Annotated in this window: 47 protein-coding genes (2 of these 47 only partly in view); 27 read left to right on the top strand and 20 right to left on the bottom strand. The window is 64.5% G+C overall.

Features of this window, described 5'->3' with window-relative positions; genetic code table 11:
• The 3 genes in view from MKD49_RS17705 to MKD49_RS17695 are tightly spaced (at most 1 nt apart) and all read left to right on the top strand, a layout consistent with a single transcriptional unit that may run on beyond the window.
• A protein-coding gene (locus MKD49_RS17705) for an efflux RND transporter permease subunit (RefSeq protein WP_252696944.1) crosses the window boundary here: on the top strand, window positions 1-2,129 show its 3' portion. Its footprint begins 1,021 nt before the window's first position; the window shows 2,129 of its 3,150 coding nt (coding positions 1,022-3,150); its start codon lies off the left edge, out of view; it ends in the stop codon at window positions 2,127-2,129.
• Between the two features lies 1 nt (window position 2,130).
• On the top strand, window positions 2,131-3,633 hold the full coding sequence (gene adeC, locus MKD49_RS17700) for an AdeC/AdeK/OprM family multidrug efflux complex outer membrane factor (protein ID WP_305882132.1): 1,503 nt from the start codon (window positions 2,131-2,133) through the stop codon (window positions 3,631-3,633).
• The gene (locus MKD49_RS17695) at window positions 3,630-4,232 is read left to right on the top strand and encodes a TetR/AcrR family transcriptional regulator (RefSeq protein ID WP_252696943.1); all 603 of its coding nucleotides are present in this window, start codon (window positions 3,630-3,632) and stop codon (window positions 4,230-4,232) included. The genes adeC and MKD49_RS17695 overlap by 4 nt, the downstream gene beginning before the upstream one ends.
• 4 nt (window positions 4,233-4,236) lie before the next feature.
• On the opposite strand, the gene MKD49_RS17690 is transcribed toward MKD49_RS17695, so the two are convergent.
• On the bottom strand, window positions 4,237-5,157 hold the full coding sequence (locus MKD49_RS17690; RefSeq protein WP_134221745.1) for a LysR family transcriptional regulator: 921 nt from the start codon (window positions 5,155-5,157) through the stop codon (window positions 4,237-4,239).
• 139 nt (window positions 5,158-5,296) lie between these two features.
• On the opposite strand from MKD49_RS17690, the gene MKD49_RS17685 reads away from it, so the two are divergent.
• Genes MKD49_RS17685 through MKD49_RS17670 form a run of 4 tightly spaced genes read left to right on the top strand, consistent with a single transcriptional unit; the run spans window position 5,297 to window position 9,622 of the window.
• Window positions 5,297-6,532, top strand: coding sequence for an MFS transporter (locus MKD49_RS17685; RefSeq protein WP_199725000.1), 1,236 nt, complete (start codon window positions 5,297-5,299; stop codon window positions 6,530-6,532).
• 19 nt (window positions 6,533-6,551) lie between these two features.
• On the top strand, window positions 6,552-8,072 hold the full coding sequence (locus MKD49_RS17680) for an amidase (protein ID WP_209583131.1): 1,521 nt from the start codon (window positions 6,552-6,554) through the stop codon (window positions 8,070-8,072).
• 33 nt (window positions 8,073-8,105) lie between these two features.
• Entirely contained in the window at window positions 8,106-8,456 is a 351-nt protein-coding gene (locus MKD49_RS17675) for a RidA family protein (protein WP_034333792.1), read from the top strand.
• A 20-nt stretch (window positions 8,457-8,476) separates the two neighbouring features.
• A complete protein-coding gene (locus MKD49_RS17670; RefSeq protein ID WP_252696942.1) occupies window positions 8,477-9,622 on the top strand; it encodes an FAD-binding oxidoreductase in 1,146 nt (381 codons plus the stop codon).
• Between the two features lie 30 nt (window positions 9,623-9,652).
• Here MKD49_RS17670 and MKD49_RS17665 read toward each other — a convergent pair whose 3' ends face one another.
• The 8 genes from MKD49_RS17665 to MKD49_RS17630 form a co-directional block, all read right to left on the bottom strand.
• Window positions 9,653-10,378: a hypothetical protein gene (locus MKD49_RS17665; RefSeq protein ID WP_252696941.1), complete on the bottom strand. Its 726-nt coding sequence runs from the start codon at window positions 10,376-10,378 to the stop codon at window positions 9,653-9,655.
• Window positions 10,379-10,388: 10 nt separating this feature from the next.
• Entirely contained in the window at window positions 10,389-11,651 is a 1,263-nt protein-coding gene (gene flgE / locus MKD49_RS17660) for a flagellar hook protein FlgE (RefSeq protein WP_034333790.1), read from the bottom strand.
• A 34-nt stretch (window positions 11,652-11,685) separates the two neighbouring features.
• Window positions 11,686-13,740 carry a flagellar filament capping protein FliD gene (gene fliD, locus MKD49_RS17655; protein ID WP_252696940.1) on the bottom strand — a complete coding sequence of 685 codons (2,055 nt, stop codon included), beginning with the start codon at window positions 13,738-13,740 and terminating at the stop codon, window positions 11,686-11,688.
• 25 nt (window positions 13,741-13,765) lie between these two features.
• Window positions 13,766-14,884, bottom strand: coding sequence for a VirK/YbjX family protein (locus MKD49_RS17650; protein WP_252696939.1), 1,119 nt, complete (start codon window positions 14,882-14,884; stop codon window positions 13,766-13,768).
• A gap of 141 nt (window positions 14,885-15,025) precedes the next feature.
• Window positions 15,026-17,512: a TonB-dependent receptor gene (locus MKD49_RS17645; RefSeq protein ID WP_252696938.1), complete on the bottom strand. Its 2,487-nt coding sequence runs from the start codon at window positions 17,510-17,512 to the stop codon at window positions 15,026-15,028.
• 13 nt (window positions 17,513-17,525) lie between these two features.
• Window positions 17,526-18,479 (bottom strand): FecR domain-containing protein, encoded by a 954-nt coding sequence (locus tag MKD49_RS17640; RefSeq protein ID WP_252696937.1) that lies wholly within the window; start codon window positions 18,477-18,479, stop codon window positions 17,526-17,528.
• A gap of 8 nt (window positions 18,480-18,487) precedes the next feature.
• On the bottom strand, window positions 18,488-19,006 hold the full coding sequence (locus MKD49_RS17635) for a sigma-70 family RNA polymerase sigma factor (RefSeq protein ID WP_240733867.1): 519 nt from the start codon (window positions 19,004-19,006) through the stop codon (window positions 18,488-18,490).
• Between the two features lie 389 nt (window positions 19,007-19,395).
• Window positions 19,396-20,988, bottom strand: a complete 1,593-nt coding sequence (locus MKD49_RS17630) for a diguanylate cyclase domain-containing protein (protein WP_252696936.1) — start codon at window positions 20,986-20,988, stop codon at window positions 19,396-19,398.
• A gap of 428 nt (window positions 20,989-21,416) precedes the next feature.
• Here MKD49_RS17630 and MKD49_RS17625 point away from each other — a divergent pair, with 428 nt between their 5' ends.
• Entirely contained in the window at window positions 21,417-23,144 is a 1,728-nt protein-coding gene (locus MKD49_RS17625) for a methyl-accepting chemotaxis protein (RefSeq protein ID WP_252696935.1), read from the top strand.
• 239 nt (window positions 23,145-23,383) lie between these two features.
• On the opposite strand, the gene MKD49_RS17620 is transcribed toward MKD49_RS17625, so the two are convergent.
• Entirely contained in the window at window positions 23,384-24,382 is a 999-nt protein-coding gene (locus MKD49_RS17620; RefSeq protein ID WP_209583113.1) for a MerR family transcriptional regulator, read from the bottom strand.
• 252 nt (window positions 24,383-24,634) lie between these two features.
• On the opposite strand from MKD49_RS17620, the gene MKD49_RS17615 reads away from it, so the two are divergent.
• The 3 genes from MKD49_RS17615 (at window position 24,635) to MKD49_RS17605 (ending at window position 28,531) form a co-directional block, all read left to right on the top strand.
• Window positions 24,635-26,368, top strand: a complete 1,734-nt coding sequence (locus tag MKD49_RS17615; RefSeq protein WP_252696934.1) for a methyl-accepting chemotaxis protein — start codon at window positions 24,635-24,637, stop codon at window positions 26,366-26,368.
• 13 nt (window positions 26,369-26,381) lie between these two features.
• Window positions 26,382-28,193, top strand: a complete 1,812-nt coding sequence (locus MKD49_RS17610; protein WP_252696933.1) for a bifunctional diguanylate cyclase/phosphodiesterase — start codon at window positions 26,382-26,384, stop codon at window positions 28,191-28,193.
• 110 nt (window positions 28,194-28,303) lie between these two features.
• Entirely contained in the window at window positions 28,304-28,531 is a 228-nt protein-coding gene (locus tag MKD49_RS17605) for a hypothetical protein (RefSeq protein WP_121038161.1), read from the top strand.
• On the opposite strand, the gene MKD49_RS17600 is transcribed toward MKD49_RS17605, so the two are convergent.
• Window positions 28,528-31,254 carry a hybrid sensor histidine kinase/response regulator gene (locus MKD49_RS17600; RefSeq protein ID WP_252696932.1) on the bottom strand — a complete coding sequence of 909 codons (2,727 nt, stop codon included), beginning with the start codon at window positions 31,252-31,254 and terminating at the stop codon, window positions 28,528-28,530. The genes MKD49_RS17605 and MKD49_RS17600 overlap by 4 nt on opposite strands.
• 10 nt (window positions 31,255-31,264) lie before the next feature.
• Entirely contained in the window at window positions 31,265-32,059 is a 795-nt protein-coding gene (locus tag MKD49_RS17595) for a DNA-binding response regulator (protein ID WP_039788738.1), read from the bottom strand.
• Between the two features lie 195 nt (window positions 32,060-32,254).
• On the opposite strand from MKD49_RS17595, the gene MKD49_RS17590 reads away from it, so the two are divergent.
• Window positions 32,255-32,434: a hypothetical protein gene (locus tag MKD49_RS17590; RefSeq protein ID WP_252696931.1), complete on the top strand. Its 180-nt coding sequence runs from the start codon at window positions 32,255-32,257 to the stop codon at window positions 32,432-32,434.
• A gap of 249 nt (window positions 32,435-32,683) precedes the next feature.
• Complete coding sequence (locus MKD49_RS17585; RefSeq protein WP_252696930.1) at window positions 32,684-33,241, top strand: winged helix-turn-helix domain-containing protein; 558 nt, start codon at window positions 32,684-32,686, stop codon at window positions 33,239-33,241.
• Between the two features lie 18 nt (window positions 33,242-33,259).
• Here MKD49_RS17585 and MKD49_RS17580 read toward each other — a convergent pair whose 3' ends face one another.
• Entirely contained in the window at window positions 33,260-33,844 is a 585-nt protein-coding gene (locus MKD49_RS17580; RefSeq protein WP_252696929.1) for a flavin reductase family protein, read from the bottom strand.
• A gap of 147 nt (window positions 33,845-33,991) precedes the next feature.
• Window positions 33,992-34,912, bottom strand: coding sequence for a dihydrodipicolinate synthase family protein (locus MKD49_RS17575; protein ID WP_039789746.1), 921 nt, complete (start codon window positions 34,910-34,912; stop codon window positions 33,992-33,994).
• 129 nt (window positions 34,913-35,041) lie between these two features.
• Here MKD49_RS17575 and MKD49_RS17570 point away from each other — a divergent pair, with 129 nt between their 5' ends.
• The 6 genes from MKD49_RS17570 to MKD49_RS17545 all read left to right on the top strand — a co-directional run bounded on the left by MKD49_RS17570 (window position 35,042) and on the right by MKD49_RS17545 (window position 42,150).
• Window positions 35,042-35,992, top strand: a complete 951-nt coding sequence (locus MKD49_RS17570; protein WP_204725122.1) for a LysR family transcriptional regulator — start codon at window positions 35,042-35,044, stop codon at window positions 35,990-35,992.
• Window positions 35,993-36,465: 473 nt separating this feature from the next.
• Window positions 36,466-37,803 carry an MFS transporter gene (locus MKD49_RS17565; RefSeq protein ID WP_121038178.1) on the top strand — a complete coding sequence of 446 codons (1,338 nt, stop codon included), beginning with the start codon at window positions 36,466-36,468 and terminating at the stop codon, window positions 37,801-37,803.
• Window positions 37,804-37,873: 70 nt separating this feature from the next.
• Window positions 37,874-38,704, top strand: a complete 831-nt coding sequence (locus MKD49_RS17560; RefSeq protein WP_034340448.1) for a phosphogluconate dehydrogenase C-terminal domain-containing protein — start codon at window positions 37,874-37,876, stop codon at window positions 38,702-38,704.
• 12 nt (window positions 38,705-38,716) lie between these two features.
• Window positions 38,717-39,961: a ribulose-bisphosphate carboxylase large subunit family protein gene (locus tag MKD49_RS17555; protein ID WP_121038184.1), complete on the top strand. Its 1,245-nt coding sequence runs from the start codon at window positions 38,717-38,719 to the stop codon at window positions 39,959-39,961.
• Window positions 39,958-41,346, top strand: a complete 1,389-nt coding sequence (gene oiaK, locus MKD49_RS17550) for a 3-oxo-isoapionate kinase OiaK (protein WP_252696928.1) — start codon at window positions 39,958-39,960, stop codon at window positions 41,344-41,346. Before MKD49_RS17555 ends, oiaK begins: the two co-directional genes overlap by 4 nt.
• Window positions 41,347-41,442: 96 nt before the next feature.
• A complete protein-coding gene (locus MKD49_RS17545) occupies window positions 41,443-42,150 on the top strand; it encodes a transcriptional regulator NanR (RefSeq protein ID WP_121038190.1) in 708 nt (235 codons plus the stop codon).
• 13 nt (window positions 42,151-42,163) lie between these two features.
• Here the strand turns inward: MKD49_RS17545 and MKD49_RS17540 are convergent, their stop codons facing one another.
• Window positions 42,164-42,931, bottom strand: a complete 768-nt coding sequence (locus tag MKD49_RS17540; protein WP_252696927.1) for a hypothetical protein — start codon at window positions 42,929-42,931, stop codon at window positions 42,164-42,166.
• A gap of 212 nt (window positions 42,932-43,143) precedes the next feature.
• Window positions 43,144-43,809, bottom strand: coding sequence for a metalloregulator ArsR/SmtB family transcription factor (locus tag MKD49_RS17535; RefSeq protein ID WP_252696926.1), 666 nt, complete (start codon window positions 43,807-43,809; stop codon window positions 43,144-43,146).
• A 159-nt stretch (window positions 43,810-43,968) separates the two neighbouring features.
• Here MKD49_RS17535 and MKD49_RS17530 point away from each other — a divergent pair, with 159 nt between their 5' ends.
• Window positions 43,969-45,408: an MFS transporter gene (locus MKD49_RS17530; RefSeq protein WP_252696925.1), complete on the top strand. Its 1,440-nt coding sequence runs from the start codon at window positions 43,969-43,971 to the stop codon at window positions 45,406-45,408.
• A gap of 114 nt (window positions 45,409-45,522) precedes the next feature.
• On the opposite strand, the gene MKD49_RS17525 is transcribed toward MKD49_RS17530, so the two are convergent.
• Both MKD49_RS17525 and MKD49_RS17520 read right to left on the bottom strand, forming a co-directional pair.
• A complete protein-coding gene (locus MKD49_RS17525) occupies window positions 45,523-46,113 on the bottom strand; it encodes a YigZ family protein (protein ID WP_034338619.1) in 591 nt (196 codons plus the stop codon).
• Between the two features lie 13 nt (window positions 46,114-46,126).
• Window positions 46,127-47,020 (bottom strand): hypothetical protein, encoded by an 894-nt coding sequence (locus tag MKD49_RS17520; RefSeq protein ID WP_252696924.1) that lies wholly within the window; start codon window positions 47,018-47,020, stop codon window positions 46,127-46,129.
• Between the two features lie 147 nt (window positions 47,021-47,167).
• Between MKD49_RS17520 and MKD49_RS17515 the strand changes: the two genes are divergently transcribed.
• Window positions 47,168-48,142 (top strand): patatin-like phospholipase family protein, encoded by a 975-nt coding sequence (locus MKD49_RS17515; RefSeq protein WP_252696923.1) that lies wholly within the window; start codon window positions 47,168-47,170, stop codon window positions 48,140-48,142.
• Between the two features lie 90 nt (window positions 48,143-48,232).
• On the opposite strand, the gene MKD49_RS17510 is transcribed toward MKD49_RS17515, so the two are convergent.
• Complete coding sequence (locus tag MKD49_RS17510) at window positions 48,233-48,835, bottom strand: C40 family peptidase (RefSeq protein WP_039788715.1); 603 nt, start codon at window positions 48,833-48,835, stop codon at window positions 48,233-48,235.
• A gap of 351 nt (window positions 48,836-49,186) precedes the next feature.
• Between MKD49_RS17510 and MKD49_RS17505 the strand changes: the two genes are divergently transcribed.
• The 4 genes from MKD49_RS17505 (at window position 49,187) to greA (ending at window position 55,179) form a co-directional block, all read left to right on the top strand.
• Complete coding sequence (locus MKD49_RS17505; RefSeq protein WP_034338629.1) at window positions 49,187-49,594, top strand: heme-binding protein; 408 nt, start codon at window positions 49,187-49,189, stop codon at window positions 49,592-49,594.
• 311 nt (window positions 49,595-49,905) lie between these two features.
• Entirely contained in the window at window positions 49,906-51,069 is a 1,164-nt protein-coding gene (gene carA, locus MKD49_RS17500) for a glutamine-hydrolyzing carbamoyl-phosphate synthase small subunit (protein ID WP_008326829.1), read from the top strand.
• A complete protein-coding gene (gene carB, locus MKD49_RS17495; RefSeq protein WP_121038208.1) occupies window positions 51,062-54,295 on the top strand; it encodes a carbamoyl-phosphate synthase large subunit in 3,234 nt (1,077 codons plus the stop codon). Before carA ends, carB begins: the two co-directional genes overlap by 8 nt.
• 407 nt (window positions 54,296-54,702) lie before the next feature.
• Window positions 54,703-55,179, top strand: a complete 477-nt coding sequence (gene greA / locus MKD49_RS17490; protein WP_013233401.1) for a transcription elongation factor GreA — start codon at window positions 54,703-54,705, stop codon at window positions 55,177-55,179.
• Window positions 55,180-55,333: 154 nt separating this feature from the next.
• On the opposite strand, the gene yhbY is transcribed toward greA, so the two are convergent.
• Window positions 55,334-55,792, bottom strand: a complete 459-nt coding sequence (gene yhbY / locus MKD49_RS17485; RefSeq protein WP_034340366.1) for a ribosome assembly RNA-binding protein YhbY — start codon at window positions 55,790-55,792, stop codon at window positions 55,334-55,336.
• Window positions 55,793-55,868: 76 nt separating this feature from the next.
• Here yhbY and MKD49_RS17480 point away from each other — a divergent pair, with 76 nt between their 5' ends.
• Together MKD49_RS17480 and ftsH are read left to right on the top strand one after the other, a co-directional pair.
• Window positions 55,869-56,516 (top strand): RlmE family RNA methyltransferase, encoded by a 648-nt coding sequence (locus tag MKD49_RS17480; RefSeq protein ID WP_034340369.1) that lies wholly within the window; start codon window positions 55,869-55,871, stop codon window positions 56,514-56,516.
• 369 nt (window positions 56,517-56,885) lie between these two features.
• A protein-coding gene (ftsH, locus tag MKD49_RS17475) for an ATP-dependent zinc metalloprotease FtsH (RefSeq protein ID WP_121038211.1) crosses the window boundary here: on the top strand, window positions 56,886-57,382 show its beginning. The gene runs 1,393 nt beyond the window's last position; the window shows 497 of its 1,890 coding nt (coding positions 1-497); the start codon lies at window positions 56,886-56,888; the stop codon falls past the right edge of the window.

The raw sequence follows: 57,382 nt of genomic DNA, 5'->3' as shown, positions 1-57,382 counted from the left end.
TACGCACCCTGATCGAAGCGGTGGTGCTGGTGTTCCTGGTGATGTACCTGTTCCTGCAGAATTTCCGCGCCACGCTGATCCCGACCATCGCCGTGCCGGTGGTGCTGCTGGGAACCTTCGGCGTGCTGGCGGCATTCGGCTTCACCATTAACACGCTCACCATGTTCGCCATGGTGCTGGCCATCGGCTTGCTGGTGGACGATGCCATCGTGGTGGTGGAAAACGTCGAGCGCGTGATGTCCGAGGAAGGCTTGCCGCCCAAGGAAGCCACCCGCAAGTCCATGGGCCAGATCAGTGGCGCGCTGGTCGGCGTGGCGCTGGTGCTGGCAGCGGTGTTCGTGCCGATGGCCTTCTTCAGCGGCTCGACCGGCGTGATCTATCGCCAGTTCTCCATCACCATCGTCTCGGCCATGACGCTGTCGGTGCTGGTGGCACTGGTGCTGACACCGGCCCTGTGCGCCACGCTGCTCAAGCCCGCGGCCAAGGGCCATGCGCTGGCCACGACCGGTTTCTTCGGCTGGTTCAACCGCCAGTTCGATCGCGGCAACCTGCGCTACCAGGGCATCGTGCGCCACATGCTGGGGCGCGGCTGGCGCTACATGGCCGCTTACGCGGTACTGCTGGCGCTGGTGGTGACGGGCTTCATGAAGCTGCCCGTGGGCTTCCTGCCGGATGAAGACCAGGGCACGCTGTTTGCGATCCTGCAGTTGCCCTCCGGTGCCACCAAGGCGCGCACCGATGAAGTGATTGAACAGGTCGAGCATCATTTCCTGGTGGACCAGAAGGATGCGGTATCGGGCGTGTTCGCCGTCTCCGGTTTCAGCTTCGCCGGTAGCGGCCAGAACATGGGTTTTGCCTTCATCAAGCTCAAGCCCTGGGATGAGCGCAAGGGCCCCGGACTGTCGGTGACCGACGTCGCGGCCAAGGCCGGTGCCGCCTTCGCGCAGATCCGCGATGCCCGTGTATTCGCCTTCGCGCCGCCAGCCGTGTCCGAACTGGGCAATGCCACCGGCTTCGACCTGATGCTGAAGGATGAAGCCAACCTCGGCCACGCCGCCCTGATGCAGGCGCGCAACCAGTTGCTGGGCACGCTGATGCAGGACAAGCGCCTGGTGGCGGTGCGCCCCAACGGCCTGGAAGATACACCGGAGTTCCGCCTCAATGTCGATACCGACAAGGCCGGAGCATTGGGCGTGGCCATGTCCGACATCAATGACACCATCGCCACCGCCTGGGGCAGCAGCTACGTCAATGACTTCATCGACAAGGGCCGCGTCAAGAAGGTGATGCTGCAGGCCGATGCGCAATACCGCATGCTGCCCTCCGACCTCGATCGCTGGTACGTGCGCAACAGCGCCGGCACCATGGTGCCCTTCAGCGCCTTCTCGACCGCCAGCTGGACTTCCGGTTCGCCCCGCCTGGAGCGCTACAACGGCGTGCCCTCGATGGAAATCCTCGGCATGGCCCTGCCGGGGGCGGCCTCCAGCGGTGAAGCCATGGCCATCGTGGAAGCGGCCCTGGCCAAGATGCCATCTGGCATCGGCTATGAGTGGACCGGCCTGTCGCTGCAGGAAAAGGCCTCCAGCGGCAAGACCGGCCTGCTGTATTCGATCTCGATTCTGATCGTGTTCCTGGCGCTGGCGGCGCTCTATGAAAGCTGGGCGGTGCCGTTCTCGGTGATCCTGGTGGTGCCGCTGGGCGTGTTCGGCGCGCTGCTGGGTGCGATCCTGACCTGGAAGATGAATGACGTCTACTTCCAGGTGGGCTTGCTCACTACCATCGGCCTGGCCTGCAAGAACGCCATCCTGATCGTGGAATTTGCCAAGGATCTGCACGAGCATGGCAAGAGCCTGGTGGAAGCCACCATGGATGCGGTGCGCATGCGCTTGCGTCCTATCCTGATGACCTCGCTGGCCTTCATCCTCGGCGTGCTGCCGCTGGTGCTGGGCAGCGGTGCGGGTGCCGGCGCGCAGCATGCGCTGGGCACGGCGGTGATCGGCGGCATGCTCTCGGGCACGGTGCTGGCGGTGTTCTTCGTACCGCTGTTCTTCGTGATCATCATGAAGCTGTTCGCCCGCAAGCCTTCCTCCGCGCCGCAAGGCCAACCCGCGATTTCCCCGGAGCACTGACATGAATCCTTCCCTGACCCATCGCGCCGCGCATCGTCCCCGCGCGCTGATGACACCGCTGCTGCTGGCCATGCTGCTGGGCGGCTGCACCCTGATGCCCGAGTACCAGCGGCCCGCCGCCCCCGTGGCGAGCCAGTTTGCGGGCGACCACAGCGCAGCGGCCGCGAGCGGCACGCCGGCCATGGCGGTGTCTGATATCGGCTGGCGTGATGTCTTCACCGATCCGACATTGCAGGAGGTGATAAGCCTCAGTCTGGCCAACAATCGCGATCTGCGCGTGGCCGTACTCAACATCGAGAAGGCGCGCGCCCAATATGGCGTGGAGCGCGCCGCGCTGTTCCCGACCATCAACGCCGCCACCAGTGAATCGGCCAGCCGCACGCCGGCCGACCTGTCGGCTACCGGCCGTGCGCTGACCGCGCGCAGCTATACCGCCACGCTGGGTTTCAGTGCCTACGAACTGGACCTGTTCGGTAGAGTCCGCAGCCTCAAGGAACAGGCGCTGCAATCCTTCCTCTCCACCGCCGAGGCTCGCCGCAGCACCCAGATCAGCCTGATCGCCGAAGTCGCCACCGCCTGGCTCACGCTGGCCTCCGACCAGGACCGCCTGCGGCTGGCCAAGGACACGCTGGCCAGCCAGAGCAGCAGTTACGAACTCACGCAGCGCAGCTTCGAGCTGGGCTCGTCCTCGGCGCTGACCTTGCGCCAGGCGCAGACCAGCGTGGAGAGTGCGCGCGTGGACGTGGAGAGCTACACCGCCCAGGTCGACCAGGACCGCAATGCCCTGGTGCTGCTGGTGGGCAAGGACCTGCCGGACCGGCTGCTGCCGCAGGGTTTGCCCGATACCGCACTGGCCGCCGCCAGTCCGCTGGCGACCATTCCACCGGGACTGCCCTCGGACCTGCTGCAGCGGCGCGCCGACATCGTCGAGGCCGAACGCACGCTGCGTGCCGCCAATGCCAACATCGGAGCGGCGCGCGCGGCCTTCTATCCCAGCATCAGCCTGACCGCGGATGCGGGCACGGCCAGTGCGCGGCTGGCCGGCCTGTTCAAGGGCGGTTCGGGCTCGTGGAGTTTCGTGCCGCAGATCTCCTTGCCGATCTTCGATGGCGGTGCCAACCAGGCCAACCTGGATATCGCCACCATCAGCCGCGACATCAGCGTGGCCCAGTATGAGAAGGCCATCCAGACCGCCTTCCAGGAAGTCTCGGATGCACTGGCCCAGCGCAATACCCTGGGCCGCCAGTTGAAGGCGCAGGAGGATCTGGTGGAGGCCAGCGGTGCCTCGTACCGGCTCTCGCAGGCGCGCTTCAACAATGGCGTGGACAGCTATCTCACCGTGCTCGATTCGCAACGCACGCTGTACTCGGCGCAGAAGACCCTGATCGGTACGCGCCTGTCGCGCTGGACCAATCTGGTGACCTTCTACAAGGCGCTCGGCGGCGGCTGGGTGGAACGCTCCGGCAGCCCTGTCGCCAGTGACCTGGCCACGGCCGCGCCATGAGCCCGCGCGCCGGCAAGACCCGCGCCATCCTGCTCGATGCCGCGCTGGCCGCGTTTGCCCGGCGCGGCGTGCGCGCCACCACGCTGGAACACGTGGCGGCCAGCGCGGCTTTTACGCGCGGGGCGGTGTACTGGCACTTTCCGGACAAGCTGTCCCTGGTCAATGCCGTGTTCGATGATCTGGTCTGGCCTTTCGACATCGGTCCGGAACTGGCGGTCTATCGCCAGAGCGAGCAGCCGCTGTTGTTGCTGCGCGAGGTGCTGTGGCTGAAGCTGCTGGATTTCCTGCGCAACGTACAGCAGCGGCGTCGCATGGAAGTGGTGCTGCGTTATCGCGGCACGCCCGAGCTGCCGGACGAATTGGGTGAACGTATCGAGTCGCTGAGCCTGCGCGCCTTGCAGCATCTGACCGCCGCCCTCAATATCGCCTATGAACGCGGCCAGCTGCGGCGCGGGCTCACGCCCATCGATGTGGCGCGCTGCCTGGTGGCGGCCTGCATGGGCGTCATCGCCGAGCACATGGAAGACCCGCAGGCGCGCCTGGAACATTCCTTCCATCTGGCACCGCTGTTGGTGCTGCAAGGCGCTGAAGTGGCGTAAAAGTTCAGTGCCGCCCGCTGGCGCGCGCGATCAGGGCGTTGAGGAAAGCGCGCGCCGCATTGGGCAAGGTGCGTCCGGCCAGGGACTGGATTTCCAGCTGCAGGGTGTTCATGTCCTTGTCGCGGATGGGCAGGGCGGCCAGCTGTCCTTCGCGCACCAGCTTGCGGATGGGCAGCGCGGCCGAGAAGCCGATGCCGTCGCCGGACATCACGAAACACAGCAGGGCGCTGATGGAGTCCGCCGCCAGGGTCGGCTCCAGCAGCACGTTGCGGCGGCTGCAGCAGGCATCGATCAGCCGCCGCATGGTGATGTTCTTCTGCGGCATGGCCAGCGGATACGGGGCCAGTTCCGACAGGCTGACCTGCTTGCGATGGGCCAGTGCATGGTCCGGCCGCATCACCGCCATGATGGGCGCGCGCTGCGCGAACTCGACCTTGATGTCCGGATCCGGTGCCATGGTGAAGGTCAGTCCCAGGTCGACTGCGCCTTCGCGGATCTGCTGCGCCACGTGGACTGCATTGCCCACCGAGAGCTGGAAACGGATGCCCTTGTGCTGGCGGCAGAATTGTTCGATCGCCGCCGGTACGAATTCCAATGCAAAACCCTCGGTGGTCGCCAGTTTCACCTCACCCCGCCGCAAGCCCTTCAAGGCCGCCAGTTCATTGCCGATGCGTTCGGCTTCCAGTTGCTGGCGCAGCGCGTGCGCGGCCAGCAGTTCTCCGGCGGCATTGGGCCGCATGCCGCGCGAGACGCGCTCGAACAGCGGCGTGTCGAGTTCGGCTTCGAGCCGCGCGATCTGGCGGCTGATGGCCGAGGAGGCGACGTTGAGCGTATTGGCCGCTTCGGTAATGGAGCCGCGCCGCACCACTTCGAGGAAGTAGCGCACGGCGGTCTCCTGCAGCACACGGGTATGGATGATGGACATCCATGAATTGTAGGAATGGTTTGCCGATTCGGCAATCACTGGTTCGAAAACTTGTACTTGTGGCAAACCATGTGCGGGCTTAGGATGCTTTCACGGATCGGCGGCAGGGTGCCCGCCGTCGCGTCGCGAGGGAGGCTTCATGGATGCTGCACAGGCTGCAATGACGAAGGCGCAGGGCGAGGGACGCTACAAGTATCTGGTATTGGTGCTGCTGTATCTGGGCTGGTGCGTGTCCTATATCGACCGCGCCGCCATCACCTTCGCCGCGACCCAGATCGCCAGCGAATTCGCGCTCAAGCCTTCCGACCTCGGCATCCTGCTGTCGAGTTTCTTCCTCGGCTATTCCCTCCTGCAACTGCCCGGCGGCTGGCTGGCGGACCGTTACGGCTCGCGTCCCGTCATCGTCATTTCCATCCTGCTGTGGTCGGTTTTCACCGGCGTGACCGGCATGGCCTGGTCGGTGACGAGCCTGGTGGTGATCCGCTTCATCTTCGGTCTGGGCGAGGGCGCGTTTCCGGCCGCCAGCGTCAAGGGCGTGGCAGAAAACTTCAGCCGCGAGGAGCGGCCCAAGATGTCCTCGCTGCTGATGTCCTCCAACTACATCGGCAGCATGCTGGCCCCGCTGCTGATCGCACCGCTGATCATGCATTTCGGCTGGCGCGCGGTGTTCCATACCATCGGCATTGCCGGGCTGGTGTTCGCCCTCGTGTACTGGTTCTGCGTGCGTCCGGTACGGCCCGGCAAGGACGGTCCCAAGGCCATCAACAAGGAAGCCTTCGCGGCCCTGCTCAGGATGCCGCTGATGTGGAAGATCGTGGCGGTATGGTTTGGCCTGTCCATCATCAACAAGGGGCTCGACAGCTGGATGCCGACCTATCTGATGACCGTGCGCGGCCTCAATCTCAAGGCGGTCGGCCTGTTGCTGCCGCTGCCCTACATCATGGCCGGTCTGTCGACCGCCATCGGCGGCTGGGTCATGGTGCGCTTCTTCGATGGCCGCGAGAAGCTGCTGCTGATTGCCTCTTCGCTGCTGACCGCCGTTTTCGTCTACTGCATGTACACTGCCGCGACCGTCGAGGGCGTCATCGCCTGGCAATGCCTGGCTTACTTCTTCAAGTCCTTCGTGCTGGCCACCTGCATCGCGTTGCCGACCAAGCTGCTGCAGGCGCAGCTGGTGGGCAGCGGCGTGGGCATGGTCAACCTGGGCGGGCAACTGGCGGGCTTCATTTCGCCGCTGGTGATCGGCTTCCTGGTCAGCGCCTTTGCCAACTACGATTACGCCTTCAGCTTCCTGATCGGCGCGGCCCTGTTCTCGGTGCTGGTGAGCTTGTTCATCCGCACCAGCAAGACCGGCGGCCAGATGCAGCCGGCCTGATCCACTCACAAGGAAATTCATGTCTGATTCCCTCGTCGAAAAAACTGCCGTCGAACTGCGCCAGCTGATCGGCAGCAAGCAAGTCTCTCCGGTCGAGTTGCTGGACGCCTGCATCGCCCGCATCGAAGACCTCAATCCCCACATCAATGCCGTGACCGCCACCTGCTTCGAGCGGGCCCGCAAGGAAGCGCGTGCGGCCGAGCAGGCGGTCATGGACGGGGCTGAACTGGGGCTGCTGCACGGCCTGCCCATCGGCATCAAGGATCTCGAAGAAACCGAAGGCCTGCTGACCACCTATGGCTCGCCTATCTATCGCGGCAACGTACCCGCACACGACAACGCGCTGGTGGCGCGCCTGCGCGCAGCCGGTGCCATCGTGGCCGGCAAGACCAACGTGCCCGAAATGGGGGCCGGGGCCAACAGCCGCAATACGGTGTGGGGGGCCACCGGCAATCCCTTCAATCCGCTGCTCAATGCGGGCGGCTCCTCCGGGGGCTCGGCGGCGGCGCTGGCGGTGGATCTGCTGCCGCTGTGCTCGGGCTCGGATACCGGCGGCTCGCTGCGCATTCCGGCGGCCAAGTGCGGCGTCGTGGGATTCCGCCCCTCGCCGGGACTGGTACCGAGCGAGCGCAAGCTGCTGGGATGGACGCCGATCTCGGTGGTCGGTCCGATGGGCCGCAATGTGGCCGATACCGTGCTGCAATTGCGTGCCACCATTGGCCTGCATGCCAGCGATCCCTTGAGCTACGCGGTCGATGACGCGGCGTTCGCGGCCTTGCCGCCGGTGGACCTGTCGCGCCTGCGCATCGGCTATACCGAAGACTTTGGTGTATGTGCAGTCGATGAGGGCATCCGCGCAGTGTTTCGCCAGAAGATGGCTGCCATCAGCCGTTTCGTGCAGGTTTGCGAGCCCGTGGAGATGGAGATGGGCGAGGCCCATCGTGCCTTCGACGTGATCCGTGCCGAAGCCTTCGTGGCCGGGTTCGAGGCCGCCTATCGCCGCGATCCCGCCTCGCTCGGCCCCAATACCCGCGCCAACTACGAGATGGGCGCGGCCATGAGCCTGTCCGATTGCGCCTGGGCGCAGGGTGAGCAGACGCGTCTGTTCCGCCGCTTCCAGCAGCTGTATGCGCGCTATGACCTGATCCTCTCGCCGACCACGCCGGTGTCGCCTTTCCCGTGGAGCGAGCTGTACCTGAAGGAGGTCAACGGCGCGCCATTGGAAAATTATTATCGCTGGCTGGCCCTGACCTATGTAGTCACACTTGTTACCAATCCCTCGATCTCGCTGCCCTGCGGCCGCGATCATCGCGGCATGCCCTTCGGCTTGCAGGTCACCGGTGCCTTCCGCGACGATGCCCGTTTGCTGGCCTGGGCCGGCGCGCTGGAGGCGGCGTTTGCGGGCGATGAGACATTGCAGCGGCCACGGCCTGACCTGGCGAAGCTGAAGTCCGTCAACGCAGCGCTGACCTCCCTGGTTACCCATCCGCCCATCTTTGATGGCGCGGCGACGGCAGCGGCGGCACAGGCTGCGGTATAAACCATTTATATTATTTCATTCTTGAACGATTCCATGAGCACGATCCAACGCTTCAATACCAATGCCCGTATGAGCCAGCTGGTGCTGGCCAACAATTTTGCCTTCGTCGCCGGCCAGGTGGCGGACCATCCGGGTGCGCCCATCCCGCAGCAGGCCAGCGAAGTGCTGGCCAAGGTCGATGCCCAGTTGCAGGCCCAGGGGATCGCGCGCGAGCGCATCGTCAGCGCCAATGTCTGGCTCTCCAGCCCGGAGCATTTCGCTGCCTTCAATGCGGTGTGGGATGCCTGGGTGCCTGCAGGCCATGCGCCCACGCGCGCCTGCGTGCAGGCACTGCTGATGGCCCCTGGGCTGGACGTGGAAGTGGCCGTCATCGCAGCCCTCTGAAAAGATCACGGAGTTTGCCCATGAGCCAGCAAGGCCGCGTCGACTATCTCATCATCGGGGCCGGCATCGCCGGTGCCTCCATCGCATACTGGCTGGCGCGTCACGGCAGCGTGCTGCTGCTGGAGCGCGAATCGCAGCCGGGCTATCACAGCACCGGCCGCTCGGCCGCGCTCTACATGGAAAGCTATGGTCCGCCGCAAGTGCGCGCGCTGACCTGCGCCAGCCGCGCCTTCTTCGATCATCCGCCGGAAGGTTTTACGGAACATGCCCTGCTCACGCCACGGGGCGCATTGTTCTATGCCACCTCCGCCTTGCGTGACGAACTCGACGCCCATGAGGCCCTGGTGCGTTCGGTCTCCGACAAGGTGCAGCGCCTCGATGCGGCGCAGACCCGCGCCATGGTGCCGGTGCTGCGTGAGCAAGACCTGATCGGTTCGGTCTACGAGGAAGATGCCAGCGACATCGACGTGCATGCCTTGCACCAGGGCTTCCTGCGCGGCGCGCGGGCAGCGGGTGCGCGCGTGCTGTGCAATGCCGAGGTGCAGTCGCTGCAGCATGAGCATGACCATGAGCAGGGAGAGAGCACGTGGCATGTGCAGACGAGTCAGGGCGAGTTGCGCGCGGGCGTCATCGTCAATGCCGCCGGTGCCTGGGCCGACGAGATCGGGCAACTGGCCGGAGCCGCACCCATCGGCCTGGTGCCGAAGCGGCGTTCAGCGTTCACCTTCGCGGCACCTGCCGATAGCGCCCACTGGCCGATGTTCATGCCGGTCGATGAATCTTTCTACATCAAGCCGGATGCCGGCCTGCTGCTGGGTTCGCCGGCCAATGCCGATCCGGTCGGACCGCACGACGTGCAGGCCGAGGAACTGGATATTGCCATCGCCATCGACCATATCCAGAACGGCACGACGCTGGAGATCCGGCGTCCGGCGCACGTCTGGGCCGGCCTGCGTTCCTTCGTGAGCGATGGCAGTTTCGTCGGCGGCTACGACGCCAAGGTGCCACATTTCTTCTGGGCTGCCGGGCAGGGCGGGTATGGCATCCAGTCTTCACCGGCGGCGGGCGAGGCCTATGCGGCCCTGATCCTGGGCGAGCCGGTGCCGGCGCATATCGCGCGCTTCGGGGTCGATGCCGCGGCCTTGAGTCCGGCGCGGCTCGGCTGAACGGCCGCGAGCACCGGCCCCTTGCGCGGCTCAGGCCAGCTTGAGGCTGGCCGTGCTGCGCATCTGCGCTGCCTCTTCCTGTGCCTGCATCGCCTCCACCAGCTTGTGCAGTACCTGCCCGGTGAGGCGAGCGAGCAGGGCTTCGTGATCCTGCTCATACTTCTTCAACAGCCGCAGGCAATCCTGATCCACCCACATCCAGTCTCCGCTGCGGCTCTGCGGCGGCAATTGCGCGCGCGCTGCCAGCGGCAGCGGCGCTATCTCCTCCTGCCATGCCCACAGGTAGTCGTGACGATGCGAGTGCGTGAAGGGCAGCCCGCAGACCTCCGCTACCAGCGGGTCGTGGCGCATGGTGAAATCGATGATCTCGCGCCGCAGGCTGCCGTCCGGCATCGGATGCAAGGCTTCGATCCAGCAATGGTAATCCTTCAGTTCAGACAGCTTGCGCGCACTGCGCCGTGCCTTGCGGCCCGGATGCATGGCAACGTAGAGACCGCTGCCGCAGTCGATGACCTCGCCGCCCGACAGCGCCGTATAAGGACGATTGAGCAGGAGGCGCAGCACGCGCGCACCGACCAGCGCGTAATCGGCGCAGCGCCCCAGCGTGCCCATGGTCAGCCGTGCTTCCGCGGCCGCTTCTTCCATGACCGCATTGAGGGCGGCATCGATCATGCCGCGCAGCGCCGGAGCGACCGGCAGCGTGAGGACGGCACCGTTGGCGGCGGGGGCAGAGGCGAAGGGCACACCGGGACTCATGCGTGCATCCTCATCGCAGGCTGATGAGCGTCTGCAAAACCGTGTCCTGCACCTTGATGGATTGCGAATTGGCCTGGTAGACGCGCTGCGCCACGATCATGTTGACCAGCTCGGCGGTCAGGTCGACGTTGGATTGTTCGACGGCACGGCCCTGCAGGCTGCCGAAGGTGGCCGTGGTCGGGGTGCCGACCAGCGGACTGCCGGCCGCCGCCGTGGCCTGGTAGAGATTGTTGCCCAGCGGCTGCAGTCCGTTCGGGTTGGCGAAGTTGACCAGCACGATCTGGCCCAGCACCTTGGTTTGCTGGTTGCTGTAGCTGCCCACCAGGCTGCCATCCTTGCCGATGCTGAAGCTGGAGAGCGTGCCCGGCGGCGAGCCATCCTGCGATTGCGCCAGGTTGGCAAAGGCCGAACCGGTCTGGGTGGAGCCGGCGTAGTTCAGTGCGATGGGCGTGGGGAAGCTGGCCCCGCCCTTGACCATGCTGCTCAGGTCGACCGTCATGCCGGTGCTGGCGGTGAGGGCACCGGTGGCATCGAAGCGCAGCGTGCCCAGCAGTTGCGGACCGGTGGCCGGCGGTGCGGCGTTGATCAGCTTGCCGTCCAGCGTGCCATACACCGACCAGGTGGTAGCGGGCGGGCTGCCGGTCGGCGGGCTCTTCACGTAGTAGGTCTGCAGCGAATACGGATTGCCCAGGCTGTCGTACACGGTCGCGCCGGTGGAATTGTTGTAGCTGTTGGGATTGGCCGGATCGAAGGGACTGATGGTCGGCACGCTCTTGCGCGAGTCGAGGTTGATCTTGGTGGTGATGCGCGAGGTGGCGGTGGCCGGGAGGGTGGCCGTATCGATCTTCAGCGGCACCGGATCGCCGCCTGCGGCACCGGCCGGATAGCCGGTGAGATAGGCTCCGTTCATGCTGGGGTTGATGAGGTAGCCATCCTTGTTCAGCTGGAACTGGCCATTGCGCCCGTAACGCGGTGACTGGTCATTCAGGTTGGCCGCCATGCGGAAAAAGCCGTCGCCGTTGATCGCCACATCCAGCGCATTGTTGGTGGTGGCGATGTTGCCCTGGGTGAAGGCCTGGCTGACATTGGCCAGTGTCACGCCGATGCCGACCGGCGAATTGCCGGAGCGGTTCATGGAGTTGGCATAGGCATCGGCAAATTGCACCTGTCCCTGCTTGAAGCCGACGGTGCTGGCGTTGGCCACGTTGTTGCCGACGACTTCCAGATGTTTGCTCGCGCCCTGCAGGCCGCTGAGTCCCTGTTGAAAGCTCATGATGGTGGTTCCGTTGAGTGAGGTGGAAAGGACGTCAGGTCTTGCGCAGGCGCGCCAGTTGCTGGGTCAGGTAGGACTGCGAGGCCTGCATCCGGGCCAGCGTCAGGTTGAGGCGATTGAACTGGTTGGTGTAGCTGTCGCGCAGGTTGGACAGGCGTTCGCGGGCGGCGGCCTGCTGGTCGGAGACCGTCTTGAGGCTGCTCTGCAGGCCGCGCGTCTTGCCGGCCAGCAGCCCGGTCTCGCCCAGCACCTTGTCCAGCAGGGCCTGGCTGCGCGTGACCACGCCGCCCTTGTCGGTGAACAGGCGCGCCAGCGCATCGAAGCTGGTGCTGCCGGCCTTGCTCAGGCGGGCGTCGTCCAGGGCCAGCGTGCCGTCCTTCTTGAAACTCACGCCAATGGCGGCCAGCGAGCCATGCTCATTGCCGCTCACGGCCCCCAGCACCGCGTTGCGCAACTGCCCCATCAGGGCCTGCACCATCGTTTCGCTGGCCAGCGGTCCCTGTTCGCCGGCCTGGCCGCGCACCTTGGAGGGGACTTGCCGGGTGAGTGTGGCGACCGACTTGGTCAAGGCATTGAAGGCATTGACGAAGCTGTTGACCGCCTCCTTGGCACCGCTGTTGTCGTTGCTGACGGTGAGCGTGAAGCGGTCGCCGCTGCGGGTGGTCTTGTTCAGGTTGAGCGTCACGCCCGAGATGGCATCGCGGATCTGGTTGCCGGGGGCGGTGATGGCCACGCCATCGATGCTGAGCCGGGCGTCCTGCGGGCGTTGCAGCTGTCCCATGGCGCTGGCCGTGAGCACCGCATAGTCGCCGCTGCCGCGCAGGCGAATGGCATCGCTGCCGCCGTTGCTCAGCACCAGCCGTTCCACGGCCTGGTCACCCTGGCCTTCGCGCCGCACCGTCGCGGTGACGCCGGTCTTGGCCTCATTGATGGCGCTTGCCACGTCGGCCAGGCCCGGTGCGGTACCGGCCGTGCTGGAGACTGGTGACAGGCTGAAATTGCGGGTGCCAACAGTGAGGCTCACGGTCCCTGTACCGAAACGTTTTTCCAGCGCGACCGACGCGGTGCTGACATTGCCGGAAGGATCGGAAGCGAACACCGCAAAGTCCCCCGTGCCCGAGACCCGGATGGCGTTTTGCGCACCGCTCTCCTTGGCGGTGAGCACCAGGTGTTCCTGCTTGCCGTCGCTGACGATGGAGGCATTCACGCCAGCCTCGGCCGCATTGATGGCATCGCGCACGCCGGCGAGGGTGTGGTTGGCGGGTTTGATGAGCGCGGTCGATCCCTGCCCGGTCTTGATCGCCAGCACACCCACGTCGAAAGTGGTGCCGGGGTTGATGCCGGCCGAGCTGAGCTTGTGCGCCTGCGCCAGTTGCTCCACGCTCAGCGCATAGCTGCCGGCCGCCGCACGGGTGGCGTCGCGCGCGGCCTGGGTCTGCGTCATGGCACCGGGTCGCTGCTGCTGTGGATCGAAGCTGATCGCGGAGAGGCTGTTGTTGGATCGTACGCTCAGCGTGTTGGCGGTGCCGCCGGTATTGGATTCCAGGACCAGGTGTTCACCGGCTTCGTCGCGCGTGACGCTGGCGGTCACGCCTGCGTTGGCGGCGTTGATGGTATCGCGCAGCCCGGTGACGGTGGCGTCTGCCTTGAGCGTGATGAATGTCGGTGGCCGGGTGCCGACTTTGATGGCCAGTGAATCGCCAGCCCGGAACAGTTGGCCGCTGGCAAAGCCGCTGGAGCGGATCTTCTGGGCCAGCGCGCGGGTGGAGTCATCGGCGTTGATGTCGGCGCTGATGGCGTCGGCCCCGGTCTTGACCTCGCCGCCACTGCCCGTGGCGTTGCCGCTGTTGCTGACCGCCGCCTTCTGGGCGCTGAACCTGGCGGCCGTCAGCCCGGCCAGAGCGCTCTGGTAGGTGCCGAGCGCCTTGTCGAGGCTGCCATAGGCGGCCAGCAGGGCATTGAAGCCATCGGCCTTGCTGGCCAGCGGCGTCAGGCGCGATTTGCTTTCCACGGCGACCAGCTGGTTGACCAGGTTGGCCACGTCCAGTGGACCCGCCGAGGTGGAGATGGAGCCGGTAGATGTTGCCATGTTGCCTCCGTAGCGCAGTCGGTGTTCAGGTGCCGGTGCGCACCAGCGCGCCGCGCACCTGCTGCGTGACAGCCTGCGTGAGCGCCAGGCGCTGGCGGGCTTCGGCGCGCTTGCGCGAGGGCAGGGATTGCAGATCCGGTGCCGTTTCTTCACATGGCAATTCGTAGTCGCCATCGCTGCGCCTTGCTGCGCCCAGTTCCTGCCAGAAAGCGTCATAGTCGGCGTGGACCCGCCCGCGTTTGCCGCGCCGACTGGCCACGCGATTGCCATTGCTCACCAGCAGCACGCGGCTGCAGCCGTGGCCGACGCCGATGGCGCGCACCATGCGGATCATCAGCGCCTTGGGACGCAGGCCGAACAGGTCGCGCGTGGCGCGCCGGATCTGCTCGCGGCTGTCAGCGCCGCCGCCGCCCTGCAGGCAGCCGATGCGCACGATCCAGCCGTTCCCTTGGCGGCACAGGGTGAAGGCGGTCGAGAACAGGTGGTCCTGGCCGCGATACAGGTGCAGCGCCAGTTCGCCTTCGTGGTCCAGGCTGTTGATGGCGGCCAGGCGCACTTCGTAGTCCTGGCCCGACTTGCCCTGGAACTGGCCGATCGGGATCTGCTGCTGCGAGGCTTGCAGCACCAGCGGGGCCAGGCCACGGCGGATGACGAAGTCGTAGTGGCTGGTCAGGATCTCCAGCCGTTGCGGCCGGCGCAGGCGCAGTGACTGGTAGGGCCGGTAGATCTTGTGCAGCAGGCGCGGCGTGGCCACGGCCAGGGCCGCATGGGTGGCGGTCAGGTTCCAGAAATCCAGCCATTGCCGTGTCTGGCGCGGGGCCAGCAGGCCGCGTGCGCGCAGCTTGATCTGCCGGGCCAGGCGAGAGAGCGGCGCGCGCGGCTGGTCCGGAGCACTGAGCAGGCTGAGCGGCGCACTCGGGCGGGCCGCACGCAGGCGCGCGGGAACGGCCGCGTTCCAGGCCGGGGAGGGGCGGGCGGCACCGGTACTGGCACGTACCAGCTGCACGCAGCGGGCCACGCCCGGTACCAGCAGGTAACACGCCACGGCCAGCAGCAACAGGCTCAGGCAGGCCAGCAACGGTTCCTGGATGTCCAGCAGCAGCCCGTAAGGGCCGGGGGTATGCGGAACGGTAATGAACGACATGGGGACGACTCCTTGCACGATGAAGACAGAGAAAGGGAGCTCTCTGTCTTGCTTGTGCAACGAGCCGCGCAAAATGACGGTCTGTTACAAATTTTTTCCAGGGGGGGCGTTGGCAGCGGTCAGGCGCGCTGGCGGAGCAGTTCAGAACTCGACGATATGGGTCAGGGTGAGCGTGCGGGACGGCTCCACGCCGATGGTGGTAGTGGCGAAGTCGCTGTAGAGGCGGCGGTCGAACAGGTTGCGGATGCCCAGCGTGGTGCGGCTGCCGCTGCCGCGATGGTAGAGGCTGGCGTCGACCCGGGTCTGGCCGGCGATGCGTACCTGCGAATCGCTGTCGCTGAAGGCCATGTAGCTGCTGCGTGCGGTGAGGCCGGCCCCGAAGCCCCAGCCGCGCCAGGCCTCGGACTGCAGGTCATAGGTGCTCCACAAGCTGGCGCGATGGTGGGCGAACTGCGCGATCCGGCGGTCTTCTTCGGTGCTCGCGGCCGGACGGAACAGGCTGTAGCTGTAACTGGCGATGATGTTCCAGCCGCGGGCCAGCCGGCCCGACAGGTTCAGCTCCACGCCCTGGCTGACGGCCGAGGGCAGCAGCACGTAGTTGTTGGAAGGCGCAGTGGTATCGGGAAAGACGAACTGCAGCACGTTGGTATGGCTGGCACGGTAGAGGGCGGCGGTGAAGATGGCACGGCGCTCCAGCAGCTCCAGCTTGAGGCCGACTTCCGCCGATTTGCCCGTGGTGGCGGGCGCACTGTTGATGCCGGGTTTGCCGCCATTGAGGCTGGAGTCCAGCAGCAGCTGGCCCGGGGTGAAACTGCGGAAGGCATTGGCGTAGACGGTGGCGGTGTCGCTGAGCCGATAAGCGATTCCGAGGTTGTAGACCGGGCCGTGCCGGGGCGGCGAGGTGTCGTGCTCGACCCCGTTCATGTCGACGTCCGAAGAGAAATTGTTGCGTTCCTGTTCGTAGCCGATGTTGGCCAGCAGCGTCCAGCGACGCCAGCGCATCTGGTCCTGCAGGTAGAGGTTGGAGGTGTAGATCGCGTCGCGGCCACTGACGATGCCGGGGGTATCGGTGATGGCCGGGAAGTCGCTGGCGACAGGCGGCCAGGTGACGCCGATGACGTTCGAATTGCTGGTGTCGCTGTAGCGGCGCAGGCGTGTGCGCGTGAAGCTGCCACCGGCCATCACCGTATGCTGCCACTCGCCGCTGACGATCTTGCGGGAGAGGCTGTTGTCCAGCCCGATGCTGTCCGAATGCAGCAGCGACTGGTCGCTCACGCAGATGCCGGTGCCTTCGTCCAGGTCCACCGGCGAGCAACTGGTGTAGCCGGCGGAGTGGTAGCGCAGCCGCGTCAGGCGGGCCTTGCTGTTGAGACGCCAGCCGTCACCCAGGTCTTGCTCCCAGCGATAAAACAGCTCGCTCTTGCTGGCCTGGCTGTGATCGTCGGGCAGGCCCCAGGGCGTGTTGCGCAGGTCAGGGCCGGGGCCGGTGTCGGTGAGCATGGCGCTCTGGTAGCCGCCGAAGGGAGACCGTGTGACGTGGTGGCTCAGGCCTGCTACCACGGCGGTATCACGGTCCTTGTAGCCGAGCGAGGCGGCGAGGTAGAACTCGCGCGCGCCGTCGTAGCCATCCAGGGTGCGCTTGTCGTGGGTGGCCGAAAGGATCGTGCGATAGGTCCAGGCGCGGTCCTCCGTGAGGCTGCCGCCGAGGTCGAGGGCGCTGCGGCGATGGCCGCGATTGTCCACCTCCAGCGTCCATTCACGCAGGGTATCGGCCACCGGTTGCTTGGTCACGATGTTGACTGATCCGCCCGGTTCCATCGGTCCGCCGACCACGATGGAGTCGGCACCGCCCAGGACTTCGACGCGTTCGATGGCGGCCATGGGCACATCCAGCGAGGTGATGCTGCGTGAGCCGGCGACACGGCCATTGGTCACGTTGGACAGCGAGACCAGGTCGCCCCAGCCATCGCGCATGACCGGGGCAATGAAGCTGCGCACGTAGAGCGTACCGGCCTGGTCGACGCCGTCGCCGCGGCCATGGACCACGGCGCTGATGTTCTGCAGGCTGTCCACCACCGAGCGCGATTGCTGGCTTTCGAGAACGGAACTGGTGATCTCCTGCAGCGACACTGGCAGGGCCGACAGTTTTTCTTCCTGCCGTGTGGCCAGGCGGCTGCCGCTGGCCAGGAAGCCGCTGTCGAGATAACCGTGGCTGCTGTTGCGCTCCTCCCCGGTGCCGGTCTGCATGACCGGTGGCAGCGGCGGATTGTAGCGGGGCAGCACTTCCGGAATGCGGCGTACCCCGTATGAGCCATCGGCCTGCGCGACCAGTTCCAGCGGGCTGTCGGCCAGTGCGCGCTGCAGTGCCTGGGGTAGCGTGTAGCGGCCTTGCACGCCGTTGCTGGCGAGCCCGGCCGTCACCGCCGGATCGAACAGCACGATGCCACCGGCGGTACGTGCGATGGCGGCCAGCGTCGCTTCCATGCTGGCGGCGGGCAACTGGAAGTCGAACTGCGCCAGCGGGACGGCGGCGGAAACGATTTGCGCGGCAGCGGGCGCGGCCAGCAGCGCCAGCGGGCTGGCCGCGAGGCAGTGCGCCAGCAGGAGGGCGAGGCGGGTGGGGCGCATGAAGCAGGCGGGTTCAGGTGCGTGCGCTGATGGTGACCCAGTAGGGGCTCACCCGTGTCACCGAGATGGGCAAGGCGCTGGCCAGTGCCGACAGGGCGCGCTCGCTGTCATCCAGCGGGAAGGCACCGCTGATGCGCAGCCCCGCCACGGCCGGATCGAGCCTGAGGATGCCCGTGCGGTAAGGACGCAGCGCTGCCACCACCTCGGCCAGCGTGTTGTTGGCGGCGGTGTAGTAACCGTCGACCCATGAGGTTTCGCCGCCGGCATTGGCGCGTGCGCTGCCGATGCGGTCGCTGTCGAACCAGAGATGCTGGCCGCCGGCCAATTGGCCACGGGTATTGTTGCGGGTCACCACCCCGACCTGGGCGGCCTGCAGCGCTACCAGTTCGGTGCGGGCGGGCTGCAGGGCCATCGCCAGCGTTCCGCCCAGCAGCTCGGCGCTGCCATGCACGGTCTGGATGATGAAGGGCAGCTCCGCACGCGCCGCCACCTGCAGCTGGATTTCGCCCGCCAGCAAGCGGATTTGCCGCGTGCCCGATGCGATCTGCTGGTCGATGGCGCTGCGCGCGTTGAGGATCAGGGTGCTGCCGTCGGCCAGCAGGGTGCGGCGACGCTCGCCGGTACCGGTGTGCAGGTCGGCGCGCAGTCCTGCCAGCGGGGTGACGCGGTCGGCCAGCAGGCCGCCACCCACGGTGAGGCCGGCCAGGATGGCGATCTGCTTGAGGGCCTTGCGACGCCGGCTCTTCTGTTGCAGCGTGTTGCGCAGCACTTGGGGGGCGGCACCGACCTGGCGCGGAACGTCGAACTGCTGCACCGACTGCGCCAGATTGGCATAGGCCACGGCATGGCGCGGATCAGCCGCTTTCCAGTGTTCGAAGGCGGCTTGTTCGCCTTTGCTCAGTTCGCCTTGTTCGATCTGCAGCATCCACTCGATGGCCTGCTCCACGATCTTGTCTTCGTTCTTCATGCGCGCGCTTACCCCAGCGGCGCGAAGCCGGCGGCCTTGTAGCATTGCAGCAGACCCTTGGCGACGTAGCGGCGGGCCACGCTGGGCGTGATGCGCAACTGTTCACCGATGGCCTGGTAGGTCAGGCCGTCGAGCTTGTAAAGCAGGAAGGCCGCGCATTCCTTGGCGGTCAGCCCGGCCAGCGCCTGGTCCATGGCGCGCAGGGCCTGCAGCAGTTGCAGCTGGTCTTCGGGCGAGATGGCCTGGGCCTCGCCGTTGGTGTGCGCCAGCGCCTGCAGGCAGGCTTCCTCCAGATCGCGGCGTCGCCACAGCTCGTAGACGATGCGGCGCGAGATCGTGGTCAGCAGCGCGCGCGGTTCGCGCACTTCCTGCGGCGGCGAGGTGAGCAACTGGGTGAAGGTTTCGGCGGCCACGTCCTCGGCGGCAAAGGCATCCCCCACGCTGCGCCGCAGGCGCGTGCGCAACCAGCCATGGTGTTCGATGAACATGGCTTCGATCTGGTTCATGGCGCCGAGCGGATCGGACATCAGATTTGAACTCATCCGGGGTTTGGAAAAAATGCGAGTAAATTTCGAGGAGCGGGCCGTGTTGCCCATGCTGGTCTCATCACCAGTCCGCTCTTGTCGAGGGACGGGATGCGCTGCAAATTATAAGAGAAATTCACAGTTGTGAAAAAACTGCCTGCGACCATGGATGCGCCGTGCATCTGAGCCCGCTTTTAATCAGCATGGGCAGGCATTCCCGGTCGATTGACTTAGTCCGTTGTGTGACCAAAGTGTAAAGTTTCGATGGAGATTCCGTGACGGGATCGCTCCCGCAGTCAGTGTTTTGTCAGCTGCGGAGACATGTTGGTGATCTCATTCGCACCGGATGTCATCCATTTTTATTGCGAGTTATTCGTTGAGTTCTGGGCGCTTCACTGCGAATTTCCTGCGGCTGCATCCGGTTTGATCGAAGGCGTTACCGGACGCGGCAGCTGGCAGTCTTCCACCCGGTCGCGGCCGCGTTCCTTGGCGCGATAGAGTGCGCGGTCGGCCCCCGCGAACAGATCTTCGATGCGCATCTCGGGCCGTGGCACGCAGCTCATCACGCCGGCGCTGATGGTGACCACGCCACCGGCATTGCCCTGATGCGGGATCGCCAGTGCGCGCACACCATCAAGCACCTTCTGGGCGATGCGATGAGCATTGTCGAGATCGGTGTCGGGCAGCAGCAACGCAAATTCCTCACCGCCGTAGCGTGCCGCCAGATCGCCATGGCGGCGCTGCATCCCGCGCAGGGTGCGGGCCACGTCCTGCAGGCAGTAGTCGCCCTGGATGTGGCCGTACAGGTCGTTGTACTTCTTGAAGAAATCGACATCGAACATCACCAGCGACAGGGCGCTCTTGCTGCGGCTGGCATTGCGCATGGCCAGTTGCAGCTGTTCATCCAGGTAGCGCCGGTTGGGAATGCCGGTCATCCCATCCAGCATGGCCTGGGCCCGCAGGTTTTCGGTGAGCAGCTTGAGGGACAGGTTCTTCTTTTCAATCTCTTCTTCGGCCCGATCGCGCATGCGTACCACGCGCAGCAGATAGGCCGTCAGCAGGCCGACCAGCAGCGCCGCCGAGACGATCACCAGCAATTGCGCACGCTGCGCTTCGCGCCAGTCGGCCAGCATTTCCTCATGCGCCAGTGCGGCCGTGACGAACAGCGGATAGTCCGGCACCCGGGTGAAATAGTTCAGGCGCAGCACGCCATCCTGGGCCGACTGGATCACCGCCCAGCCCGACTGGCGCTGTTGCGCATGATCGCGATAGAGCGGCAGATCGGCCATGCTCTTGCCGAGGAACTCGCTGCCGTAGGGCCGGCGCAGCAGCATGCTGCCGTCGGTGCTGGCCAGTACCAGTGAGCCCTGCTTGCCGATGTTGAGTTCGTTGAACAGGCGCATGAAGTGGTCCAGGCTCACGCCCACGCGGATGACGCCGGCCGGCTTGCCCTGGCGCAGGCGCGTGCGCGTCACCGGAATGATCCAGCGGCCGGTGACGCTGCTGATGACCGGGGTGCCGATCTGCAGTCCACCGGTCTTGTCCTCCACACGGCGCTCTCCGCGCGCCATGGCCATTGCCGGTTCCGTGCCGGACAGGCCGGCCGGCTCCGCATGGGCGGGCCAGCGCTGCCGGGTGTGGCCCTGCTCGTCGATGACCAGCAGGCTGTCCAGTTCGGGAAAGAGCTGGCTTTGCCGGGTGAGCAGATCTTGCACCAGGCCTTGCAGTTCAGCCGGGGAGAGGCTGCGGCTGCCTTCCAGTCCGGCGATTTCCTGTATCAGCAGGTCGGCCGCACGAAAGCTCAGGTTGACCTGGGTAGCCAGGCCGGTGGCGAGGTTGAGGGTGGCGGTCTCGCCGCTCTTGATCGCTGCTTCGCGGCTGCTGAGGCTGCCGTTGAGCAAGGCATAACCGAACAGCGCGCTGCCCAGGATGGCCAGGACCAGCGAGGTGATCCTGACCTTGTTGTTGAGACGAGTGAGGGGCATGGCTTACTCCGGGGGATGTTCGGTGAACGTGTCAATCTGAAATCAAATTAATCAAATTCACCATTTGCATTTTAATGCAAATGCATTTTGATTTCCTTTATTGCAATAGAAAGCCTCTTTTTAAAGGGTGGAATGTTGATGTGGATTAAGTCGCTTGTTGCCTTTCGGCAGGCATCGATCGATTCGCGAATTCCTCTCATTTCCTTGTGGAATGGCTATTTCCGCATGGCAATGCTCACCATTTGTCACGCCTGGATGATTGATCCGGCAACTGTGGCGTGAAAATGTGACGAAATTTCGTCGTTAAAAACATTTTCATCGAATACGTTAAATAAATCGTTTATATTGCTTTCAGTCGGCTGGCACGTGTCGGCCCGGCACAGGGGTTTCTTGGGATTGGCTCAGGTGTAAAACGGAGAGGGGATGAAATGAAAATCACGGATATGAAGATCAGCGTCCGGTTGGGCGTGTGTTTCGCGGCACTCATCGCGGTGATGTGCCTGATCGCGGGCGTGGGCGTCAAGAATTTGTGGTCGGTCAGCGATGCCACGTCGGAAATCGTCAATGACCGCTACGTCAAGGTCGCGCTCGGTGCGCAGATGAGCGACAAGATCAACACGGCCGCCCGCAGCCTGCGCAATGCCATCCTGGCACGCAATCCGGAGGAGGCGAAGAAATACCTCGACCGGGTCGAGACCAACACCAAGGATGTCGGCGAGATGCTGGGGCGGATGGAAAAACTCATCAACACCCCGCGCGGCAAGGAATTGATCGGCGCGCTGAACCAGTCGCGCGACGAATACAGCAAGCACCGCGCCAAAGTCGTGGAATTAATCCAGCAGCAGAAAAAGGACGAGGCAACAGCCTATCTGTTCGACCAGACCATCCCGGCGCAGGACAAGTATTTCGCGGCCCTGAAGAATATGACAGAGTTCCAGGTCAGCCTGATGGACAAGGCAGTGGAGCGCGCCAATGACGCCTCCAGCAATGCGGTCAACATCATGGTGCTGCTGTCGGCGGCTGCCATCGTGCTCTCGGCGCTGTGTGCCTGGCTGATCACGCGTTCCATCACCCGTCCGCTCAACCAGGCCGTGCAAGTGGCGACGGCTGTGGCGGCCGGTGACCTGACGGTGCAGATCGACAATTCCTCCAAGGATGAAACCGGCGCGCTGCTGGCCTCGCTCAAGGCCATGAACGACAATCTGCACCGCATCGTGACGGAAGTGCGCCAGGGCAGCGATACCATCAATACCGCTTCCGGCGAGATCGCCACCGGCAACCTGGATCTGTCCTCGCGTACCGAGCAGCAAGCCGGCGCGCTGGAAGAAACCGCTTCGGCCATGGAAGAACTGACCTCCACCGTCAAGCAGAATGCCGACAATGCGCGTCAGGCCAATACCCTGGCCGAAACCGCTTCGCAGGTGGCAATCCAGGGCGGTAGCGTGGTCGGTGAAGTGGTGCAGACCATGAGCCAGATCAACGATGCGTCGCGCAAGATCGTCGACATCATCAGCGTCATCGATGGCATCGCCTTCCAGACCAACATCCTGGCCTTGAATGCCGCCGTGGAAGCGGCCCGGGCCGGCGAGCAGGGGCGCGGTTTCGCGGTGGTGGCTTCTGAAGTGCGGACCCTGGCGCAGCGCAGTGCCGCCGCCGCCAAGGAAATCAAGACATTGATCGACGCCTCGGTGGAGCGCGTGGAAAACGGCAGCCGCCTGGTCGAACAGGCCGGTACCACCATGGATGAAGTGGTGGCCAGCGTCAAGCGCGTCACCGATGTGGTGGCCGAGATCACCGCCGCCAGCGGCGAACAGAGCGATGGCATCGAGCAGATCAACCAGGCCATCGTGCAGATGGATGAAGTGACCCAGCAGAATGCCGCGCTGGTGGAAGAAGCGGCCGCCGCTGCGCAATCGCTGCAGGAGCAGTCGGGCCGTCTGGTGGAAACGGTCAGCATTTTCAAGCTGAGCAACCATGAAACGCGTCGCCCGGCACCGGTGGCTGCTACCGCGGCACGCACCGTGGACGTCACGCCCCGTGCCGCAGCACTGCCGCGCAAGCCGGCAGCCAAGGCCAGCGCACCCGCCAAGGCTCTGCCGGTTGCGCAGCCGGCCTTCAAGCCGGCCGCTGCTGAAGGGGATTGGGAACAGTTCTGAAGGGCCAGCTCAATTCCGCAAGGGAAGGGTTTGGCAAGCAGCGCGTCCATTGGGCGCGCTGTTTTTTTTGTATTGATTCAAGCCTGCATTGAGGCCTGAATTCAAGCGTGAATGAAGAGCAGAACTGTGGCGTGAATTAAAGCGTGAATTAACGCGTCAATTCACGTGCGAATTCTGAGCGAGATCCTGTACAGAATACTGCCCCGAATTCGGACCGGCCTCACCCCGGTCAACTGTGCTTACGTCAGCGAAATTCCCTTGAAGCGCGCCAGCTTTTGCAGTGCGTCTTCCAGCGGCAGGCGCGCGCGTCCGGCGGCAATGCGCAGTTCCCGATGCAGTTCGGCTTCCTCGGTCGTGTCGTCTTCGCACTGGCGGCTGTAGCGTTCGAATCCGGCCAGTGCCGTCAGCAGTTCGGCCAGATGGCGCGGACATTCACACTGCATGCGATCGGACTGGTCCGACACCGACGCCAGGGCGCTCTCGCTGAAGCGCGGCTCCGGCACCCATTCGTCCTCGCCCGGCGTCTGCGCGGCCGCCGGTTCCATGCGCCGGATCATCTCGCACAGCCACTCCACATCGATCCCTTCCACCGCCTTGCGCACCACGCGATGCCCGGCCTCGCGCAGGCGCACCACCATCTCCGGCGAGCCGAAGCGATACAGGATCAGTACCGGCACCCGCACGCCGTCGCGGCGCAGCCCCTCCAGCCGCTGATCGAGGTCGCTGTCGAGGACCGTGCTTTCCAGCAGCAGCAGGTCGCCCTCGAACTGCCTGAGGTCGAGTTCATCCAGGCTCTCGACAGCCATGATGACGCTCAGTTGCCGATGCGCCAGCGCCTGGCCGACCGCCTTGGTGGCAATCCAGGGGCCGACCAGGGCCAGCCGCGTGGCCGGACCGGCATGCCGCTCGTGGCTGCCGCTGCCCTCGGCCGGCAGGCTCTGCGCCAGCGCCTGCAGGTCCTGCGGGGGCAGCGTGGCCAGCTTGCCGATGCGATGGCCGGCATCCACCAGTGTCTTGATCCAGACCAGGCGTTGCATGTCTTCCTGCGAATACAGGCGCTGGCCGCCGCCGCTGTGCTGCGAGGAGGTGATGCCGTAACGATGCTCCCAGGCACGCAGCGTCTCGACTGCCATGCCCAACTGGCGCGCCACCGCGCCGGGGCGCAGCAGCGGCAGGTCGGACAGCTCGGCTGTTTCTGCTGCGGGAGCCGGTGAAGAGGGGGCTTGTTGGTTCGTCATTGTCGTATTTCCAATGAAAAATATTTTTGTAATGTACGGATATTTTTTAAATATATCTGTTCAGAGTCGTTGCAAAGCAAATTTGTTGCACGCTGAAAAAGATTTTTTACCGTTTGTTTTGGTGATTTTTTGAGTATGTCACGCTTTTGTCTGAATGTGAAACATCGTGATCAACAACAAGAATCGGCCCGCTCCCCGTGGACACGTGTCGATCCATTCGAGAAACCTTGCATCCCCCCGGAAAGAACCATCATGAAAATATCGGACCTGAAAATCGGCACTCGCCTCTATATCGGCTTCGGATTGGTTTCCGCCATCCTGGTCATCCTGGTCAGCGTGGCCTATACCAATTTTGCGCGGCTGGGTGCAGCCAATGACATGAACATCCATAGCTACCAGGCACGGGCAGAAATGCAGGCGATGCTCGAAAGCCTGATCAATATGGAAACCGGCGCGCGCGGTTTCGCCCTGACCGGCAATGAGGCTTCGCTTGAACCGATGCAGCAGGGCCTGGCCAGTTTCAAAACGCATCTGGACAAGGCCCGTCAGCTCACCGTGGATAACCCGACCCAGCAACAGCGCTTGCAGCAAGTGGCCGAAGCCGAACAGCGCTGGGTGAACACGGCCATTGAGCCCACCATCGCCCTGCGCCGCGCCGTGCGTGACGGGCGCGAGGACATGAGCAAGCTGGTGGCCTTTGTACAGGCTGGCCGCGGCAAAGCCGAGATGGACAACATGCGCGCCATCTTCGCCGAGATGGACCGGATGGAAAGCGGTCTGCAACAAGAGCGCAGCGACCAGGCCGATGCACTGGAAGCGCTCACCGGCAAGACCCTCATCATCGGCGGCGTGGTTGCGGTGGTGCTGGCGCTGCTGCTGGCCTGGTGGCTGGCCAACAACATTACCCGTCCGCTGGCCGTGGCCGTGCGCCTGGCACGCCAGGTGGCCGGCGGCGACCTGACGGCCCGCATCGACGTGCGTTCCCGTGACGAAACCGGCGAGCTCCTCAGCGCACTGAAGGACATGAATGCCAGCCTGGTCACCATCGTCTCTGGTGTGCGCCGTGGTACCGACATGATCGCCACCGCCTCCTCGCAGATCGCCAGCGGCAACCTGGACCTGTCCTCGCGCACCGAACAACAGGCCAGCTCGCTGGAAGAGACCGCATCCTCGATGGAAGAACTGACCTCCACCGTGCAGCAGAACAGCGCCAATGCACGCGAAGCCAACCGCATGGCGCAGGCCGCCTCCGACATCGCCAGCAGCGGTGGCGGCGTGGTCAGCCGCGTGGTGGAAACCATGGAAGAAATCAATGCCTCCTCGCGCAAGATCGTCGACATCATCAGCGTGATTGACGGTATCGCTTTCCAGACCAACATCCTGGCCTTGAATGCCGCCGTGGAAGCGGCACGTGCCGGTGAGCAGGGGCGCGGCTTCGCCGTGGTCGCGACCGAAGTGCGCAGCCTGGCCCAGCGCTCTGCCGCCGCTGCCAAGGAAATCAAGGCGCTCATCAGCGACTCGGTGGCCAAGGTCGAATCGGGCAGCGTGCTGGTCAATGAAGCCGGTGACACCATGCGCGAGATCGTCGAGAGCGTGCAGCGCGTGACCGGCATGATCAACGAGATCAGTGCGGCCGGTGAAGAACAGCGTTCCGGCATCGAGCAGGTGAGCCAGGCGGTCGGCCAGATGGATCAGGTCACGCAGCAGAATGCCGCCCTGGTCGAAGAAGCGGCCGCTGCCTCGCAATCGCTGCAGGAACAGGCGCAGGAACTGGCGCAGGCCGTCAGCGTGTTCCGCCTCGATGCACAGGCCGCCCAGGAGATGCCCATCGACGTAGCTGCCGCCGCAGTGACACCGGCACCGGCGGCCATGAAGAAGGCCCCGGCCACCATCAAGCCGCGCATTGCACCGCGCGAGCCGCGCCTGTCGGCACCGGTGCCCAGCCGCAGTCTGGCGGGCGCTTCCGACGAATGGGTTACTTTCTGATCGCCACGCCACCATGCACGCCGACATCCTCCGATTGACCGCCCCCTTGACCGGGCAAGCCGCGCAAGCCGAACGGGAGCGTGAGCGCCTGGCCGTGCTCGATACCTACTGCGTGCTGGATACCCATCCCGATGTGCTGTGTGATCTGGTGACCGAACTGGCCGCCACGCTGTTCGACACCGAGATCGCGCTGGTCTCGCTGGTGGCGGAAAACCGCCAGTGGTTCAAGTCGCGGCGCGGTCTGGAGGCACCCGGCACACCGCGCTCGCAGTCCTTCTGCAGCCACGTGATCGAGCAGGATCAGGTCATGGTGGTGCTGGATGCGACCCAGGACCTGCGCTTCGCCGACAACCCGCTGGTGACCGGTGAGCCCGGCATCCGCTTCTATGCCGGGGCCCCGCTGCAGGCCAGCGATGGCGTGCGGCTGGGGACGCTGTGCGTGATCGGCAAGTCGCCACGCGCCACCTTTGGTGATGCTGATCGGACCAAGCTGACGCAGCTGGCGGCCATCGTCATGGCGCGGCTGGAGATCCTGCGGGTGTCCAGCTATATCGACAGCCTGACTTCCTTGCCCAATCGCAGCCGCCTGACCGCCGACCTGCATAGTCTCGCTGCGCTGGGGCAGGACGGCGAGGGTCTGTCCGGCAAGTTGACGGCGGTGGCGGTCGACATCTGTGATCGCGTGTATCTGCGCGACATGATCAAGGCGCTGGGCTGGGATTACGTGGAAGGTTTCCTGATCCAGGCCAAGGAACAGCTGCGCCAGTCGCTGGGTGAGGTGGCGCTCTATCGCATCGGCACCACCACCTTTGCTTACCTGGAGCGGCGCGACATCTGGCAGCAACAGGTGGAGCAGATCGAACGTGCCTTCGCCGGTACCGTCGAGCATCAGGGCATTCCGCATCGACTGGAAATTTCCGTGGGCATCGTGCCGCTGGGTCAGTGCGATGACATCGAAGAACTGGTGCCCGCGCTGCTGACGGCGGCTGACATGGCGCGTGATTGCGGCAGCCTGCAATGCCGTTATGAACAGCCGCTCGGGCTGCAGCAAAAACATTCCTTCGAACTGCTGTCAGCCATTCCCGCTGCGCTGCTCGCGGGCGACCAGCTGTGGCTGGAATACCAGCCCAAGATCGCGCTGGCCTCGGGTCATTGCGTCGGGGTGGAGGCGCTGCTGCGCTGGCGTCATCCGGTGCATGGGGTGATCTCGCCGGCCCTCTTCATTCCGCTGGCCGAGAAGACGGCGCTGATTCGCCAGGTGACCCTGTGGGTGCTGCAACATGGCATCGAGCAGGCGGCGACGTGGGCGCGCCGGGGGCGGGCGATTCCGGTGGCCATCAACGTATCGGCCCGCGACTTCGACAATGATGATCTGGTGCAGACATTGGCGATCCAGTTGCGGCGGCATCGCATTCCGGCCGGACTGATCGAGATCGAGTTCACCGAAAGCGCGATGAGCAAGAACCCCGAGGCGCTCTACGGGCGGATCCAGGAAATCAAGCGCCTGGGCGTGAAGGTGGCCATCGATGATTTCGGGGCCGGCTTCAGCAACCTGAGCTATCTCAAGAACATTCCGGCGGACTACCTCAAAATCGACCAGTCCTTCATCCGCAACATGGAAAGCAATTACTCCGACCAGCAGATCGTGCCTTCGATGATTCACCTCGGGCAGAAGCTGGGCTTTGCCGTCGTAGCCGAAGGCGTGGAAACCGAGAAGTGCCGCCGCATCCTGCATCACCTCGGGTGCGAATACGGCCAGGGCTACGGCATCGCCCGCCCGATGGCGGCCGCCGATACCTGGGACTGGATCGCGGCGCGCGATTGAGCCGCGCCCATCAACGCTGCCGGCGGCGCATGCCCAAAAAGGAGAGGGCTTGCGGTGAGGATTGGTGAGGCGTATATTTCCGGATAGAAATATAAATCTGGAGACTTTACGTGACAATCCGACCGGTTCCCCTCCCGTTCGCATGGTTCGCCGTTCTCGTCTTGGCCGTGGTGCTGCCCCTGATGCTGGGCGCGTGCAGCCGTTCGCCAAAGGAGCAACTGGCGTTCCAGCACGCGGAAGAGCAATACCAGATCAACCAGCGCAATGCCGAGCTCGCGCGCAGCCGGCCCGAGGGGGACGCCTCGCGGGACGATGAACGGAGCCGGGAGCGCGATTAACCCTCGCCTGCCGTCTCTTGCCGCATGGCTTGACCATCGCGGCACAGCGCCTCCAGCCGGTCCAGGTCCGCAGTGATCACCCATTGCCGCGCCAGCACAGCAAAACTTTCATACGCGGGATTCTGCTGCTGCAGCGTATCGCACCAATCCAGCAAGTCCGACACCGCGCCCATCGCGATGAGCGCCAGCGCCTGCTGCAGCTCTTCCGGCGGCGGATGCTGCAAGGGCAGGGGAGCGGCATCGTCACCGGCTGAGGCCGCCTCCGGATGCAAGCCCAGCAGGCGACCGATGGTCTCCTGCAGTTCCAGGAAATTGACCGGCTTGAGCAGGCAGGCATCGAAACGTTCACCCGGCTCATCGCCCGGCGCCGGCTGCAGCGTGGCTGACAGCAGCAGCACCGGCACTTGCGGCAGATGCCGGCGTACTGCTTGCAGCACGGCATCGCCATGCAGGCCCGGCAACTGGTAATCGGTCAGCACCAGCGCCAATGCGGGCGCATCCGGTGCGGCGATCCGGGCGATGGCGCTTTCCGCATCGGCCAGCAATTCCACCTCGAAGCCGACGCTGGCCAGCTGGTCGCCCAGCAATTGCGCGATGTCGGCATGATCTTCCACCACCAGCGCCAGGCGGCCCTGGCCATCGATGAGAAGGCGGCCATTGGCGTCTTCCGGCGCATCATGGCGGGCGATGTCGCGCTCGCTGGCGATGGCGGCCGGCAGGCGCAGCGTCATCGTGGTGCCTTCGCCGGGCCGGCTGGACAGCATCACCTGGCCGCCCATCTGCTGCATCCACTGGCGCACGATGGACAGCCCCATGCCGATACCCGGCTGCGAGCGGTCGGCGTTGGCCCGTTCGAAGGGTTCAAACACCCGGGTCTGGAAATGTGCAGGGATGCCGCTGCCGGTATCGCGCACCTGCATCTCCATGACGCCCATCTCGAATTGCGCCGAGGCCGGGTGCCACAGGATCTGCAGCACGATGCGGCCGTCCCGGGTGTACTTGGCGGCGTTGTCCAGCAGGTTGCCGAGGATGCGCCGCAGTCGCCGGGCGTCGATGGCGAGCACGGGTGGCAGCGTCGGGTCCACCTGCAGATGAAAGGAATTGTGCTGGCGCTCGGCCAGCAGGGCCGCTTCCTGGCCGATCTCCTGCAGCAGGGCGTGGGCATAGACCGGGGCAGCGTGCGGCAGATCGGGGCGATCGCCGCGGGCATAGTCGATCAGGTCGTTGACCATGGCCAGCATGTGGCGGGCGCTGCGTACGATGATGCGGCCATGGCGCGCGCGCTCGCCGCCGCCGGTCTGCAGCATGTCGGCAAAGCCGAGGATGGAAGTCAGCGGTGTGCGCAGGTCGTGGCTGATGCGGGTGAGGAATCCGGTCTTGGCACGGTTGGCCTGGTCGGCCGCCGCCAGCGCTTCGCGCAGCTCGCGGGTGCGGGTCGCCACCGCCTGTTCCAGCTTGAGTTGCTCGCGCACGCGCAGATACAGCATGGCCCATTGCATCTGTTCATGCTGCCGATGCAGTTCCAGCGCGCGGCTGATGATCGCCACCGTGGCCAGGCACAGCAGTCCCATCTGGAACAGCGCCGCGAAATGCCAGTCCGCCAGCAGGCTGCGATCGACCAGGCCATTGAGTTCGAGCAGCTTGACCGACAGGCCCAGCCAGGCTACCGCAAAGGACAGCGTCAGCAAGCGGGCATGCGCCAGTCCGTGCCACCACGCATGCAGCATCGACGCCAGCCAGATCACATAGGCGAGGGCACCGCTGGCATTGGCCAGCGGCGCGGTGACGCGATAATCGCCCAGCGCGGTCCAGGCGATGATCACCGACAGCAGCACGTAGAGCGTGCGATAGACGATCTGCCAGCCGCGCAATCGCTCCATTCCGACCAGCACCTCGCTCATGCGCACGTAGAGCAGGGTGGCCGCGCATCCCAGGGTGGCCGGGGCACGCACCTGCCATGCACCGCCCGCGGGAAACAGGTAGCGATAGAGATAACCCTGAAACGTCCAGATATAAGCCAGCGCGATGAGAATCCACGCAGCCATCAGCAGAAAGCCACGGTCGCGCCAGGCGATGCCCTGGATCAGCGCATAGCTCACCAGCAGCAGCGCCCCCCCCAGCACGAAGGCCTGGATGGCCAGTTCGCGTCCTTCCTCTTGGCGATAGGCGGCCGGTTCCCACAGGGCGAGGCTGAGATCGATGGAGGATTCACCGGCGACCCGCAGCACCCACTGGCGCTGCTCTCCGGGGGCCAGTGTCAGTGCGAACAGCGGTGTGCGGCTGATGATCTCGCGTTGCGCGAGGGCATGCAGCGTACCGCCGCTGCGTGGCGTGATCTCTGCCGTCGCGACCTCCGCAGGCGTGGCGGGCAGCCAGTACAGGCGCACATCCTGCAGCCGCGCCGAGGCCAGAGTCAGCCAGCGTGTGACAGGCTGGCTGCTGTCGTTGCGCACCGTGCCGCGCAGCCAGAAGGCAGCGCTGCTGTAGCCCTCCTGCAGCATGGGGACGGCGATGGCCTCCCAGTGCGTACTGTCGAGGGCCGCGGCCAGCATGGCGCGGCCTTCAGTGTCGCGCAGTATCTGCACTTGCGGCGTGATGACCACGCGCGAGTCGATCCTCGCCAGCTCGATGGACGGCAGCGCCGGCGTGGCCCGCACAGCTTGGGGCAGCAGGCTCCAGAGCAACAACGATGGCCACAGCAGCGCTTTACGCAGACGTGACATCGTCCTCTCGTCAGCGCCGGAACTGGCTGGGCGGCATGCCGAAGCGTTCGCGGAAGGCCGTGGAGAAATTGGCCGTGTTGCTGTAGCCCAGGGCCAGTGCGATGGCACCGATGTCAAGGGTGCTTTCGGAGAGCAGGCGGCGCGCTTCCTTCATGCGCTCCTCGCGCAGGAAGTCGAAGACGGTGACGCCGGCGCAATGCTTGAAGGCGCTGGAGAGGCGGCGCGCATTGGTGCCGACCGCAGCGGCCAGCGCATTGAGTCCCAGCGGCTGGTCCAGCTTGTCCATCATGAGCCGGCGTGCGGCCTGGAACAAGACCATGTCGAACGTGCTGGAGCCGCCCTGCGTTGCGGAACCGGTGGGCGTCTGCGTGATCGGCGGCAGGTCTGCATGCAGGGTTGAACGCAGATGCACGCACAGGCGCAGCCGCACCTCCTCGAAATCGAAGGGCTTGGTGATGTAGTCCACCGCACCCACGCTCAGGCCATTGACCTTTTCTTCGGTGGACGCGGCGGCCGAGAGGAAGATCAGCGGAATGTTGCGCGTGCAGGAATTGGCCTTGAGCAGACGGGCGCTGGTGAGTCCGTCGTAGACCGGCATGCGGATGTCCATCAGGATCAGGTCCGGCCGCACGGTCTGCGCCTTGCGGTAGCCATCCTGTCCGTCGCGTGCCACGTAGAGCCGCGCGCCATGGCGCAGCAGGAAGTCCGACAGCAGCATGCGATCTTCCTCGGCGTCGTCGACGACCAGAATGCGCTGTCCTGACAAAGGCCCGGCATACACCGGGTGGATTGATTTGTAGACCATGTTCGCCTCATCTTGAATGAGCGGGACGTTACCGCGAAAATTCGAAGACACGAAGCGAAAATGGCCGCCCTGAAAATATTTTTCCCGCGATCAAAACTCTGCGGTGGATGAGCAAAACATCGACGAGAAATTCATCGAAAAAGTTCTATATCGACGACAGGGAGGACGCTGCGCCAGCCGCCCGGGAGCAAAGAAATGAGCGCCGCTGACGAGGCCCGCCTGGAAAAAATGAGAGCGCATGGCGACCTGCTGAGAAGTACTTCCCGCATCGTTGAAGCGATGGATGTCGTCGCACCGAAATATTTTTCCTTGCGCCAGAAAGATGAGACCGGTTCGCAATACCTGCAGGTAAAAACGGAGGGTGTCTTGCGCTAAATTCTTTTCCCGTCATCGGGCTCGCCGACGTTGCAGCAGCACGCCCGGCGGCGAGGCGATGACACCACGAACCCGTGCCCGCAGCAGGTGCGCGGCGTGACGGGAAACGCAATGACATCAGGGGAAATCGCAATGGCCACTATTCTGTTGGTTGAAGACATTTTGAGACACGACCGCAACGCTTGCCTGGCCCGCTTTCTGGAAGACCAGGGGCATAAGGTCAGCCGGATAATGGCGGATGGTGAGGAATTGCTCGCGCCGCTGCAGGATGGCGACATCGCCATCATCCACGTAGGGCGGGCCAGCGCCGCCGGTTATGCGCTCACGCAGCGACTGCGCAAAAGCAACGCGCGCATGGGCATCCTGCTGCTGGCCTCCGAGCACGAGAGCGTGACGGTGCGCATCGCCGGCCTGGAACGCGGTGCCGACTTCTGTGAACCACTGCCGCAGCGGCTGGAACTGCTCAACGCCTATATCGAGACCATGTTGCGCCGGGTAGTGCCGCAGGCGTGGCAGCTGGATGTGGCCGCACGCAAGCTGCGCGCGCCGCATCACGATGCGGTGGAAATCAATTCGCGCGAAGTGGCGCTGTTGAAGGCACTGGCCAGCAGCACGCGCCATGCCGCTGACCGCTGCGCCATTGCCCATGCCTTCGGCGTGGAGTGGGTCAGCTTCGACGAGCGGGTGCTGGAGAAGACCGTCAGCCGCCTGCGCCGCAAGTGGCGCGACAGCACCATGTACGATTTGCCGCTGCGCACCTTGCACGGCGTGGGCTACTGTTTTACGGAAGCGATTCAGGCCTGCTAAGGTTCCCGTTGCGGGAGATCAGACCTGGCGCGCCTGCTGCTGGTTGCCGGCCACCACGAACTTGCCGGCGCCCAGGTGATGCAGGGTGTGGAGGTCGGCATTGTCCGCCGTGAAGTTCCAGTGGCCGTTCTCGAAGATGCGGGCATCGGCGGCGGCACTGACGACTTCCGCGAACAGGGTGTCGTAGGCATCCTCGGTCTGGCCCTGCGGCAACCAGCGGCATTCCAGCCAGGCGGCGCAGCCTTGTTCCAGGACCGGCACGCCCAGCACCGGGCCGCTGGTGGCCGCGATCCGGTGGCGTGCGAACTTGTCTTCGTCGCGGCCACTGGTGCTGCCGACCGCGTAGCTCAGATCCATCTGTGCCGCACCGGGGATGATGAGGCCGAAGCTGCCCGATTGCCTGATCAATTCGCGTGTGAAGGTGCTCTTGTCGATCACCACGGCGATGCGCGGCGGCGTGAACTCCACCGGCATCGACCAGGCAGCAGCCATGATGTTGCGGCGACCCTCATGGGCGCTGGTGATGAGCACGGTCGGGCCGTGGTTGATGAGGCGACTGGCGTGTTCCAGTGCGACGGGGCGGAAGTGGCTGGCGTGTGACATGGACTCCTCGTGCGACAGGAAAATTGGCAAACGCCAAGGATGACACAGAACGCACTGCCTCGCCGGAGGCGCGGCAGCAAGCGAGCGCCCAAGAAAAACGGGAGCCTGAGCTCCCGTTCCGTGCGGCATGCCGTGCTGCGGACTGCCTTACTTGCCCCAGCTCAGGACCATCGGGTCCAGACGGCGCGCCACGCGCAGCAGGCCTTCGCGCACCTTGGGGTGCATCGGGGCTTGCGGATGGCGCAGCATGTCGGACTTGATCACGCCGCCTTCGAGCATCAGCGCCTTGCAAGCGGCCAGGCCGCACTGACGGTTCTCGTAGTTGATCAGCGGCAGCCACTGCATGTACAGCTCGGCGGCCTTCTCGGTATCGCCCGCGAAATACGCATCGACGATCTTGCGGATACCGTCCGGATAGCCGCCACCGGTCATGGCACCGGTCGCACCGCCATCCAGGTCGGGGATCAGGGTGATGGCTTCTTCGCCATCCCACGGGCCGACCACGGCGTCGCCGCCCAGCTCGATCAGTTCGCGCAGCTTGGAGGCGGCACCGGCGGTCTCGATCTTGAAGTAGGAGACATTGGCGATCTCCTTGGCCATGCGCGCCAGGAAGGGGGCTGACAGCGGCGTGCCGGCGACCGGTGCATCCTGGATCATGATGGGGATGTCAATGGCGTCGGAGACGCGGCCATAGAACTCGTAAATCTGTTTTTCCGAGACGCGGAAGGTGGCACCGTGATACGGCGGCATCACCATCACCATGGCGGCACCGGCATCCTGCGCGGCACGGCTGCGCTCGGCGCAGATCTGGCTGCCGAAGTGGGTGGTGGTGACGATCACGGGGATGCGGCCGGCCACGTGCTTCAGGACCGTGTCCTGCACCAGCACGCGCTCTTCGTCGGAGAGCACGAACTGTTCCGAGAAGTTGGCCAGGATGCAGATGCCGTTGGAACCGGCATCGATCATGAAGTCGATGGCGCGCTTCTGGCCTTCCAGGTCCAGCTTGCCGTTTTCGTCAAAGATGGTCGGGGCGACCGGAAATACGCCGCGGTAAATGGGGGTGCTCATGGAGTCTCCGTCGTGGTTGTCATGGGCCATCACAGCGATGGCGGTGTGCAATGGCGCTGAATATACGTGGGGCCCGATGGACTGTATAGTGAAGACTTTCCATCATGTGATCGCTTTTTGGAATCACCCATGAAACCCGCGCCCAGCCAGCAAAGTCTCAACAGTCTCCTGTCCCGCCTGCGCATGAAGCAGCTGCAGTTGCTCATCGCCCTGGACGACCATCAATCCCTGCACAAGGCTTCCAATGCGCTGGCCATGACGCAGTCGGCCGCCAGCAAGTCGCTGGCCGAGCTGGAAGCGATACTGGATGCGCAGTTGTTCGAGCGCACCAGATCCGGCCTGATCCCCAACCAGTTCGGCCACTGCGTGATCCGCTACGCGCGCCTGATGGCCACCGATCTCGGATCGCTCTGCGAGGAAATGGCGCAGATCCGCTCCGGACGCGGCGGACGGCTGGCCATCGGGGCGGTCATGGGGGCCTTGCCGGAACTGGTGGTGCCGGCGGTGGATGCCTTGCAGCGGCGTCATCCGGAGCTGTCCATCGATATCGTCGAAGAGACCAGCGTGCAGTTGCTGAGCCGGCTGGACGAAGGCCATCTGGATTTGCTGGTGGCGCGCGCGAGCGTCTCGGACAACCCGGGCAAGTATCACTATCAGCCCTTGTCGGAAGAGCCGCTGTCGGTGGTGGTCTCGGGCGAGCACCCGCGCCCGCGCGGCAGGCAGATGAGCCTGGCGGCGCTGGCCGGCTATCGCTGGGTCACCTATCCCAGCCACATGCCGCTGCATGCGGTACTGGAGCGCGAAATGGACCTGGCCGGGGTGAGCATGCCGGGCAATGCGATCTCCACCGCCTCCACCTTCGTGACGGTGGCCTTGCTGCAGCAGGGGACCGACATGGTCTCGATCCTGCCGACGGCAGTGGCCGAGATGTTCGTCAAGCGCGGCATGCTGCGCATCCTGCCGGTGAAGCTGCGGTCGATGTCGCAGACCATCGGCATTGTCACGCGCAAGGGCGGGCAGTTGTCCTCGGCAGGGGAAGCCTTCGTGGGCTTGCTGCGCCAAGAGGCCGGGGCCGCCTGAGCCTGTCCGCCGGCCCGGCCATGGTGCTTGGCGCCGGGCTGGTCTTCGCTTCCCCCCTCTTTTCCCTCCCCCCCCCCACTTCAATGCGCAAAGCTTCACTTGCGTTGCCCAGGCAGCAGCAGGGAGGACGCGTTCGCCCTTGCCTGATGCCTCTGGCCGAATCCTGCCCGGCCGGAAACCGCCGAGTGACGGTGGTTACAGGGCGAAATGAAAGGATATTCACTTCATCCATGCAAAAAATTTGGGCAGTCCAATCTGGTGTGATGGTATAGTGATTATACCAGTTGGCGCTGTCCGGATTTTCGCATGGGTTGCCTGCTGGCAAAGACGAAGCAGCACAAAGAAATAATAAAGAAACAACCAAGGCAGCCAGGCGACCGCGAGGCGCACAGCCCCCGCGTTTCCTGGCCAACCCCGCAGAGGTTGTCGTTGAACAGGCACAGCCTCTCAACCCGACAGGAGACAAGACAACAATGGAGACGCCCCAAAGCGCCGTCGAAAGATCGGCCATCCGCAAGGTCGCAATGCGGCTCGTGCCCTTCGTGGGCCTGATGTTTTTCATCAACTTCCTGGATCGCACGGCGATCTCGTTCGCCGGCCCCAATGGCATGAGCCGTGACCTGGCCCTGACCGCCGCCCAGTTCGGGTTTGCAGCCGGGGTCTTCTTCATCGGCTACGTGCTGCTGGAAATCCCCAGCAACCTGGCCCTGCACAAGTACGGCGCGCGCCGCTGGCTGGCCCGCATCATGGTCACCTGGGGCATCGTGGCGCTGCTCTTCACCTGGGTCAGCAGCGTGGAGGGGCTGTATGTGCTGCGCTTCCTGCTGGGCGTGGCCGAGGCCGGATTCTTCCCCGGTGCCATCCTCTACCTGAGCCTGTGGGTCCCCGCGCGGCACCGCAGCCATATCCTGGCGCTCTTTTACCTGGCCCAGCCGCTGACCATCGTCATCGGTGCGCCGGTGGCAGCCCTGCTGATCGAGGCGCACGGCCTGTTCGGGCTGGAAGGCTGGCGCGTGATGTTTGCCGGGGTGGCGCTGCCGGCCATCGTGGTGGGCGTGATCGCCTGGTTCTACCTGGCCGACCGGCCGGCCGACGCCAAATGGCTGGACCCGGCCGAGCGCAAATGGCTGACCGCCGCGCTGCAGGCCGAACAGAGCAGCAAGCGTGTCGAGCATGTGGCCCATGCCGGTGCCGCGCTGAAGAACCCGCGCGTGTGGCTGCTGGCGCTGGTGTATTTCGGGCTGATCTATGGCCTCTATGCGCTGGCCTTCTTCCTGCCGACCATCATCGGCGGCTTCGAAGCGCAGTTCGGCAGCAAATTCAATGTCTTCCAGAAAGGCCTGATCACGGCCATTCCCTACCTGCCGGCCGCCTTCGCGCTGTTCCTGTGGAGCCGTGACGCCACCCGGCGCGGCGTGCGCAGCTGGCACGTCGGACTGCCCGCCCTGCTGGGGGCCATCAGTATTCCGGCGGCGCTCTACATGCAAAGCCCGGCCACCACGGTGTTGGCCATCACCGTGACAGCCTGCGCCATCTTCTCGGCCTTGCCGGCCTTCTGGTCGATTCCGGCGCGCTTCCTCTCGGGGGCGGCCGCAGCAGCGGGCATTGCGCTGATCAATACGGTGGGCAACGCAGCCGGTTTCATGGCGCCCTTCATCACCGGCGCCATCAAGGATGCCACCGGAAACTACCAGGCACCGATGTTCGTGGTGGGCGCGCTCATGGCGGTGTCGGCCCTGGTGATCTTCGCCATCGGCGCCGGCGCCCGGCAAGAGGCCAGCGAGTTGCAAGGACGCGTGATCGCCGAGTGAGGTCGGCGCACGCAAAGAATCGGCCCGTTCAATGCACGAACGGGCCGCCAACGATCACAGGAGAACTGAAATGAAGGAAAAAATTGCACTCTTCGGCGCAGGCGGCAAGATGGGCGTGCGCCTGGCGAAGAACCTGAAGAAATCCGACTACCGCGTGGCTCACGTGGAAGTGAGTGCAGCTGGCCAGCAGCGCCTGCGCGACGAAGTCGGTGTCGAGTGCGTCAGCATCGATGCCGCGCTGGACAATGTGGACGTGGTCATCCTGGCCGTGCCCGATACCCTGATCGGCAGGATTGCCGCCGAGATCTCGCCCAAGCTGCGCGCCGGTGTGATGGTGATGACCCTGGACGCCGCTGCGCCCTTCGCCGGCCACCTGCCGGACCGGCCGGACCTGGTCTACTTCGTGGCGCACCCTTGCCATCCGCCCATCTTCAACGATGAAACCACGGCCGAAGGACGGCGCGATTTCTTCGGTGGCGGCGCGGCCCGGCAATCGATCACCAGTGCCCTGATGCAGGGACCGGAGTCGGCCTTCGATCTCGGGGAAGACGTGGCCAAGGTGATCTACCAGCCCATCCTGCGCAGCTATCGCCTGACCGTGGAACAGATGGCCATCCTCGAGCCGGGGCTGTCGGAAACGGTCTGCGCCACGCTGCTCTACGCGATGAAGCAGGCCATGGACGAGACCGTGCGCCGGGGCGTACCGGAAGAGGCCGCGCGCGACTTCCTGCTGGGCCACATGAATATCCTGGGCGCGGTGATCTTCAAGGAAATCCCGGGCGCGTTTTCGGATGCCTGCAACAAGGCCATCCAGAACGGCTTGCCGCGCCTCTTGCGCGATGACTGGCTCAAGGTTTTCGAGCACGACGAGATCGCCGAGAGCATCCGCCGCATCACCTGACCAGGAGCGCGCATGGAACGCATCTACGCCAGCTACTGGCTGGAAACCGGCGACGATCCGGCCCGCGCGGCCGAGGTCATCGCGGGCGAACAATCCAGCGGCACCTTCGTGGCCCTGGCCACCGAAACGCCCGCCCTGAAGGAGCGCTCCGGCGCGCGGGTGGAACAGCTGGAGATTCTTGGCCACAGCACCACGCCCAGCCTGCCCGGCGGCATGCCCGCCGCGCGCTATACGCAGTGCCGGCTGGAACTGTCCTGGCCGCTGGAAAACACCGGCGCCTCGCTGCCCAACCTGATGTCCACGGTGGCCGGCAACCTGTTCGAACTGCGCCAGGTCTCGGGCTTGCGCCTGACCGGGCTGCGCTTGCCGCGCGCTTTCGTGGAGGCCTATCCCGGCCCCGCCTTCGGCATCGCCGGGACGCGCAAGCTGACCGGCGTGACCCACGGTCCGCTGATCGGCACCATCATCAAGCCCAGCATCGGCTTGTCGGTCGAGGAGACGGTCGAGCAGGTGCGCGCACTGGTGGCCGGTGGCATCGACTTCATCAAGGATGATGAATTGCAGGCCGATGGGGGTCGCTGTCCCTTCGATGAGCGGGTGCGCGCGGTGATGCGGGTGGTCAATGAGCACGCCGAGCGCACCGGCAAGAAGGTGATGGTGGCCTTCAACCTGACCGGCGACCTCGATCAGATGCGCCGCCGTCACGACCTGGTGCTGGCCGAAGGCGGTACCTGCGTGATGGCAGTGCTGAACTCCATCGGCCTGGTCGGCCTGCAGGAATTGCGTCGCCATGCGCAGTTGCCGATCCATGCGCACCGCGCCGGCTGGGGCTATCTCACGCGCAGCCCTCAACTGGGCTGGGACTACGCACCGTGGCAGCAGCTGTGGCGACTTGCCGGGGCCGACCACATGCACGTCAATGGCTTGCGCAACAAGTTCAGCGAACCGGACGACAGCGTCGTTGCCGCTGCGCGCTCGGTACTGCAGCCGGTGGTGCCGGGGGTGGAGATGGTCAGTACCATGCCGGTGTTCAGCTCGGGCCAGACCGGCCTGCAGGCGGCCGATACCTATGCGGCCATCGGCTGCGCCGATCTGATCCATACCGCCGGTGGCGGCATCTTCGGCCATCCGCAAGGCGTGGCCGCTGGTGTGCAGGCGCTGCGCGAGGCCTGGGTGGCGGCCGTCGAAGGCGTGCCGCTGCGGCAGCATGCGGGCAAGCATCCGGCCTTGCAGGCGGCGCTGGAGTTCTGGAAATGAGCCTGCTGCCCGATCACGACGGCCTGCCGCCGGGTTTGCTGCTGGCGTATTACGGCGATGACTTCACCGGCTCCACCGATGCCATGGAGGTGATGAGTGCGGCCGGCTTGTCCACGGTACTGTTTTTGCGGACGCCCGATGCGTCGCTGCTGGCGCGCTTTCCCGAGGCGCGCTGCATCGGCATCGCGGGGGCCTCGCGCGGTCGTTCGCCGCAATGGATGGACGAACACCTGCCCGCTCCCTTTGCCGCGCTGGCCTCGCTGCGTGCGCCGCTGATGCAGTACAAGGTGTGCTCCACCTTTGATTCGTCGCCGGCCATCGGCTCCATCGGCCGCGCCATTGACCTGGGCGTGCGCCACATGGCGGGCGATTTCTCCCCCATGATCGTGGGGGCGCCACGGCTGAAGCGCTATCAAGTCTTCGGCAACCTGTTTGCGGCCGTTGACGGTGAGGGCCATCGGCTCGATCGCCACCCCACCATGGCCCGTCATCCCGTCACGCCCATGGACGAGGCCGATTTGCGCCGCCATCTGCGGCACCAGACGGCTCGCCGCATCGAACTGGTGGACATGCTGCAGTTGCGCGAGGGGGGCCAGGCCGCGCATGCGCGCCTGCCTTCCTTGCGTGGCAAGGATGTGCCGGTGGTGATGATCGATGTCCTCGATGAGGAGACCCTGCGCGAAGCCGGGCGGCTGGTCTGGGAAGAGCGCGGGGCGGGCGTCTTCACGGCCTCATCGTCCGGATTGCAATACGCGCTCACCGCCTACTGGCGTGCGCGTGGCTGGATCTCCCCTCAGGCCGGACTGCCGCAGGCGGGCCCGGTGCCGGTGATCGCAGCGGTCAGCGGCAGCTGCTCGCCGGTCACTGCAGGGCAGATCGGCTGGGCACGCGAACACGGGTTCGCGTGCCTGCGCATGGACCTGCCGGCGGTCTTGTCCGAGGCCACGCGTGAGGCGGAACTGGCACGGCTGGTCGCGGCCGCCGTGGCGGCGCTGCGGGAACGGCGCAGTCCCCTGGTGTTTTCGGCGGAAGGGCCGGACGATCCCTGCGTGAGCGGCTTTGACGGGATTGCGGCTGCTGCCGGGCTGACGCGACCGGAGGCAGCGCAAAAGGTAGGCATGGCACTGGCGGCCACCATGCGCCGCCTGCTCGAAGCGAGTCCCCTGCAACGCATCGCCATTGCCGGCGGCGACAGCTCGGGCGAGGTAGCCAGTGCGCTCGATATTGCCGCGCTGTCGGTCTGTGCCGGACTGGCACCGGGGGCACCCTTGTGCCGGGCATGGTCGGATCATCCGGGACGCGACGGACTGGAGCTGGTACTCAAGGGGGGGCAGGTCGGCGCACGCAGCTTCTTCGGCGACGTCCTGGAGGGCCGGCGCAGCTGAAAGAAGAGGTTGGTTGGACGGCCGCAATCACAGTGCTGGCGCGGGATTGTGGTAGAGTGCGCGTCCAACGAAACCTACAATTGAGACAGTGCAGCCATGCCGGAACCGATACAGCGACGCAAGTTATACCAGGAAGTCCTGGAGCGCCTGATGGCGCGCATTCATCAAGGGGAATTCCCGGCGGGTTCCCAGCTGCCTTCCGAACGCGACCTGATGGACCAGTACGGCGTGGGCCGTCCGGCCGTGCGCGAAGCGCTGCAGGCCATGGAGCGTTCCGGCTTCGTGGAAATTGCCCATGGTGAACGGGCGCGCGTGGTTGATCCCACGGCCGACCGCCTGATCGCCCAGATCGCGGCCGGTGCCCAGCATCTCTTGCGTACCAAGCCGGACATGCTCAGGCATATGAAGGAAGCGCGCGTTTTCCTGGAAACCAGCACCGCCCGCATGGCCGCTGAACGCGCCACCGAGGAGCAGGTCGCGCGCCTGCGCGAGGCCATCGCCGCACACCGCGCCTCGATGGTCAACCTGGAGGAATTCATCGAACGCGACATGGCTTTCCATCGCGAGATCGCCGACATCAGCGGCAACCCCATCTTCCCCTCGGTGGTGGAGTCGATGTTCCGTTGGGCCAGCGAGTTCTACACCACCCTGGTGCGCGCCCCCGGCGCGGAGGAACTGACCCTGGCCGAGCACCAGCGCATCGTCGACGCCATTGCCGCGCATGACGGCGATGCCGCCGCCGACGCCATGCGCGCGCATCTGATGCGGGCCAATGATCTGTACCGGGAGCTGGGCCAGCAGTAATGGGGAAGCGGCCCTAACGCAGCATGCCGTGCCAGGTCGGCTGTTTTTCTTCGTGATAATAAGGGCGGGTCAGCGGTGCCGACATCACCGCCGCATCGGCCAGCACCGTGACCGTGAACAGGGCGGGCGGGCCGTCATAGCGGCGGCAGGCCTGGGCTGAATTGCGGTTGTTGTGCATGTCCACCACCAGCAGGCGCTTCTCCTCTTCGCTCATGCCCGGCGTGGGCGGCGGGGCCATGCGCTTGGGCGGGATCACCAGGGCATCGCCCGGTTCCACCCACAGGTCGGCCAGGCTGATTTCATTGACGTAAGGACGCCAGCGCGCCACCGTGATCACCAGCGGTTCGGGTCCGCGCGAAAAGAAGATGTGCGCGAAATCGTGATACTCCAGGTCGGTGGCATTCCAGGTCAGCAGCTCGCGGCTGCGGCCATCGCCCAGGTAGGGCGATTCATAGCCGGCCCACTTGCCATAGGTGTAGTCGGCCATCACCAGGTTGTCGAAGGGAAAGTGCAGGCACTGGCCGTCGCGCAACAGGGTCGCGCCGAAAGCCTGGGCGTTCTCCGGAGTGGCGGGCAGCGGCTCGTAGCGTACCTCGGGAACACGGAAATCGAATTCGGTAATCTCGTAAGAGGGCCAGTCCTTGGGTGTGACGGTGCGCTGCCAATGGGCGATGTCGCGGTAGGTCGCACCGCGTTCAAGGGCCGGCGCTTCCGGTGCCAGCGTGATGAGCTCGCCCACGGCGGTCTCGCTCTGGCTGCCCACGCCCCTTTGGTTGAGCATGTACGGATATCGTACGGGGTCGAGCAAGGGCGTTGACGGCCCATCCTTGATGAAGAGTACGGGATCGAAATCACTCTGGTCTGGCGGCATGGCTTCCCCTGGTGTTGGTACGTTGGCGCGTTGGCTTGTGGCGATGGCCGTGCGGCCTCCCCCGAGGCGGCGCGGCGAGCGCGATCTTCGCACATTTCCGGCCGTGCCGGCAGTTCCGCGCTTCAGCGTACGGGCAAGCGCCGGATACGATAGACGCAGCGCCGGCCGCCTGCGGGCAGGTGTTCCTCCCGGGTGATGGCGAACTCCTCGCCCAGCACCTCGCCAAAGAGCTGCAGCTCCGAACGGCAAAATCCCTGGCAAGTGCTGGCGGCGGCGCAGATGGGACAGTGGTCTTCGATCAGCAACCAATCCTTTCCTTGCTTTTCCACCCGTGCCATGTAGCCCTCGGCGGTGCGCAGCTCGGCCAGCCGCTGCAGGCGCTTGCCGGGTGCCGTGATCCCGTCGCACTGCAGCAGGTAGTCCGCACGCATGTCCTGCTCGCGCTGGTCGATCAGCTTGTGCAGGCCGGGTTCGCCAAAGAGCTGGCGGATCGAACCGATCAGTTGCACCGTCAGTTGGGCATGCGTGTCCGGGAAGCGGCGATGGCCGGCACCGGTCAACTCCCAGTCCTGGCGCGGCCTTCCGGCCCGCACGGTAGTCTGGACCTGGCGCGGGCAGATCAGGCCGTCGGCCGCCAGCTTCTGCAATTGCTGGCGCGCCGCCTCGGGCGTGATCTGCAGTTCGCCTGCCAGTTCGGCGGTGGACGCCGGTCCGCGTGTCTTCAGGCGCAGCAGGAGACGTTCGGCCGTGCTGGGGCCGGTGTCGGCAGCAGAGCTTTCATCGCGCATGATATTTTCCAAGTGTTTACTTGTTTAATTAAAAAATTGCTCTTACCATTTGCGGTAATTAAGCAAGAATTGACTTGCATAATATCCCGGTGTCCCATCCTTGTCGATGCGGTCCCGGGCCACGCATCGTGTCCGCTGCATTGAGAAAGGCCTGTTGCCATGACTCGTTCTTCCACCTCATCCCTTTCCCCAGGCGCCGCGCCGGCTGCAGCCGGCTGGGGTGAACTGCTGGGCCCGCACCGCTGGCGCGCCGTCGCGCTGACCGGTGGGGTCGCCCTGTATGCGATCAACGTGCACATCGTCACCACCATCCTGCCCTCCGTGGTGCGGGATATCGGCGGCCTGGCGTATTACGCCTGGAACGTGACGCTCTTCGTGGCCGCCTCCATCGCCGGTTCCGCCTTGACCGGCAAGCTCATGGGGGCGCTGGGCGCGCGCGCCACCTACCTGATGGCACTGGCGCTGTTCGGCAGCGGCGCCTTGCTGTGCGGCAGCGCAGGCAGCATGGGATGGATGCTGGCGGGGCGGGCGGTGCAGGGCGTCGGCGGCGGTCTGCTGGCTGCGCTGGCGTATGCCCTGATCCCGCTGGTGTTCGCGCCGCGCATGTGGCCGCGTGCCATCGCGCTGGTGTCCGGCATGTGGGGTGTCTCGACCTTGCTGGGGCCCGCCGTCGGTGGCCTGTTTGCCGCCAGCGGCCATTGGCGCGTGGCGTTCTATGCCCTGTTGCCCTTGCTTGCCGCACAGGCCTGGCTGGTGTGGCGGCAATTGGGGCCGGCGACGGTGCGCAGCGCGAGCGGCCCGGCGCAGGCCGTGCCGCTGGGTCGCATCGCCTTGCTGGCGTCATCGGTAGTGCTGGTAGCGCTGGCCGCACAGGCCGATGATGACTGGCTGGCCTCGGCCTGCGTGCTGGCGGGGTTGCTGCTGGCGGTGTGGATGGCGCGTATCGACCTGCGCCATCGCGCGAACCTGTTGCCGCACGCGGCTTATCGGCCGCGTACGGTGATGGGCGGGGTGATGGCCTGCATCGCCTTGCTGGTCATGGGCAGTTGCGTGGAAATCTTCCTGCCGTATTTCCTGCAGGGCTTGCACGGCTACGACCCGCTGGGCGCCGGCTATGCGACGGCGGCCATGGCAGCGGGCTGGAGCCTGGGTTCGCTGGGCGGTTCGGGTCTGAGCGGACGGGCGGCCTTGCGCATGATCCGGCTCGGTCCCTGCATGATGACGCTGGGCATGGCGCTGCTGGCGTTCTTGATGCCGGCGCAATGGCTGCCCGCTGGCGCGCTGGCCGATGGCCTGATCGTGCTGGCGCTGGGGGCGACGGGCCTGGGCATCGGCATGGGCTGGCCGCATCTGGTGGCCCGTGCGCTGCATGCGGCGCAGCCCGGCGAAGAGAACCTGACCTCGTCGGCCATCACGACGGTGCAATTGTTTGCCATGGCGCTGGGGGCGGCACTGGCGGGACTGGTGGCCAATCAGGCCGGGCTGGGAGCGGGCGGGGCAGAGGCCACTGCGCGCGCAGCCTGGGTATTGCTGGCGCTGTTCACGCTGGCACCGGCACTGGCGATCTTCGTGGCGCGCAGTGTGGCACGGGACCGTTGAGGGTGGCATGAATGCTTCAACACCGTTGACGGAAATCGACTACCACCTGCTCGTGGCGGAATTCGACATGCTGTGGTCGCGTCCGCCCGAAGCGGCACGGCGGGCGCGCATGGATCAGATGATGCGCTTGATCTCGGCGTTCGAAGAGAGCCGGCGAATGGCCTCCTCGGCCTGCGACAGCGCCGCTTCGGGCAAGCGCAGGTGAAGATGGGCCAGGGTGTCGTGGCGGCTGTCCAGCAATTCGTATTTCTGCTGGGCCAGCCAGTGGCGCAGCTGCGGCTCGGCGGAATAGACCACGCCGATCTCGATCTCGGCTTGGGCCACGCGTTCGGTGCGCTCCGTGCTCTTGAGCGCAGTCGCAATCGCCTCGGTATAGGCGCGCACCAGACCGCCTGCGCCGAGTTTGACGCCACCGTAGTAACGCACCACCATGGCCAGCACGCCATCGAGCTCGTGGTGGCGCAGCACTTCCAGCATCGGGCGTCCCGCCGTTCCTGACGGTTCGCCATCGTCGGACATGCCGGACTGGCCCCCGGCCATCAATGCCCAGCAGACATGGGTGGCGCTGCGATGGGCATCACGCATTCGGGCGATTTCCTGCATGGCGGCTTCGCGGCCGGGCACCGGCGTGACGATGCCGATGAAGCGGCTCTTGCGGATTTCCAGTTCGATCTCGGCGCGCCGGGCGATGGTGAAGGTGGCCATGAAAGAGGGCGCTTCAGTCCTGCTGCGGAGCGGCGCCCTTGAGCAGGGCCAGTTCGGCGCGCAGGCCCTGGTTCTCTTCCGACAGGCGGCTCACGCGCGACTGCAGGGCAGCGATTTCGCGGCGCAGGGTGGCAGTGAGTTCGTTTTCCTGGCCCTCCACCAGCGGGATGGCGTTTTCCGTGATCGCCTCATCGGGCTTGGGTGCGCGCGGGGTGCGGGTGGCAGCTTTCTGTTCGCGCACCTTCTTGGCGGCTTCGCGCAATTCCTTCTTGCCCCCGGCCACGGCGCTGACCTGCGCCTCGCTGGGCAGGGTTGCCACGGCGGCGGCGGCATTGATGGAGATGGCACCATTGCGCACTGCTTCCACCAGCTCGGGCGCGGCCGTCTTGCGGATGCGGTCGATCTGGCCGATGGTGGCGCTGCTGATGCCGGCGGCGCGGGCGATGTCTTCGCGGGTCTTGATGCGGCCGGTGTTGTCGTCGGCGTGCCAGGGATCGTCACTGGCCGCAGGCGCATCGCTGGCGGCAGCGCCTTCGTTCTCTTCAGTGCTGGTGTTTTTCGCTGGCGTGGCCTCGGCCTTGGTGCGGGCGGCGATGATGTCGCGCTTGCGCAGGGCCAGCATGCCGCGCTGGAAGTCCGAGACGCTGCGGCGGCCGAGCTGGTTGTCGATCATCCAGAGCAGCACATCTTCCAGCGAGCCGAAGCTGTCGTTCTGGATCGTCTTGAAAGGCAGATCGTACTTGCTGCAGATTTCGTAACGGTTGTGACCATCGATGAGCACGTCGCCCCACAGCACCAGCGCATCGCGGCAGCCTTCGGCCAGCAGGCTGCGTTCCAGCGCCGCGTACTCGTTGGGGGTGAGGGGATCGATGTACTGCTTCAGTTCTTCGTTGATGACGATATTCATGTGCCTATGCTGCCTGTGATGCCTGGATGGGCCGGACCGGATCGAAAAGCCAGGGGCCGCATTCTACACCACCGCCTTCCGTGCTCTCCGGACGGGCAGGGCGCTTGCAGTACAATGTCGGGCTTCGTCACTGCTTTCCCTCGCGTCATGCGCCTCTCCTCTCGCTTGATGGCTGCGGCCATCGCTTCGGTATTTCTTCTCTCTGCCTGCGGTACCTCTTCGCTCTTGCCGGGCGGCGCTGGCAACAAGCCCGTGGAGGCCAGCGGAGCCACGCCGGCCGGTACGGCGGTTGCGCCCAGCGCCACGGCGGCACCGACGCCACGCCGCATCAAGATCGGCCTGGCATTGGGCGGCGGCGCAGCGCGCGGCTTTGCCCACATCGGCGTGATCAAGGCACTGGAAGCCCAAGGCATCACCGTCGATGTGGTGGCCGGCACCAGCGCCGGCAGCCTGGTCGGGGCGCTCTATGCGGCGGGCAATGATGGCTTCGCCCTGCAGAAGCTGGCGCTGGCCATGGATGAGGCCGCCATCTCGGACTGGTCGGTGCCGCTGTTCTCCAAGGTCAGCGGCGTGCTCAAGGGCGAGGGCGTGCAGAACTACGTCAACAAGGCCGTGCACAACGTCCCCATCGAGAAATTCAAGATCCCCTTCGGCGCGGTCGCCACCGACCTGCGCACCGGCCAGCCCATCCTGTTCCAGCGCGGCAATGCCGGCACCGCGGTGCGGGCTTCGTCAGCGGTGCCGGGGGTGTTCCAGTCGGTCAGGATCGGCGACCACACCTATGTGGATGGCGGGCTGGTGTCGCCGGTACCGGTGCGCTTTGCGCGGCAGATGGGAGCGGACTTCGTGATCGCGGTCAACATCTCGGCCAATCCGGAGGCGCAGGCGGCCTCCAGCAGCTCCATCGACGTGCTGCTGCAGACCTTCGCCATCATGGGCCAGACCATCAACCAGTATGAGTTGAAGAACGCCGACATCGTCCTGCAGCCGGGCCTGGGTGCGATGAAAGGCAGCGACTTCGCCAGCCGCAACGTGGCCATTCTGGCTGGCGAGCAGGCCGCCACCGCTGCCATGCCGGAAATCAAGCGCAAGCTCAAGCTCATGGCGACCGGCGGCAATTGATGGCTTGGCCGTTTTTGGCCGTACTATGAACGAAAAAAAGGCCGCTGTCTCCAGCGGCCTTTTGCCATGCGGTCTGCACCGCGATGGTGATCATTTCTGTTCTTCTTCACCTGCGATGATGCGGCGTGCACCATTGAAGCGCTTCTTCCAGTAGGACTCGTCCATGCTCTCGATACGCACCTGGCCGCCGGCCGAAGGGGAGTGGATGAACTTGCCGTCGCCCAGGTAGATGCCGACGTGCGAGAACCCGCGGCGCAAGGTGTTGTAGAACACCAGGTCGCCGGGCTGCAGGTTGTCGCTGCCGATCTTCTCGCCCACGCGGCTGATTTCCAGCGAGGTGCGCGGCAGGTCGGTGCCCCATGCTTCCTTGAAGACGTAACGCACCAGTCCGCTGCAATCCAGGCCGGTATCGGGCGAATTGCCGCCGTAGCGGTAATTGATGCCCAGCATGGCCAGGGCCTGGGTCGCCAGTTCGGAGGCGCGGTTGGTGATGTCTTGCAGGCGGGCGATCGCGAGATTGGTCTTGCTGATCAGCAGCTGGGCTTGCGGGGAGGTGGCTTGGGGAGGGGGAAGATCCTGCGCTGCCAGGGAAAGGTCAGCGGAATAGGCCGATGCACTGATCCAAAGGCCGGCTGCGAGCGCGCACGCACGAGCGGTTTGTCGTCGGATTCGGTCAGATCGGCGTAGGGTCATCGGGATCCTCTCAAAATAGGATTGCGGGACTGTAAGGTAAATCTTACGGCTTGTCAAAAGCTGGATTCGTGCCAGCTTGTCAAACTGAAATCATTTATGGGGCAAAAGCGGGGTATTTGGCGGCTTCTCCCAGTCAGTGTTTTTCCTACACGGGGTAGGAAAATATTTCGGCTAAATGATTTACGTTTTTGCAGAAAGTTTCCTTGATGCATGAGAAAAGCGATCGAGAGGGCCGCGTTGATGCAAAAATCTTCATCTATTGGTGAAAGATGAGTTGGCCGGGCGGGATGTCAAAAAAGACTTTCTGGCCGTACAATCAGCGTTCAATTTTTTCTGCCTATCGGAGCCACCATGCAAACCAAACCGTTCCTGTCGCTGGACGACGTCAAGAAGATCGCTGCCGGCGCTGAAGCCGAAGCCCGTGCCAACAACTGGAACGTGGCCATCTCGGTGGTCGACGACGGCGGCCACCTGCTGTGGCTGCAGCGCATGGACGGCGCTGCCCCGATCTCCTCGCAGATCGCCCCGGCCAAGGCCCGCACCGCCGCCCTGGGCCGCCGCGAAAGCAAGATCTATGAAGACATGATCAACAACGGTCGCGTCTCCTTCCTGAGCGCCCCCGGCCTGGACGGCCTGCTCGAAGGCGGTGTGCCGGTGGTGGTTGAAGGCCATTACGTCGGCGCCGTCGGCGTTTCCGGCGTGAAGTCCTCGGAAGACGTGCAGATCGCCAAGGCCGGTATCGCTGCCCTGGGCCTGTAATTTCCCTTCGACGCCGGCGGCCTTGCCGGCCGGCGTTCCCGCCTTGCTTGCACGCTGTTTCGGTGCAATTTCGGTGCAATTTACGCCAACTTTCGGCAATCTACGATTTGCCGGAGGGAGGCTTTTGCGCTATAATCGAGCGGTTTAGCCAATTTTATCCGCCGTAGCGCATACCCATTCCTCTTCCTCGTTCCCAACAGGCCCAGCCACGCTTCCGTACCGAATGAGTCGGGGTGTTCGCGCCGGTCAGTTTGGCGCGCAAAGGTCTACCGGTCATCCAGCCGCGGCGGTAACAATCTCAGGAGTTACCCTTGCTGCCTCTTCTTTCCGGTCCCGCGATTCCGGCCGTCCTCGCGCTCGCAGACGGGTCTGTCTTCCAAGGTTTTTCCATCGGCGCCGCAGGCAACACCACCGGTGAGGTCGTGTTCAATACCGCGATGACCGGCTACCAGGAAATCCTGACCGACCCCAGCTACAGCCGCCAGATCGTCACCCTCACTTATCCGCACATCGGCAACACGGGCGTGAACCGTGAAGACGTCGAAGCTTCGCAGATCCACGCCGCCGGCCTCATCATCAAGGACCTGCCGCGCCTGCTGTCGAACTTCCGCAGCCAGCAATCGCTGTCGGATTACCTCAAGGAAGGCAACATCGTCTCCATCGCCGGCATCGATACCCGCAAGCTGACCCGCATCCTGCGCGAGAAGGGTGCCCAGAACGGCGCCATCGTCGCCGGTGAAGCCGATATCGCTGCCGCTACCGCCAAAGCACTGGAACTGGCGCGCGCCTTCCCGGGCCTGGCCGGCATGGACCTGGCCAAGGTGGTTTCCACCCGGAAGGCCTACAACTGGACCGAGACCGAATGGCGCCTGGGCCGCGGCTATGGCCAGCAGATCACCCCGAAATTCCACGTGGTCGCCTTTGACTACGGCGTCAAGTACAACATCCTGCGCATGCTGGCCGAGCGCGGCTGCAAGGTCACCGTGCTGCCGGCACAAGCCACCGCCGCCGAAGCGCTGGCCCTGAATCCGGACGGCATCTTCCTCTCCAACGGTCCTGGCGATCCGGAACCCTGTGATTACGCCATCGCTGCGTCCAAGGAACTGATCGAGCGCGGCATCCCGACCTTCGGCATCTGCCTGGGTCACCAGATCATGGCCCTGGCCTCCGGTGCCAAGACCCTCAAGATGAAGTTCGGCCACCACGGCGCCAACCACCCGGTGCAGGACCTGGACAGCAAGCAGGTGATGATCACCTCGCAGAACCACGGTTTCGCCGTGGACCAGGCGACCCTGCCGGCCAACTGCCGCGTGACCCACGTGTCGCTCTTCGATGGCTCGCTGCAAGGCTTCGAGCGCACCGACAAACCTGCTTTCTGCTTCCAGGGCCACCCCGAAGCATCCCCTGGACCGCATGACATCGCTCCCCTGTTCGACAAGTTCGTGGCGATGATGGAGAAGAAACAAAATGCCTAAGCGTACTGACATCAAAAGCATCCTGATCATTGGCGCTGGCCCGATCATCATCGGCCAGGCCTGCGAATTCGACTATTCCGGCGCCCAGGCCTGCAAGGCCCTGCGTGAAGAAGGTTTCAAGGTCATCCTGGTCAACAGCAATCCGGCCACCATCATGACCGACCCGGAAATGGCCGATGCCACCTACATCGAGCCGATCACCTGGCAAGCGGTGGAACGCATCATCGCCAAGGAAAAGCCGGACGCCATCCTGCCGACCATGGGCGGCCAGACCGCGCTGAACTGCGCACTGGACCTGCACCGCAACGGCGTGCTGGACAAGTACAAGGTCGAGCTGATCGGTGCGACTCCGGAAGCCATCGACAAGGCTGAAGACCGCTCCAAGTTCAAACAAGCCATGACCAAGATCGGCCTGGGTTCGGCTCGTTCGGGCGTGTCGCACACGATGGAAGAATCGTGGGCGGTGCAGAAGACCATCGGCTTCCCGGTCATCATCCGTCCGTCCTTCACCATGGGCGGCACCGGCGGCGGCATCGCCTACAACGCCGAAGAATTCGAAACCATCTGCAAGCGCGGCCTGGAAGCTTCGCCGACCTCCGAACTGCTGATCGAAGAATCGCTGATCGGCTGGAAGGAATACGAAATGGAAGTGGTCCGCGACAAGGCGGACAACTGCATCATCGTCTGCTCCATCGAAAACCTGGACCCGATGGGTGTGCATACCGGCGACTCCATCACCGTGGCGCCGGCCCAGACGCTGACCGACAAGGAATACCAGATCATGCGTAACGCCTCGCTGGCGGTGCTGCGTGAAATCGGTGTGGATACCGGCGGCTCCAACGTGCAGTTCTCGGTCAACCCGGCCGATGGCCGCATGATCGTCATCGAAATGAACCCGCGCGTCTCGCGTTCCTCGGCACTGGCCTCCAAGGCGACCGGCTTCCCGATCGCCAAGATCGCCGCCAAGCTGGCCGTGGGCTTCACCCTCGACGAACTGCGCAACGAGATCACCGGCGGTGCGACCCCGGCGTCCTTCGAGCCGTCCATCGACTACGTCGTGACCAAGATCCCGCGCTTCACCTTCGAGAAATTCCCGCAGGCCGACAAGCACCTGACCACCCAGATGAAGTCCGTGGGTGAAGTCATGGCCATCGGCCGTACCTTCCAGGAATCCTTCCAGAAGGCTCTGCGCGGCCTGGAAGTGGGCGTGGACGGCATGAACGAAAAGACCACCGACCGCGAACTGATCGAGAAGGAACTGGGCGAACCCGGTCCGGATCGCATCTGGTACGTGGGCGACGCCTTCGCCCAAGGCTTCTCGCTGGAAGAAGTGCATGGTTTGACCCACATCGACCCGTGGTTCCTGTCGCAGATCAAGGAGATCGTCGACATCGAACTGTGGCTGGAAAAGGATGTGGCGCTGGAGTCGCTGGACAAGGCGACCCTGTTCCAGCTGAAGCAGAAGGGCTTCTCGGATCGCCGCCTGGCCAAGCTGCTGAAGACCACCGACACCGCCGTGCGCGAACAGCGCAAGAAGCTGGGTGTGCGTCCGGTCTTCAAGCGCGTCGATACCTGTGCGGGCGAGTTCTCGACCGATACCGCCTACATGTATTCGACCTATGACGAAGAGTGCGAATCCAACCCGACCGACAAGAAGAAGATCATGGTGCTGGGCGGTGGCCCGAACCGTATCGGCCAGGGTATCGAATTCGACTATTGCTGCGTGCATGCCGCGCTGGCCATGCGTGACGATGGTTACGAAACCATCATGGTCAACTGCAACCCGGAAACCGTCTCGACCGACTACGACACCTCCGATCGCCTGTACTTCGAGCCGGTGACGCTGGAAGACGTGCTGGAAATCGTCGACAAGGAAAAGCCGGTCGGCGTGATCGTCCAATACGGCGGCCAGACCCCGCTGAAGCTGGCGCTGGACCTGGAAGCCAATGGCGTGCCCATCGTCGGCACCTCGCCCGACATGATCGACGCCGCCGAAGACCGCGAGCGTTTCCAGAAGCTGCTGCAGGACCTGGGCCTGCGCCAGCCGCCCAACCGTACCGCCCGTACCGAAGCCGACGCGCTGCAACTGGCGCAGGAAATCGGCTATCCGCTGGTGGTCCGCCCGTCCTACGTGCTGGGTGGCCGCGCCATGGAAATCGTCCACGAGCAACGTGACCTGGAGCGCTACATGCGTGAAGCCGTCAAGGTTTCGCATGACTCTCCGGTGCTGCTGGACCGCTTCCTGAACGATGCGATCGAGGTGGATGTGGACTGCCTCTCCGACGGTGAACGTACCTTCATCGGCGGCGTGATGGAACACATCGAACAGGCTGGCGTGCACTCGGGCGACTCGGCTTGCTCGCTGCCGCCGTATTCGCTGTCCAAGGACACCATCGAAGAACTGAAGCGCCAGACCGCGCTGATGGCCAAGGGCCTGAACGTGGTCGGCCTGATGAACGTGCAGTTCGCCATCCAGCAAAGTGAAGTCGATGGCAAGACCGTCGATACCGTCTTCGTGCTGGAAGTGAACCCGCGTGCATCGCGCACCGTGCCCTTCGTCTCCAAGGCCACCGGCCTGCAGCTGGCCAAGATCGCCGCGCGTTGCATGGTCGGCCAGTCGCTGGACAGCCAGGGCATCAAGAACGAAGTCGTGCCGCCTTACTACAGCGTCAAGGAAGCCGTGTTCCCGTTCGTCAAGTTCCCGGGCGTGGATACCATCCTCGGCCCTGAAATGAAGTCCACCGGTGAAGTCATGGGCGTGGGCAAGACCTTCGGCGAAGCCTTCGTGAAGTCGCAGATGGGTGCCGGCGTGAAGCTGCCGAAGTCGGGCAAGGTGTTCCTGTCGGTGAAGAACAGCGACAAGCCGCGTGCCGTGCAAGTGGCGCGCGACCTGGTTGGGCTGGGCTTCTCGATTGTCGCCACCAAGGGGACGGCGGCTGCCATCAGCGCGGCCGGCATTCCCGTGGCCACCGTCAACAAGGTGGTGGAAGGCCGGCCGCACATCGTGGACATGGTCAAGAACAACGAGATCGCCCTCGTGGTGAACACCGTTGAAGAAAAGCGCAACGCCATTGCCGACTCCGGAGCGATCCGCACTTCGGCCCTGGCGGCCCGCGTGACCACCTTCACCACCATCGCCGGTGCCGAAGCGGCAGTGGAAGGCATGCGCCATCTGGACGCGCTGGACGTCTACGATTTACAAGGCCTGCATAAAGCTATACACTAAACCCACAACACGTTACTTTTGCCGGCGTTAGTTTGATGGGCGCCGGCAGGCAAAGAGGGCATCTGAGCAATCGATGCCCTCTCTGACTTTTGGACGACACCCTGCGGCCACAACATGTTCAATGTTGCAGGGCAGATCCGTCCGGGGACGCTAAGGACATGACGCCATCGGGCCACATTCATTTGGGCTTGCGCGTGGCGTCATGTCCTTAGCGGCTCTGAGTCAGAGCGCGTGTTGTTGAAGAGCTGACGGAATCCTGCAGCAACGGTCCGTTCACCAGCCAGACTGTTCCCGTAAAGACAAGGCTTGTCCGCCAGGTTGGCGGCGCGGCTCTCTTTTTGCGTGTTCAGCGGCCGGCGGACCTTGGATGCGTCTTCCGTGTAACCCTAACCTTGAGCAAGAGACTTATGAGCACAGTTCCCCTTACCAAGCGTGGCGCCGAACTTCTGAAGGAAGAATTGCACCGTTTGAAAACCAAAGACCGTCCGGAAGTCATCAATGCGATCGCCGAAGCGCGCGCGCAGGGCGACTTGTCCGAAAACGCCGAATACGAGTCCGCCAAGGAGCGCCAGGCCTTCATCGAAGGCCGTATCGCTGACCTGGAAGGCAAGCTGGGCGCGGCCCAGATCGTCGACCCGGCCGAACTGAACGCCGAAGGCCGCGTGGTCTTCGCCTCCACCGTGGACCTGGAAAACCTGGACAGCGGCGAGAAGGTGACCTACCAGATCGTGGGCCTGGACGAAGCCGACATCAAGGAATCGAAGGTCTCGGTGACCTCGCCCATCGCCCGTGCCCTGATCGGCAAGAGCGCCGGTGACGTGGTGGCCGTGGAAGCCCCCTCGGGCCTGAAGGAATACGAAATCCTGGAAGTGCGCTACGTCTGATGTAGTCCGCCGCATCCGTCTCGCTCAAGCCTGGCGGATGCGGCAATGATCCTGCCGCAATACCGACGCCGGAAATGAAAATGCCCGCATCAGCGGGCATTCTGTTTTGTGGGCCGCAGCAAGCTGCAGCCCGGCGCGACGGGCGATCGAGGGATCAGCCGAGCGACTTCTTGGTGCTGCGCTGGCGCGGCTTGGCCTTCTTGACCAGGCCACCGGCGGTAATGCGTTCATTGCCCTTGAGCATGACCTTGCTCACTGAAGGGCGCTTGGTGGCGTGCGACTTGACGATGGTCACTTCGCGCAGGCCGCCCTTGGCGCCGGCAGCGGCTTTCTTGCCTTCGTCCTTTTGCGGGCGATACAGCACCAGCAGCTTGCCGATGTGTTGGACCGGCGCTGCCTTGAGTTCAGCGCAGATGGTTTCGTAGATCGCGATGCGAGCTTCGCGGTCGTCGCCGAAGACGCGGACCTTGATGAGGCCGTGGGCGTTCAGGCTCTTGTCGATTTCCTTCATGACGGATTCGGTCAGGCCACTTTCGCCTACCATCACGACGGGGTTCAAGCCATGGGCCTGGGCGCGCAGTTCGCTGCGCTCGGCGGGAGTCAGATTCAACATGGGAGTGCGGGTTCGGGACGAGGTCTCGGCGAAGCCAAGTTGTCCCTCAATGAGATAAAACCAGTATTCTACGCGAATGGCAAAGAACAAACTGAACAAAAACTGGTTACACGACCATATCAACGACCCTTATGTGAAGTTGGCGCAGAAGGAAGGCTATCGTGCGCGTGCGGCCTACAAGCTCAAGGAAATCGATGAGGAAGAGCGTCTCATCAAGCCCGGGCAGGTGATCGTCGACCTCGGCTGCACTCCCGGCAGCTGGTGCCAGTACGTGCGCAACAAGCTGGCCGGGGCTGAAGGCGGGGGCATCCACGGCACCATCATCGGGCTGGACATCCTGCCGATGGATCCGATTGCGGATGTGCACTACATTCAGGGTGACTTCCGCGAAGACGAGCCGGTACGCCAGCTGGAAGCCTTGCTGCAGGGCCGCAAGGCCGACCTGGTGCTGTCGGACATGGCGCCCAATCTGTCGGGCGTGGCCATTGCCGATGCCGCGCGGGTGGAATACCTGATCGACCTGGCCATCGATTTTGCCCAGCTGCACATGAAACCTGGCGGCGCTTTGCTGGTCAAGTGTTTCAACGGGACCGGCTACAACGAACTGGTGCACAAATTCCGGGCCGAATTCAAGACGGTGATGTCGAAGAAGCCCAAGGCCAGCCGCGACAAGTCGTCCGAAATCTTTCTGCTAGGGAAAATCCTGAAAAATCCTCGCAGCTAATTCAGTTAAAGTTGATGCAAAACCGGTTTGTCGTCCGCAAACCAGCGCAAAATCTGCTGTGAACACGGCGATTTAGTGAATTTTCCTGCCTTGTTTTGCCCGATTTCAGCCTTATATCGATTTCTGTAAATCGTTAGTTTGTCTGAATCGCAGGCAAGAATGTCTTCCCCGCCAGTCTTCAAGCTGATGTCGGAATGGCAAAGAAATGCGCCAGCAGCCGGGTGTGACGCCTTTTTGTGCGTTGCGCGATGGCACAGTGGGGCAGGGCGAGGCTGGGCGGACGGTGGTTTTCCGTGTAAGGGTGGTTGAATCCGGGTAAAATCGGACGATACAAAGGCAACGTGGCGCGCAGGCGTCGGAGGAGTTCCAGTGAACAATATGTTTTCAAAGGCTGCCATCTGGGTAGTCATCGCGCTCGTGCTGTTTATGGTGTTCAAACAGTTCGACAGCCGCAGCATGGCGACCAATGCCAAGCCGATCGCGTATTCGGACTTCATCTCCGAGGTCAAGGCCGGACACATCAAGGATGCGACCATCGAGGATCGCAACATCATCGCCACCACCCAGGACGGCACCAAGGTCAAGACCGCGACCACCATCCTGGACCGCGGCCTGGTCGGTGACCTGCTCAACAATGGCGTGAAGTTCGACGTACGCCAGCCGGAAGAGCAGTCCTTCCTGTCGCAAATCTTCATTTCCTGGTTCCCGATGCTGTTGTTGATTGGCGTCTGGATCTTCTTCATGCGCCAGATGCAAGGCGGCGGCAAGGGCGGTGCGTTCTCCTTCGGCAAGTCGAAGGCGCGCATGCTGGATGAGAACAGCAACTCGGTCACCTTCGCCGATGTCGCCGGTTGCGACGAAGCCAA

This window comes from Herbaspirillum sp. WGmk3 (genome assembly GCF_023952535.1).
Taxonomy (GTDB): domain Bacteria; phylum Pseudomonadota; class Gammaproteobacteria; order Burkholderiales; family Burkholderiaceae_D; genus Herbaspirillum; species Herbaspirillum huttiense.
This window is presented reverse-complemented; position numbering and strand designations above follow the sequence as displayed.

Coding starts and splice junctions, on each gene's coding strand:
- adeC (WP_305882132.1), top strand. CDS start 2,131: ATGAATCCTTCCCTGACCCATCGCGCCGCGCATCGTCCCCGCGCGCTG.
- MKD49_RS17695 (WP_252696943.1), top strand. CDS start 3,630: ATGAGCCCGCGCGCCGGCAAGACCCGCGCCATCCTGCTCGATGCCGCG.
- MKD49_RS17690 (WP_134221745.1), bottom strand. CDS start 5,157: ATGTCCATCATCCATACCCGTGTGCTGCAGGAGACCGCCGTGCGCTAC.
- MKD49_RS17685 (WP_199725000.1), top strand. CDS start 5,297: ATGGATGCTGCACAGGCTGCAATGACGAAGGCGCAGGGCGAGGGACGC.
- MKD49_RS17680 (WP_209583131.1), top strand. CDS start 6,552: ATGTCTGATTCCCTCGTCGAAAAAACTGCCGTCGAACTGCGCCAGCTG.
- MKD49_RS17675 (WP_034333792.1), top strand. CDS start 8,106: ATGAGCACGATCCAACGCTTCAATACCAATGCCCGTATGAGCCAGCTG.
- MKD49_RS17670 (WP_252696942.1), top strand. CDS start 8,477: ATGAGCCAGCAAGGCCGCGTCGACTATCTCATCATCGGGGCCGGCATC.
- MKD49_RS17665 (WP_252696941.1), bottom strand. CDS start 10,378: ATGAGTCCCGGTGTGCCCTTCGCCTCTGCCCCCGCCGCCAACGGTGCC.
- flgE (WP_034333790.1), bottom strand. CDS start 11,651: ATGAGCTTTCAACAGGGACTCAGCGGCCTGCAGGGCGCGAGCAAACAT.
- fliD (WP_252696940.1), bottom strand. CDS start 13,740: ATGGCAACATCTACCGGCTCCATCTCCACCTCGGCGGGTCCACTGGAC.
- MKD49_RS17650 (WP_252696939.1), bottom strand. CDS start 14,884: ATGTCGTTCATTACCGTTCCGCATACCCCCGGCCCTTACGGGCTGCTG.
- MKD49_RS17645 (WP_252696938.1), bottom strand. CDS start 17,512: ATGCGCCCCACCCGCCTCGCCCTCCTGCTGGCGCACTGCCTCGCGGCC.
- MKD49_RS17640 (WP_252696937.1), bottom strand. CDS start 18,479: ATGAAGAACGAAGACAAGATCGTGGAGCAGGCCATCGAGTGGATGCTG.
- MKD49_RS17635 (WP_240733867.1), bottom strand. CDS start 19,006: ATGTCCGATCCGCTCGGCGCCATGAACCAGATCGAAGCCATGTTCATC.
- MKD49_RS17630 (WP_252696936.1), bottom strand. CDS start 20,988: ATGCCCCTCACTCGTCTCAACAACAAGGTCAGGATCACCTCGCTGGTC.
- MKD49_RS17625 (WP_252696935.1), top strand. CDS start 21,417: ATGAAAATCACGGATATGAAGATCAGCGTCCGGTTGGGCGTGTGTTTC.
- MKD49_RS17620 (WP_209583113.1), bottom strand. CDS start 24,382: ATGACGAACCAACAAGCCCCCTCTTCACCGGCTCCCGCAGCAGAAACA.
- MKD49_RS17615 (WP_252696934.1), top strand. CDS start 24,635: ATGAAAATATCGGACCTGAAAATCGGCACTCGCCTCTATATCGGCTTC.
- MKD49_RS17610 (WP_252696933.1), top strand. CDS start 26,382: ATGCACGCCGACATCCTCCGATTGACCGCCCCCTTGACCGGGCAAGCC.
- MKD49_RS17600 (WP_252696932.1), bottom strand. CDS start 31,254: ATGTCACGTCTGCGTAAAGCGCTGCTGTGGCCATCGTTGTTGCTCTGG.
- MKD49_RS17595 (WP_039788738.1), bottom strand. CDS start 32,059: ATGGTCTACAAATCAATCCACCCGGTGTATGCCGGGCCTTTGTCAGGA.
- MKD49_RS17590 (WP_252696931.1), top strand. CDS start 32,255: ATGAGCGCCGCTGACGAGGCCCGCCTGGAAAAAATGAGAGCGCATGGC.
- MKD49_RS17580 (WP_252696929.1), bottom strand. CDS start 33,844: ATGTCACACGCCAGCCACTTCCGCCCCGTCGCACTGGAACACGCCAGT.
- MKD49_RS17575 (WP_039789746.1), bottom strand. CDS start 34,912: ATGAGCACCCCCATTTACCGCGGCGTATTTCCGGTCGCCCCGACCATC.
- MKD49_RS17570 (WP_204725122.1), top strand. CDS start 35,042: ATGAAACCCGCGCCCAGCCAGCAAAGTCTCAACAGTCTCCTGTCCCGC.
- MKD49_RS17565 (WP_121038178.1), top strand. CDS start 36,466: ATGGAGACGCCCCAAAGCGCCGTCGAAAGATCGGCCATCCGCAAGGTC.
- MKD49_RS17560 (WP_034340448.1), top strand. CDS start 37,874: ATGAAGGAAAAAATTGCACTCTTCGGCGCAGGCGGCAAGATGGGCGTG.
- MKD49_RS17555 (WP_121038184.1), top strand. CDS start 38,717: ATGGAACGCATCTACGCCAGCTACTGGCTGGAAACCGGCGACGATCCG.
- oiaK (WP_252696928.1), top strand. CDS start 39,958: ATGAGCCTGCTGCCCGATCACGACGGCCTGCCGCCGGGTTTGCTGCTG.
- MKD49_RS17545 (WP_121038190.1), top strand. CDS start 41,443: ATGCCGGAACCGATACAGCGACGCAAGTTATACCAGGAAGTCCTGGAG.
- MKD49_RS17540 (WP_252696927.1), bottom strand. CDS start 42,931: ATGCTCAACCAAAGGGGCGTGGGCAGCCAGAGCGAGACCGCCGTGGGC.
- MKD49_RS17535 (WP_252696926.1), bottom strand. CDS start 43,809: ATGCGCGATGAAAGCTCTGCTGCCGACACCGGCCCCAGCACGGCCGAA.
- MKD49_RS17530 (WP_252696925.1), top strand. CDS start 43,969: ATGACTCGTTCTTCCACCTCATCCCTTTCCCCAGGCGCCGCGCCGGCT.
- MKD49_RS17525 (WP_034338619.1), bottom strand. CDS start 46,113: ATGGCCACCTTCACCATCGCCCGGCGCGCCGAGATCGAACTGGAAATC.
- MKD49_RS17520 (WP_252696924.1), bottom strand. CDS start 47,020: ATGAATATCGTCATCAACGAAGAACTGAAGCAGTACATCGATCCCCTC.
- MKD49_RS17515 (WP_252696923.1), top strand. CDS start 47,168: ATGCGCCTCTCCTCTCGCTTGATGGCTGCGGCCATCGCTTCGGTATTT.
- MKD49_RS17510 (WP_039788715.1), bottom strand. CDS start 48,835: ATGACCCTACGCCGATCTGACCGAATCCGACGACAAACCGCTCGTGCG.
- MKD49_RS17505 (WP_034338629.1), top strand. CDS start 49,187: ATGCAAACCAAACCGTTCCTGTCGCTGGACGACGTCAAGAAGATCGCT.
- carB (WP_121038208.1), top strand. CDS start 51,062: ATGCCTAAGCGTACTGACATCAAAAGCATCCTGATCATTGGCGCTGGC.
- greA (WP_013233401.1), top strand. CDS start 54,703: ATGAGCACAGTTCCCCTTACCAAGCGTGGCGCCGAACTTCTGAAGGAA.
- yhbY (WP_034340366.1), bottom strand. CDS start 55,792: ATGTTGAATCTGACTCCCGCCGAGCGCAGCGAACTGCGCGCCCAGGCC.
- MKD49_RS17480 (WP_034340369.1), top strand. CDS start 55,869: ATGGCAAAGAACAAACTGAACAAAAACTGGTTACACGACCATATCAAC.